Origin of the sequence: Streptomyces sp. NPDC015032 (assembly GCF_043080425.1) — a bacterium.
In the GTDB taxonomy this organism is placed as follows: Bacteria; Actinomycetota; Actinomycetes; order Streptomycetales; family Streptomycetaceae; genus Streptomyces.
In genome coordinates, this window is sequence record NZ_JBIBVN010000008.1 from 57,672 (window position 1) to 113,777 (window position 56,106).

At 71.7% G+C, this 56,106-nt stretch carries 50 protein-coding genes and 2 pseudogenes (2 of these 52 running past the window's edge); 26 read left to right on the top strand and 26 right to left on the bottom strand.

Annotated elements, in window-relative coordinates; translation table 11 throughout:
• From htpG to ACF08M_RS14500, 3 genes are all read right to left on the bottom strand, one after another.
• Positions 1-1,807, bottom strand: the 5' portion of a protein-coding gene (htpG, locus tag ACF08M_RS14490) for a molecular chaperone HtpG (RefSeq protein ID WP_392185579.1). It extends 131 nt beyond the left edge of the window; the window shows 1,807 of its 1,938 coding nt (coding positions 1-1,807); it begins with the start codon at positions 1,805-1,807; the stop codon falls past the left edge of the window.
• A 157-nt stretch (positions 1,808-1,964) separates the two neighbouring features.
• Positions 1,965-2,459, bottom strand: a complete 495-nt coding sequence (locus tag ACF08M_RS14495) for a DUF402 domain-containing protein (RefSeq protein WP_392185580.1) — start codon at positions 2,457-2,459, stop codon at positions 1,965-1,967.
• The gene (locus tag ACF08M_RS14500; RefSeq protein ID WP_392185581.1) at positions 2,440-3,360 is read right to left on the bottom strand and encodes a GNAT family N-acetyltransferase; all 921 of its coding nucleotides are present in this window, start codon (positions 3,358-3,360) and stop codon (positions 2,440-2,442) included. The genes ACF08M_RS14495 and ACF08M_RS14500 overlap by 20 nt, the downstream gene beginning before the upstream one ends.
• A gap of 69 nt (positions 3,361-3,429) precedes the next feature.
• Between ACF08M_RS14500 and ACF08M_RS14505 the strand changes: the two genes are divergently transcribed.
• Positions 3,430-3,807 (top strand): GntR family transcriptional regulator, encoded by a 378-nt coding sequence (locus tag ACF08M_RS14505; RefSeq protein ID WP_392185582.1) that lies wholly within the window; start codon positions 3,430-3,432, stop codon positions 3,805-3,807.
• Positions 3,808-3,996: 189 nt separating this feature from the next.
• Here the strand turns inward: ACF08M_RS14505 and ACF08M_RS14510 are convergent, their stop codons facing one another.
• The gene (locus ACF08M_RS14510; protein WP_392185583.1) at positions 3,997-5,091 is read right to left on the bottom strand and encodes a DUF5925 domain-containing protein; all 1,095 of its coding nucleotides are present in this window, start codon (positions 5,089-5,091) and stop codon (positions 3,997-3,999) included.
• A gap of 225 nt (positions 5,092-5,316) precedes the next feature.
• Here ACF08M_RS14510 and ACF08M_RS14515 point away from each other — a divergent pair, with 225 nt between their 5' ends.
• Positions 5,317-6,126: an SGNH/GDSL hydrolase family protein gene (locus ACF08M_RS14515; RefSeq protein ID WP_392185584.1), complete on the top strand. Its 810-nt coding sequence runs from the start codon at positions 5,317-5,319 to the stop codon at positions 6,124-6,126.
• Positions 6,127-6,398: 272 nt separating this feature from the next.
• The gene (locus ACF08M_RS14520; protein ID WP_392185585.1) at positions 6,399-6,662 is read left to right on the top strand and encodes a hypothetical protein; all 264 of its coding nucleotides are present in this window, start codon (positions 6,399-6,401) and stop codon (positions 6,660-6,662) included.
• Positions 6,663-7,044: 382 nt separating this feature from the next.
• On the opposite strand, the gene ACF08M_RS14525 is transcribed toward ACF08M_RS14520, so the two are convergent.
• Positions 7,045-7,797: an ABC transporter permease gene (locus ACF08M_RS14525; RefSeq protein WP_392185736.1), complete on the bottom strand. Its 753-nt coding sequence runs from the start codon at positions 7,795-7,797 to the stop codon at positions 7,045-7,047.
• Between the two features lie 71 nt (positions 7,798-7,868).
• Positions 7,869-8,846, bottom strand: a complete 978-nt coding sequence (locus ACF08M_RS14530) for an ATP-binding cassette domain-containing protein (protein ID WP_392185586.1) — start codon at positions 8,844-8,846, stop codon at positions 7,869-7,871.
• 63 nt (positions 8,847-8,909) lie between these two features.
• Between ACF08M_RS14530 and ACF08M_RS14535 the strand changes: the two genes are divergently transcribed.
• A complete protein-coding gene (locus ACF08M_RS14535; RefSeq protein ID WP_392185587.1) occupies positions 8,910-9,617 on the top strand; it encodes a TetR/AcrR family transcriptional regulator in 708 nt (235 codons plus the stop codon).
• A 254-nt stretch (positions 9,618-9,871) separates the two neighbouring features.
• Here ACF08M_RS14535 and ACF08M_RS14540 read toward each other — a convergent pair whose 3' ends face one another.
• From ACF08M_RS14540 to hmgA, 3 genes are all read right to left on the bottom strand, one after another.
• Positions 9,872-11,104, bottom strand: coding sequence for a type ISP restriction/modification enzyme (locus ACF08M_RS14540; protein ID WP_392185588.1), 1,233 nt, complete (start codon positions 11,102-11,104; stop codon positions 9,872-9,874).
• 89 nt (positions 11,105-11,193) lie between these two features.
• The gene (locus ACF08M_RS14545) at positions 11,194-11,970 is read right to left on the bottom strand and encodes a GntR family transcriptional regulator (RefSeq protein WP_392185589.1); all 777 of its coding nucleotides are present in this window, start codon (positions 11,968-11,970) and stop codon (positions 11,194-11,196) included.
• A gap of 45 nt (positions 11,971-12,015) precedes the next feature.
• Positions 12,016-13,344, bottom strand: a complete 1,329-nt coding sequence (gene hmgA / locus ACF08M_RS14550; RefSeq protein ID WP_392185590.1) for a homogentisate 1,2-dioxygenase — start codon at positions 13,342-13,344, stop codon at positions 12,016-12,018.
• Positions 13,345-13,465: 121 nt separating this feature from the next.
• Here hmgA and ACF08M_RS14555 point away from each other — a divergent pair, with 121 nt between their 5' ends.
• From ACF08M_RS14555 to ACF08M_RS14585, 7 genes are all read left to right on the top strand, one after another.
• Positions 13,466-15,595, top strand: coding sequence for a right-handed parallel beta-helix repeat-containing protein (locus ACF08M_RS14555; protein WP_392185591.1), 2,130 nt, complete (start codon positions 13,466-13,468; stop codon positions 15,593-15,595).
• Between the two features lie 74 nt (positions 15,596-15,669).
• Positions 15,670-16,440 carry a hypothetical protein gene (locus ACF08M_RS14560; protein ID WP_392185737.1) on the top strand — a complete coding sequence of 257 codons (771 nt, stop codon included), beginning with the start codon at positions 15,670-15,672 and terminating at the stop codon, positions 16,438-16,440.
• Positions 16,437-17,720 (top strand): hypothetical protein, encoded by a 1,284-nt coding sequence (locus tag ACF08M_RS14565; protein WP_392185592.1) that lies wholly within the window; start codon positions 16,437-16,439, stop codon positions 17,718-17,720. The genes ACF08M_RS14560 and ACF08M_RS14565 overlap by 4 nt, the downstream gene beginning before the upstream one ends.
• Before the next feature lie 48 nt (positions 17,721-17,768).
• Complete coding sequence (locus ACF08M_RS14570; RefSeq protein ID WP_392185593.1) at positions 17,769-18,389, top strand: TetR family transcriptional regulator; 621 nt, start codon at positions 17,769-17,771, stop codon at positions 18,387-18,389.
• 266 nt (positions 18,390-18,655) lie between these two features.
• Positions 18,656-20,542: an ABC transporter ATP-binding protein gene (locus ACF08M_RS14575; protein ID WP_392185594.1), complete on the top strand. Its 1,887-nt coding sequence runs from the start codon at positions 18,656-18,658 to the stop codon at positions 20,540-20,542.
• 256 nt (positions 20,543-20,798) lie between these two features.
• Positions 20,799-22,187 (top strand): aldehyde dehydrogenase family protein, encoded by a 1,389-nt coding sequence (locus ACF08M_RS14580; RefSeq protein ID WP_392185595.1) that lies wholly within the window; start codon positions 20,799-20,801, stop codon positions 22,185-22,187.
• 50 nt (positions 22,188-22,237) lie between these two features.
• Positions 22,238-23,317, top strand: coding sequence for a Zn-dependent alcohol dehydrogenase (locus tag ACF08M_RS14585; RefSeq protein WP_392185596.1), 1,080 nt, complete (start codon positions 22,238-22,240; stop codon positions 23,315-23,317).
• Between the two features lie 22 nt (positions 23,318-23,339).
• On the opposite strand, the pseudogene ACF08M_RS14590 reads toward ACF08M_RS14585, so the two are convergent.
• Both ACF08M_RS14590 and ACF08M_RS14595 read right to left on the bottom strand, forming a co-directional pair.
• Positions 23,340-23,501: pseudogene (locus tag ACF08M_RS14590) on the bottom strand (polyphosphate kinase 2); the annotation flags it as partial.
• An 81-nt stretch (positions 23,502-23,582) separates the two neighbouring features.
• A complete protein-coding gene (locus ACF08M_RS14595) occupies positions 23,583-24,272 on the bottom strand; it encodes a TetR/AcrR family transcriptional regulator (RefSeq protein ID WP_392185597.1) in 690 nt (229 codons plus the stop codon).
• Positions 24,273-24,411: 139 nt separating this feature from the next.
• On the opposite strand from ACF08M_RS14595, the gene ACF08M_RS14600 reads away from it, so the two are divergent.
• A complete protein-coding gene (locus ACF08M_RS14600; protein WP_392185598.1) occupies positions 24,412-24,702 on the top strand; it encodes a YiaA/YiaB family inner membrane protein in 291 nt (96 codons plus the stop codon).
• 118 nt (positions 24,703-24,820) lie between these two features.
• Complete coding sequence (locus tag ACF08M_RS14605; protein WP_392185599.1) at positions 24,821-25,444, top strand: TetR/AcrR family transcriptional regulator; 624 nt, start codon at positions 24,821-24,823, stop codon at positions 25,442-25,444.
• A gap of 7 nt (positions 25,445-25,451) precedes the next feature.
• On the opposite strand, the gene ACF08M_RS14610 is transcribed toward ACF08M_RS14605, so the two are convergent.
• On the bottom strand, positions 25,452-25,913 hold the full coding sequence (locus tag ACF08M_RS14610) for a MaoC family dehydratase (protein ID WP_392185600.1): 462 nt from the start codon (positions 25,911-25,913) through the stop codon (positions 25,452-25,454).
• A 127-nt stretch (positions 25,914-26,040) separates the two neighbouring features.
• Here ACF08M_RS14610 and soxR point away from each other — a divergent pair, with 127 nt between their 5' ends.
• Complete coding sequence (gene soxR / locus ACF08M_RS14615) at positions 26,041-26,514, top strand: redox-sensitive transcriptional activator SoxR (RefSeq protein WP_392185601.1); 474 nt, start codon at positions 26,041-26,043, stop codon at positions 26,512-26,514.
• 64 nt (positions 26,515-26,578) lie between these two features.
• On the opposite strand, the gene ACF08M_RS14620 is transcribed toward soxR, so the two are convergent.
• Positions 26,579-27,190 (bottom strand): hypothetical protein, encoded by a 612-nt coding sequence (locus ACF08M_RS14620; protein ID WP_392185602.1) that lies wholly within the window; start codon positions 27,188-27,190, stop codon positions 26,579-26,581.
• Positions 27,191-27,417: 227 nt separating this feature from the next.
• Between ACF08M_RS14620 and ACF08M_RS14625 the strand changes: the two genes are divergently transcribed.
• The gene (locus ACF08M_RS14625) at positions 27,418-30,246 is read left to right on the top strand and encodes a penicillin acylase family protein (RefSeq protein WP_392185603.1); all 2,829 of its coding nucleotides are present in this window, start codon (positions 27,418-27,420) and stop codon (positions 30,244-30,246) included.
• Between the two features lie 210 nt (positions 30,247-30,456).
• Here ACF08M_RS14625 and ACF08M_RS14630 read toward each other — a convergent pair whose 3' ends face one another.
• Positions 30,457-31,731, bottom strand: coding sequence for an exo-beta-N-acetylmuramidase NamZ domain-containing protein (locus tag ACF08M_RS14630; RefSeq protein WP_392185604.1), 1,275 nt, complete (start codon positions 31,729-31,731; stop codon positions 30,457-30,459).
• Positions 31,732-31,916: 185 nt separating this feature from the next.
• Between ACF08M_RS14630 and ACF08M_RS14635 the strand changes: the two genes are divergently transcribed.
• The 3 genes and pseudogenes from ACF08M_RS14635 (at position 31,917) to ACF08M_RS14645 (ending at position 33,615) form a co-directional block, all read left to right on the top strand.
• A complete protein-coding gene (locus tag ACF08M_RS14635) occupies positions 31,917-32,681 on the top strand; it encodes an SDR family oxidoreductase (RefSeq protein WP_392185605.1) in 765 nt (254 codons plus the stop codon).
• A 7-nt stretch (positions 32,682-32,688) separates the two neighbouring features.
• Positions 32,689-32,963, top strand: a pseudogene (locus tag ACF08M_RS14640) (long-chain fatty acid--CoA ligase); the annotation flags it as partial.
• Positions 32,964-33,021: 58 nt separating this feature from the next.
• Positions 33,022-33,615 carry a TetR/AcrR family transcriptional regulator gene (locus ACF08M_RS14645; RefSeq protein ID WP_392185606.1) on the top strand — a complete coding sequence of 198 codons (594 nt, stop codon included), beginning with the start codon at positions 33,022-33,024 and terminating at the stop codon, positions 33,613-33,615.
• A gap of 278 nt (positions 33,616-33,893) precedes the next feature.
• Here ACF08M_RS14645 and ACF08M_RS14650 read toward each other — a convergent pair whose 3' ends face one another.
• Entirely contained in the window at positions 33,894-34,676 is a 783-nt protein-coding gene (locus tag ACF08M_RS14650) for an NAD(P)H-binding protein (RefSeq protein ID WP_392185607.1), read from the bottom strand.
• Positions 34,677-34,963: 287 nt separating this feature from the next.
• On the opposite strand from ACF08M_RS14650, the gene ACF08M_RS14655 reads away from it, so the two are divergent.
• From ACF08M_RS14655 to ACF08M_RS14665, 3 genes are all read left to right on the top strand, one after another.
• Entirely contained in the window at positions 34,964-35,128 is a 165-nt protein-coding gene (locus ACF08M_RS14655; protein ID WP_392185608.1) for a hypothetical protein, read from the top strand.
• A 215-nt stretch (positions 35,129-35,343) separates the two neighbouring features.
• Entirely contained in the window at positions 35,344-36,432 is a 1,089-nt protein-coding gene (locus tag ACF08M_RS14660) for a hypothetical protein (protein ID WP_392185609.1), read from the top strand.
• A gap of 15 nt (positions 36,433-36,447) precedes the next feature.
• Positions 36,448-39,945, top strand: coding sequence for a HEAT repeat domain-containing protein (locus ACF08M_RS14665; RefSeq protein WP_392185610.1), 3,498 nt, complete (start codon positions 36,448-36,450; stop codon positions 39,943-39,945).
• A 173-nt stretch (positions 39,946-40,118) separates the two neighbouring features.
• Here the strand turns inward: ACF08M_RS14665 and ACF08M_RS14670 are convergent, their stop codons facing one another.
• Complete coding sequence (locus ACF08M_RS14670; protein ID WP_392185611.1) at positions 40,119-41,333, bottom strand: acyl-CoA dehydrogenase family protein; 1,215 nt, start codon at positions 41,331-41,333, stop codon at positions 40,119-40,121.
• A 7-nt stretch (positions 41,334-41,340) separates the two neighbouring features.
• On the bottom strand, positions 41,341-42,363 hold the full coding sequence (locus ACF08M_RS14675) for a phosphotransferase family protein (protein WP_392185612.1): 1,023 nt from the start codon (positions 42,361-42,363) through the stop codon (positions 41,341-41,343).
• A 152-nt stretch (positions 42,364-42,515) separates the two neighbouring features.
• On the opposite strand from ACF08M_RS14675, the gene ACF08M_RS14680 reads away from it, so the two are divergent.
• Positions 42,516-43,805 carry an enolase C-terminal domain-like protein gene (locus ACF08M_RS14680; protein ID WP_392185613.1) on the top strand — a complete coding sequence of 430 codons (1,290 nt, stop codon included), beginning with the start codon at positions 42,516-42,518 and terminating at the stop codon, positions 43,803-43,805.
• Between the two features lie 147 nt (positions 43,806-43,952).
• Complete coding sequence (locus ACF08M_RS14685) at positions 43,953-44,897, top strand: NADP-dependent oxidoreductase (RefSeq protein ID WP_392185614.1); 945 nt, start codon at positions 43,953-43,955, stop codon at positions 44,895-44,897.
• Between the two features lie 123 nt (positions 44,898-45,020).
• Here ACF08M_RS14685 and ACF08M_RS14690 read toward each other — a convergent pair whose 3' ends face one another.
• The 4 genes from ACF08M_RS14690 to ACF08M_RS14705 form a co-directional block, all read right to left on the bottom strand.
• Positions 45,021-45,332 (bottom strand): DUF202 domain-containing protein, encoded by a 312-nt coding sequence (locus ACF08M_RS14690; RefSeq protein ID WP_392185615.1) that lies wholly within the window; start codon positions 45,330-45,332, stop codon positions 45,021-45,023.
• Complete coding sequence (locus ACF08M_RS14695; RefSeq protein ID WP_392185616.1) at positions 45,329-45,724, bottom strand: YidH family protein; 396 nt, start codon at positions 45,722-45,724, stop codon at positions 45,329-45,331. The genes ACF08M_RS14690 and ACF08M_RS14695 overlap by 4 nt, the downstream gene beginning before the upstream one ends.
• A 35-nt stretch (positions 45,725-45,759) precedes the next feature.
• Complete coding sequence (locus ACF08M_RS14700) at positions 45,760-46,281, bottom strand: NUDIX hydrolase (RefSeq protein ID WP_392185617.1); 522 nt, start codon at positions 46,279-46,281, stop codon at positions 45,760-45,762.
• A gap of 227 nt (positions 46,282-46,508) precedes the next feature.
• Positions 46,509-47,402, bottom strand: coding sequence for a DMT family transporter (locus ACF08M_RS14705; protein WP_392185618.1), 894 nt, complete (start codon positions 47,400-47,402; stop codon positions 46,509-46,511).
• A gap of 211 nt (positions 47,403-47,613) precedes the next feature.
• Between ACF08M_RS14705 and ACF08M_RS14710 the strand changes: the two genes are divergently transcribed.
• The 3 genes from ACF08M_RS14710 to ACF08M_RS14720 all read left to right on the top strand — a co-directional run bounded on the left by ACF08M_RS14710 (position 47,614) and on the right by ACF08M_RS14720 (position 52,619).
• Positions 47,614-49,269, top strand: coding sequence for an FAD-binding dehydrogenase (locus ACF08M_RS14710; protein WP_392185619.1), 1,656 nt, complete (start codon positions 47,614-47,616; stop codon positions 49,267-49,269).
• 216 nt (positions 49,270-49,485) lie between these two features.
• Positions 49,486-50,442, top strand: coding sequence for a LysR substrate-binding domain-containing protein (locus ACF08M_RS14715; protein WP_392185620.1), 957 nt, complete (start codon positions 49,486-49,488; stop codon positions 50,440-50,442).
• Positions 50,443-50,798: 356 nt separating this feature from the next.
• Positions 50,799-52,619, top strand: a complete 1,821-nt coding sequence (locus tag ACF08M_RS14720; RefSeq protein WP_392185621.1) for an acyl-CoA dehydrogenase — start codon at positions 50,799-50,801, stop codon at positions 52,617-52,619.
• A 171-nt stretch (positions 52,620-52,790) separates the two neighbouring features.
• Here the strand turns inward: ACF08M_RS14720 and ACF08M_RS14725 are convergent, their stop codons facing one another.
• The 5 genes in view from ACF08M_RS14725 to dmpG are tightly spaced (at most 2 nt apart) and all read right to left on the bottom strand, a layout consistent with a single transcriptional unit that may run on beyond the window.
• Positions 52,791-53,801 (bottom strand): amidohydrolase family protein, encoded by a 1,011-nt coding sequence (locus ACF08M_RS14725; protein WP_392185622.1) that lies wholly within the window; start codon positions 53,799-53,801, stop codon positions 52,791-52,793.
• Between the two features lie 2 nt (positions 53,802-53,803).
• Positions 53,804-54,325, bottom strand: a complete 522-nt coding sequence (locus tag ACF08M_RS14730) for a 3-hydroxyanthranilate 3,4-dioxygenase (RefSeq protein ID WP_392185623.1) — start codon at positions 54,323-54,325, stop codon at positions 53,804-53,806.
• Positions 54,322-54,777 carry a RidA family protein gene (locus tag ACF08M_RS14735; protein ID WP_392185624.1) on the bottom strand — a complete coding sequence of 152 codons (456 nt, stop codon included), beginning with the start codon at positions 54,775-54,777 and terminating at the stop codon, positions 54,322-54,324. Before ACF08M_RS14735 ends, ACF08M_RS14730 begins: the two co-directional genes overlap by 4 nt.
• Complete coding sequence (locus ACF08M_RS14740; RefSeq protein ID WP_392185625.1) at positions 54,777-55,541, bottom strand: 2-keto-4-pentenoate hydratase; 765 nt, start codon at positions 55,539-55,541, stop codon at positions 54,777-54,779. Before ACF08M_RS14740 ends, ACF08M_RS14735 begins: the two co-directional genes overlap by 1 nt.
• Positions 55,538-56,106, bottom strand: partial view of a 4-hydroxy-2-oxovalerate aldolase gene (dmpG, locus tag ACF08M_RS14745; RefSeq protein ID WP_392185626.1) — the 3' portion only. The gene runs 463 nt beyond the window's last position; only the last 569 of its 1,032 coding nucleotides appear in the window; its start codon lies off the right edge, out of view; its stop codon occupies positions 55,538-55,540. The genes ACF08M_RS14740 and dmpG overlap by 4 nt, the downstream gene beginning before the upstream one ends.

The window sequence follows — 56,106 nt, forward strand, 5'->3', positions numbered from 1 at the left end:
CCTCACCGCGTTCGGCGTGCGCCCGGTTGAGGCCGCTGACCAGCGGGTGCTCCGGGTTGAGTTCGAGGATGCGCTTGACCTGGGGGACCGGCTGGCCCATGGCGCGGTACATGTTCTCCAGGGCGGGCGTCACGTCATGCGTGTCCGAGACGATGCAGGCGGGCGAGACGGTGAGACGCGAGGAGAGCCGTACCTCCTTGACGGTCTCGCCCAGCCGGCCCGTCATCCAGGTCAGCAGGTCCGCGTACTCCTGCTGCCGGTTCTCACGCTCGGTCGCGGCCTCCTTCTTCTCCTCCTCGGTACCGAGCTCGACCTCGCCCTTGGCGACGGACCGCAGCTTCTTCCCGTCGAATTCGGGCTCCGCCTCGACCCACACCTCGTCGACGGGGTCGGTCAGCAGCAGGACCTCGACGCCCTTGGCCCGGAACGCCTCCATGTGCGGGGAGTTCTCGATGGCCTGCCGGGACTCGCCCGTGAGGTAGTAGATGTGCTCCTGGCCGTCCTTCATCCGCTCCACGTACTGCCGCAGCGTGGTCGGCTCGTCCTTGTCGTGGGTCGTGGCGAAGGAGGCGACCCCGAGGATGGCGTCGCGGTTCTCGAAGTCGCTCAGCAGCCCTTCCTTGAGGACGCGGCCGAACTCCCGCCAGAACGTGGCGTAGCGCTCCGGGTCGGCGGACATCATGTCCTTGACCGTCGACAGCACCTTCTTCGCCAGACGCCGGTGCATCAACTGGATCTGGCGGTCCTGCTGGAGGATCTCGCGCGACACGTTGAGCGACAGGTCCTGCGCGTCGACGACACCCTTGACGAAGCGCAGGTACGGCGGCATCAGTGCTTCGCAGTCGTCCATGATGAAGACGCGCTTCACATAGAGCTGGATGCCGCGCTTGTACCCCTGCATGAACAGGTCCTGGGGCGCGTGCGACGGGATGAAGAGCAGCGCCTGATACTCGAAAGTGCCCTCCGCCTGCAGCCGGATGGTTTCGAGCGGGGCGATCCAGTCATGGCTGATGTGCTTGTACAGCTCGTGGTACTCGTCGTCCTTGACCTCGTCGCGTGAGCGCGCCCAGAGAGCCTTCATCGAATTGAGGGTCTCGGGTTCGCGCGGGGCGGCGCCGGCCTCCTCCCCGGTGCCCTCGGCGTCGCCGGCCGGGGTCTCCGCGGCCATCCTGACGGGCCAGGTGATGAAGTCCGAATACCGCTTGACAATCTCCCTGATCTTCCAGGGAGAGGTGTAGTCGTAGAGCCGGTCGTCGGTGTCCTCCGGCTTGAGCCGGAGCGTGACCGCGGTGCCCTGGGGAGCACTGTCGACGGTCTCGATCGTGTACGTGCCCTCGCCGGTCGACGTCCAGCGGGTGCCCTGGCTCTCGCCCGCGCGCCGGGTCAGCAGCGTGACCTCGTCGGCCACCATGAAGCTGGCGTAGAACCCCACCCCGAACTGGCCGATCAGCCCTTCGGCGGCGGTGGAGTCCTCGGCCTCCTTGAGTTCTCGCAGGAACTTCGCCGTGCCCGAGTTCGCGATGGTCCCGATGAGCTGGACCACTTCATCGTGCGACATGCCGATGCCGTTGTCCCGCACGGTCAGCGTACGGGTCTGCTTGTCGGTCTCGATGTCGATGTGGAGGTCGGACACATCCGCGCCGAGCGAGTCGTCGCGGAGCGCTTCGAGTCGCAGCTTGTCGAGCGCGTCGGAGGCGTTGGAGACGAGTTCGCGCAGGAACACGTCCTTGTTCGAGTAGATCGAGTGGATCATCATCTGCAGAAGCTGGCGCGCTTCCACCTGAAACTCGAACGTCTCAGTGGGCATAATCCGTGATTCCTTCTCAGGTCACCAGGTCGGGAAACTGACCTGAGCACTGTAATTCAGCTGGTCATCACGGGAACGGTGTTTCCCCCGGCTGACGCTCATTGCCGGGCGGACCGTGCGGCGGCCCGCCCGGAACCGGAACACATCCCTGCGCCGGTCAGGCCAGCAGCGCCGCGAAACCCTCCGCGCGGGCCAGGTGCTCCAGCTCGTCCAGCGCCCGGCCGGCCGCCCCGGCCGCCGCCGGATCGCGCTCGGCGAGCCCGCTCTTTGCGAACTCGTCCTCGTCCAGCCGGAGCACGGACGTGCGGTCCGCCGACACCCACAGATCCAGGTCGAGATCCTCGACCAGCAGCTCCCCGTCCCGCAGCACGGCGGGGCGGGTGATGTCGCAGTACCAGCCCTTGAGTTCGCCCGCGCCGGTACGGACCTCCTTCACGGCGAACCAGCGGTCGCGCCAGTAGTGCTCGGTGAACACGTCGCCGGGCTCGAACCGCACGAAGCCGAAGTCCCGTACCCCCGGCGCCGCCCACGGCGCACGCACCGTCACACGGGTGCCGTCGTCACGGACCACGTCTGCTTGGTAGCAGATCTTGGTCCGCCCGGCCTTCGTCAGGGCGACCACCAGGGTGTCGTCAGCCGAGCATGCGGACATGGCGCACCTCCGTGGCACAGATCTCGTAGCCGAACCATCGGTTGACCGCCAGCATGGGGCCGTTCTCCGCGTCATTGCCGGTGTACGCGTCCGTGTACCCGGCGGCGCGCGCCCGGTGCAGCGAGTCGTTCTTGGCGAGCTTGGCCAGGCCCCGGCCGCGGTACGCCCGCCGGGTGCCGGTCATCCCGGACATGTACCGGGTCCGGCCGTCGGTCTCCGCGACGCTGAACGCCGCCACCTCCCCGTCCACCACCGCGACCGAGGTGAGCTCGTGGTCGAGCGCGGGGGTGCGCCAGGTGTGGTTGAGCCAGTCCTCGTAGTCGGACAGCTCAATCGGGGTGTCGCTTGGCTCGTCGGCCGTGGTCTCGGCGTCCGCCTCGAAGAGCGGGCGCGGGTCGTCCGCGAAGTCCGCGGCGGTACGCAGCTCGACGCCGGGTGGCGGCTCCTGACGGGGCGGCAGCGATCCGCCCGCCAGGTCGAGGTGGAGGAAGTGCGCCGGACGGCTCGGCGCATAGCCGCGCTTCTCGGCGAAGGCCAGGTTCGACGGGGTGTCGAGCACCCAGGTATAGACCGAGGTCGCGCCCTCCCGCGCCAGATACTCCTCGGCCGTCCTCAGCAGCAGCCCACCCGCTCCGAGCCCGGTGCGGTCCGGGTGCGTGTACGTGTTGCAGAACCCCTGACCGGGTTCGGGGCTGTCGTAGACGAGGCCGACCTGTGCGGTCCCGATCAGCTCCCCGTCCTTCTCGGCGACCAGCAGGCGGTAGTGCTTGTCGGGAGGGGCGGAGGCGAGATCGAAGACGACCTGCTCGGGAGTGGTCACCAGGTAGGGGAGCGCGGCACGCCGGACCCGCACCCATGCCTCCGCATCGGCGGGCAGGAAGTCGCGAACGAGGACAGTCATGGGCCGGACGTTACGCGGGGTGGCGTACGGGCCGCGCCTGGTTTTCCGGCGGTGGGGGACAATCGGCGCGTGACCCTGAAGATCGTTCTTGATCCCGATGCCGGTACCGCCCCGTACGAGCAACTGCGCACGCAGATCTCCGAACTGGCCCGCTCCGGCGCGCTGCCCGTCGGTTTCAGACTCCCGACGGTACGCGGCTTCGCCGAGGAGCTCGGCCTCGCCGCGAACACCGTCGCCAAGGCGTACCGGGCGCTGGAGGCCGACGGGGTGATCGAAACCCGTGGCCGCAACGGCACGTTCATCGCCGCCGCCGGTGATGCGGCGGAACGCCATGCGGCGGCCGCCGCACAGGAGTACGCGCAGCAGGCGCGGCGGCTGGGTCTGTCGCGGGCCGACGCGCTGGCCCTGGCCGAGGACGCGTTGCAGGCGGCGTACGCGGTGAAGTGAGGTGGGGCGGGGTGGGGCGGGGCGGTGCCGGAGTCGCGGCCGGGGCCGTCCGGCGGCTGTTCGTCCCCGCACGCCGGACGGGCTCGCGGGGCGTTTTCCCTGCGCGCCGGACGGGCTCGCGGGCGTTCCCTGTTCGCCGGACGGGCTCGCAGGGTGCTCCTCGCTCGCCGGGCGGGCTCGCAGGCCGGCTCAGAGATACAGGCCCGCGTCCGCGCCGGAATCCTGTTTCGGCACCGACGCGGGACCGCTGCCCCGTCGCAGCGCGTACAACTCGGCGAGCGTGGCACCCTCGCGGCCGAGCCCTTCCTCCGTACCCAGCCAGGCCACCGCCTCCGAGCGGGTCAGTGAGCCCACCTCGATCCTGGCGAGGCAGCGGCCGGGCCTGACCACGGCCGGGTGGAGCCGCTCCAGGTCCTCGTTGGTGGTGACGCCCACCAGTACGTTGCGGCCCTGGCCCAGCAGTCCGTCGGTGAGGTTCAGCAGCCGGGACAGCGCCTGGCCCGCCGTGTGCTTGGCCTCGCCGCGGATCAACTCGTCGCAGTCCTCCAGGAGCAGCAGCCGCCAACGGCCCTTGGACGTTCCCTCGTCCTCGCCGATCGCGATGTCCATCAGATAGCCGATGTCGTTGAAGAGCCGCTCCGGATCGAGCACGCAGTCGACCTGGCACCAGTCCCGCCACGAGCGGGCGAGCGTGCGCAGCGCGGACGTCTTGCCGGTGCCGGGCGGGCCGTGCAGCAGGAGCAGCCGGCCGGCGATGTCGTCGGGCGTGACCTTCATCAGCCGGTCCATGGCGTCGGCCACCGGCGCCGTGTAGTTGGCGCGGACCTCGTCCCAGGTGCCGGCGGCGATCTGCCGGGTGGTGCGGTACGGGCCGCGGCGCGGGGACACGTACCAGAAGCCCATCGTCACGTTCTCGGGCTGCGGTTCCGGCTCGTCCCGGGCGCCGTCCGTCGCCTGGCCGAGGATCCGCTGCGCCAGCTCCGGACCGGTCGCGGTGACCGTGACATCGGCACCACGGTTCCACCGCGAGACGAGCAGGGTCCAGCCGTCGCCCTCGGCGAGCGTGGCGCTGCGGTCGTCGTCGCGGGCGACGCGCAGCACCTTGGCCGCCGGGGGCAGCAGAGTGGCCCCGGCCTTGACGCGGTCGAGGGAGGAGCTGTGCGAGTACGGCTGCTCGCCCGTCGCGAAGCGGCCGAGGAACAGCGCGTCGACGACATCGGACGGGGAGTCGCTGTCGTCGACGGTGAGCCGGATCGGCAGAGCGGACTCAGGGTTGGCGGACATGACGCCCATGATCCGGCACGCAGGCACCCCACGCACCCGGGTTTCACCAGCTTCTCCTCCCCCGCTCACGCGGAGCGCCCGAGTACATGACGCGGCCTCAAGGGGGCGTACGGAAGAACTCATTGGACCAACTTGGCATGAACACTTCCGGTGGGGGCGTGGGTACTGCTACCACGGACACGGCGGACCCGCGGAGGTCCTGCCGGTCGGCCCAAGGGAGGTTCCATGAAAATGTCCAGACTCGTGGCGTTCTCGTCATCGCTCCTGCTCGGTGCCGTACTCGCTCTGACCGGAGCGGCCACCGCCGACGCCGCACAGTCTGTCCAGGCAGTCGACTACGTAGCCCTCGGCGATTCGTACTCCTCGGGGGTCGGATCCGGCAGCTACGACAGCGCCGGCGGGGACTGCAAGCGCAGCACCAAGGCCTATCCGGCGCTCTGGGCCGCCGCCAACTCGCCCTCGTCCTTCGCCTTCACCGCTTGCTCGGGCGCCCGTACGGGTGATGTCAAGTCCGGCCAGCTCGGCCCGCTCAGCTCCTCGACCGACCTCGTCTCGATCTCCATCGGCGGCAATGACGCGGGCTTCGCCGACGTCATGACCACCTGTGTCCTCCAGTCGGAGGCCACCTGCCTCGGCCGGATCGCCACGGCCCGCAGCTTTGTCGACACCACGCTGCCCGGCAGTCTGGACTCGGTGTACTCGGCGATCCGTGCCAAGGCGCCGTCCGCGCATGTCGTCGTCCTCGGCTACCCGCGCTTCTACAAGATCGGCGGCAGCTGCGTCGTCGGGCTGAGTGACAAGGTGCGTACCGCGATCAACGGCGCCGCCGACTACCTCAACGCGGCGACCGCCAAGCGTGCCGCCGACCACGGCTTCACCTTCGCCGACGTCGGCGGGAAGTTCACCGGGCACGAGATCTGCTCCGGAAGTGCCTGGCTGCACAGTCTCAGCTGGCTCGACGTCGGTGAGTCGTACCACCCCACCGCGGCCGGTCAGTCGGGCGGCTACCTGCCCGCCTTCGCCTCGGCCGCCTGATCTCTCCTCCCGTGCGTGCGCCGGGCCCGTTCGGCCGTCCGACGGGCAGGAGGCCCCCGTCCGCAGGGGTCTCCGTCCGGCACCCCGCCGGCCGGCGGTGGTGAATCATTTCCGTTCTGTCCAACTCGCCCTGGAATCAGGCGAATCGGGTGCGGGAACGTCAACATCCGTATGTGTGTGCTCGATCCTGCGACCGGGATACACGAGTGTCGGTGCGGGGGGTTAGGGTTAACCTGCCCGGGCCGGGTGCCCTCGTACGGGTGGGGAGTGACATGGAACAGATAGTGATGCGCAGCAGGCCGCGTGTGCCTGCCATTACCTGCGGAAGCGGTGCGACGAGTTCGCGCCTCGACCGCCATCTCGCGGTGCTCGGCGGACCCGCCGTGCCGCAGCGGGAGTCCGCGGAGGCGACGCTGCTGATGCGTGAGCTCACCTCGCGCGATGCCGCTCGTCATCGTCGGAGCAAGAGCGCGCGCGTCTCCCTCTTCGCGCCGCTGAGTCGACTGCGCCGCTCGCTCTTCGGCAGCCGCCACTGACCGGACGGCCCGTCACGACCGCACAACGGTCCGCCGCCCGGGCTCTCCCCGGCCAGGGTTCGTCGTCCAGGTCCCCCGCTCGGGGCCGCTCGGGCGATCGCACTGTCCCGGCGTCGCGCTGCTGTCGGCTCTCCCGTCATCCCCGGAGTCCGCAGCGGCGCTTCGGTGTGCTCGCCCGTCGTCGGAACGAGGGTGCCGGAGTCCGGCGCACCGCGGTGGGGCTCGGCCACCGCGGCCTACGGACAAGCGCCCGCGGAAACGCACCCGCGCGAACGTGTCGCAGCCTCTCCGACCGACCGGCCGGACTGTGCCTCCTCGCTTCCGGCCCGACCGCGGTACGGCCCGCGGCCGGAGGGCCCCGGCCCGGTGAGGACGGCGGAGGTCACTCGCCGCCGCGCGCGTAACGTCGTACGGCCAGCGGCACGAACACCGCGAGGAGCGCCGCCGACCAGGCGAGCGTCCCGGCCACCGGGTGCGCGACCGGCCAGGCGGCGTCGACCGCCGGGGACGCGTTGCCGAACAGTTCGCGGGTGGCCGATGCCATGGCGCTGATCGGGTTCCACTCCGCGACCGTGCGCAGCCAGCCCGGCAGATTGTCGGTCGGGATGTACGCGTTCGACAGCAGCGGCAGGATGAAGGTGGCGCTGCCCAGCTGACCGGCGGCTTCCTCGTTGCGGATCAGCAGCCCCAGCCAGCAGCCCAGCCAGGACGTGGCGAACCGGAGGAGCAGCAGCAGCCCGAAGGCGCCCAGGGCGGCGAGCGGGCCGCCCTCGATCCGCCAGCCGACCGCGAGTCCGACCAGGATCAGCGGAATCATGCCGATGGCCGTGGTGAGCAGATCGGCGGCGGTCTGGCCGAACGGTACGGCGGGCCGGCTCATCGGCAGCGTGCGGAACCGTTCCATCACCCCGCGGTCGCAGTCCTGCGAGGCCTGGAACATTCCGACCATGATGCCGTTGGCCGCCGTCGCCGCCAGCAGGCCCGGCACGAGGAGCGCGCGGTACTCCTGGCCGGGCATGGCCAGGGCGCTGCCGAACACGTAGCCGAAGAACAGCAGCATCGTGATCGGCATGGTCTGGGTGAGGATCATGACGCCCGGCGCGGCCTTGATCCGTTGCAGATGGCGGCCCAGCATGGCCAGGGCGTCGGCGACCGGGGTGCCCGTGGCGGGCGCGGCGGTCGGCTCGTGGACCGGTGTGATACTGCTCATGCTGCCGTCTCCTTCGGGGGCGGGGAGGTGCGGCCGTCGTTGCGGCCGGTCAGGCGGAGGAAGACCTCGTCGAGCGTCGGCGGGCGCAGGCTCGCGTCGACCAGTGGTACGCCCGCCGCGTCGAGTTCGCGGACGATGCGGGGGAGGGTGAGGGTGGTGTCGGTCGCGACGGCGCCCACGGTGCGGCGCTCGTGGTCGAGCACCGGTTCGGCGCCGGTGAGCTGATCGAGGACGGCTGCCGCCGGGACCAGCGCCGACTCGTGGGGGACGACGACTTCGGTGTAGTTGCCGATGCGGGCCTTCAGCTCGGTGGGGGTGCCGCGGTGCGCGGCCCGGCCCCGGTCGATCAGCACGACGTCGTCGGCCAGCTGATCGGCCTCCTCCAGGTACTGCGTGGTGAGCAGGACCGTCGTGCCCCGGCCGGCCAGTTCCCGTACGGCCGCCCAGATCTGATTGCGGCTGTGCGGGTCGAGTCCGGTGGTCGGCTCGTCCAGGAACAGCACCCGGGGGCGGGTCAGCAGGCCGGCCGCGAGGTCGAGGCGGCGGCGCATACCGCCCGAATAGGTGCGGGCCGGGCGGTCGGCGGCCTCCGTCAGCTCGAAGCGTTCCAGCAGCTCGTCGGCGCGGGTGCGCGCGGCCTCGCCGCGGAACCGGAGCAGCTTGGCGAAGAGCCGCAGGTTCTGCCGGCCGGACAGCTCGCCGTCGACCGAGGCGCTCTGCCCGATCACGCCGATCGCCGCGCGCACCGCACCCGCCTCGCGCACCACGTCGTGGCCCGCCACCCGGGCGCTTCCGGCGTCCGGGGGCGCCAGCGTGGTGAGGATCCGGACGGCGGTGGTCTTGCCCGCGCCGTTCGGCCCCAGTACTCCGTAGACCGTGCCCTCGGCGACCGCCAGATCGAGTCCCCGCAGTGCGTGGACGTCGCCGTAGCGCTTCTCCAGACCTTCACTAAGTACAGCGTACGTAGTTGTCATGTGGGCACCATAGCGCACTACGTACGGTGTACGTAACTACGATGAGGGGAGAGGTGGTGATCAATGGTGGGGCGACCCGCTGTACCCGAAGTGATCTGGGCGCGCCCCGAACGTGCCGGCCGGGGCCCCAGGCCCGCGTTCAGCCGTGCCGACATCGCGGCGGCCGCCGTCCGTATCGCCGATGCGGAGGGTCTGGACGCGGTGTCCATGCGGAAGGTCGCGGCGGAGCTCGGCTGCGGCACCATGTCGCTCTACAACTACGTGCCGCGCAAGGAGGACCTGTACGAGCTGATGCTCGACGCGGTCAGCGACGGGTACGAGTTCCCGGAGCCCTCCGGCGACTGGCGCGCCGATCTCGTCGCACTGGCCCACCAGGCCCGAGAGATGATGCACCGCCATACCTGGGTGCCCCGGCTGATGTCACCCGTGTACGGCTTCAGCCCGAATGCCCTGCGGTATCTGGAATACGCGCTCAGCTGCCTGGACGGGGTCGACGCGCGGTTCGGCGAGAAGATGGAACTCATCGCCATGGTCAACGGTGTGGTCACCACCTATGTGGCCAACGAGATCGCCACGGCGGAGCGCAGCCGGTCCCTGCCCTGGTCCGAGGAGCAGGAGCAGGCCGCGCGCACCGGCTATCTGATCAGCCAGATCGCGACCGGGAAATATCCGCGGATGGCGGCGGGGTTCGCCGAGGACCCCGGGCCGATCGATCTGGACGGGGTCTTCGACCGGGCGCTGCACCGGTTGCTGCACTCCTTCGGCCGGTAGGGCCTCTCGTTTGGATCATGCCGGGCTCGCGGGGCCCGGCACGCACTCCCCCAAGGCCTTAAGGGCCAGGGGGGACCCCCCTCCGCGTTGTCGTCGGTCGACATGGCTCCTTCCCCAAGCTCTCGGCTCCGCTCGAGCAGGGGAGACCCCATCTGCCTCCCTCCTCCGCCTTGCGATCGCACGCACCAGACCCCGCTCCCTGATCCGGCCTGATCCAAACGAAAGACCCTGGCGCGCGGGTCCCGGGCGCCCGGTCACAGCAGTGCGAACTGCCCGTCCGGGCCCTCCTCCCGATGGCCGAGCACCGAGGCCGGCCGCCGGGCCGGGGCCGGGACCGGCAGGACGCCCGCCGCGCGCAGCTCGCCGGCCGTGATCTGCGGTCCGCCGGCCAGGTCCTCCTGCCGGGGGCGGAGTTCGGCGAGCAGGGCGAGCACGGTGATCAGTTCCAGCAGCTCCGAGGTCCACTCCTGGGGCCAGGCGCGCGGCCGGACCGCTTCCAGGCCGTCCATGTCCGCTGCCCCGACCGCCGTCGTGCGGCGCTCGAACCAGAGTTCCAGCATCCGGACCCCGCCCACCCGGAACTCCCACGCCCCGGCCGGTACGGGTGAGATGCGTCCCGTACCGAGCAGGAGCACCCCGTCGGCCGGGTCGTACTCCAGCGCGGCCGGTACGGGCGGAACCGTGGCCCGCACATAAGGGCGGTGCCCGCCGGGCAGCCGTGGGCGCTCCCCGCCCCGGGCGCCGCGCAGGTGCAGCCGCAGCAGCTCCCGCCCCAGCTCCACCCCGGCCGACCAGCGTGCCGTGTCGGCCGGCAGCGGAACCACGCACCCGGCGGGGGAGTGCCGGGCCGCCGCGAGCGTCCACGCCAGTACGGACCGCTCCGTGACCGCCTCCCCGTGGCGGGCCCGGAGCAGGGCGAGCAGTCCCGGGGCCAGATTGGGTTCACCGCCGCCGGGGCGCCGGTACAGCGGACGGATCCGGCCCGGCCGGCCGGCGGAGGAGTGGCCGTCGGGCAGGAGCGCCGTCACGGACAGGGCGGGGCCGGTGTCCCGGGGCACGTACCCGTGCTCGACGGCGAAGAACTGGTGCCCGTCGGCGACCCGCCACAGCTCGGGGCGGGCGGCGTCGATCAACCGGTGGTCGGGGAGCAGCCACTGCTCGTCGAACGGGCCGTGCAGGATCCGTACCGGCCGCGGGCACGGTCCGGTCTCCCGGTCGAACCGGCCGGTGCCGGTGGCCTGTCCCGGAAGTGCCGCCACCGCGGTCCGCGGGGTACGGGAACGGGTGACCCGGAACAGCCGCTCGCGCTCCGCGTCCGGCGCCCGCACCAGCCGCTCCCAGCGCGCTTCGAGGGAGCCGGCGTCAGGGGCGACCACCCAGGAGCGCCCGGTACGCAACGGCCGTACGGACCAGGGCATCAGATCGTCGAGGAGCGGGGCGTCCTCGCCCGGGACGCCGTCGGAGCCGCCCGCCGCCCGTGCTGCCACCGTGTCGTCCTCCCCGTCGCCACGCCCGCCCGCCTTCCCCGGCATCGTAGCCGCGGCCAGGAAGGCGGGGCCGGGGTGCTTCCGGGGTGTCAGCGGGCCTCGACGGTGACCGAGAAGGAGAACCGGTCGCCCCGGTAGCGGATCCGTGCCACGTCCACCACCCGGCCGCTCTCGTCGTACGTCACCCCCGTGTAGAACAGGATCGGGCTCAGCAGCGGGACCTGGAGGAGCTCGGCGGTGGCCGGGTCGGCGAGGCGCGCCTCGACCGTGTCGGTGATGCGGGCGATCCGGACACCGACCCGGTCGCGCAGCACCTTGGTCATCGGCCAGCGTTCGAGATCGGTGACATCGAGCCGGGCCGCCACCTCGGGATGCACCGCGTTCTCCGCCCAGTTGGTGGGCTCGTCGCTCTCCCCGTCGCGGCGCAGCCTGCGATAGCTGACCACCTCCGCGCAGCCGGGGAAGTACTCGGCGAGGTCACCCGGTACGGCGACCGGGCCATGGCCGAGCACCACGGCCCGTTCGCCCGACTGCTGGGCCACGATCGCGTCGATCGAGCCCAGCAGCCGGACCGGCGACACCCGGCGGGCACGCGGCTCGATGAAGGTGCCGCGCCGCCGGTGCCTGCTGATCAGCCCTTCCGTCTCCAGCTCCTTGAGCGCCTGACGCATCGTCAGGATGCTGACGCCGTAGTGCGCGGCGAGCTGCTCCTCGGTCGGCAGCCGTGCCGACGCGTCCTCGGTGCGGCCCAGTATCGAGGCGCGCAACGACTGCGAGACCTGGTACCACAGGGGCAGTTTGCGGTTCAGGACCAGCGAATCGGGGGCGAAGGCCGGCCCCGTGGAGAGCTTGGGCGTCTGAGGCACCTGGGGCCTTTCGTTCGGGTCGGGCCGGATGGGGAGCGACAGGCTCTATGGCCTGAAGTTGCGGCTCAGACCCTGCCACACGTCGTCGTAGCCACGCTGCAGATGGCCGGCGGTCGCCGCCTGTCCGGTCGCCGTCACGGGCCAGCGGGTCTCGAACATGAAGGCCAGACCGTCGTCGATCTTCTGCGGCTTCAGTTCCGCCTCGCTCGCCCGGTCGAAGGTCTCCCGGTCCGGGCCGTGCGCCGACATCATGTTGTGGAGCGAGCCGCCGCCCGGGACGAAGCCGCCCTGGCCGGCCGTCTTCGCGTCGTACGCGCCCTCGATCAGGCCCATGTACTCGCTCATCACATTGCGGTGGAAGTACGGCGGCCGGAAGGTGTCCTCGCCGACCAGCCAGCGCGGCGCGAAGACGACGAAGTCCACACCGGCCAGACCGGGGGTGTCGGACGGCGAGGTCAGCACCGTGAAGATCGACGGGTCGGGGTGGTCGTAGCTGATCGAACCGATGACATTGAAGCGGTGCAGGTCGTAGACGTACGGAGTGTGGTTGCCGTGCCAGGCGACCACATCGAGCGGCGAGTGGTCATAGGCGGCGGACCAGAGGTTCCCGCAGAACTTGTTGATCACCTCCACCGGGCGGTCGTCGTCCTCGTACGCGGCGACCGGGGCGAGGAAGTCCCGGGCGTTCGCCAGGCCGTTGGCGCCGATCGGGCCGAGGTCGGGGAGGGTGAACGGCCGGCCGTAGTTCTCGCAGACATAGCCGCGGGCGGTGGCATCGAGCAGCTCCACACGGAACCGGATGCCGCGCGGGATCAGCGCCACGTGCCCCGGTTCGGCGCGCAGCAGGCCCAGTTCGGTACGGAGCAGCAGGCCGCCCCGCTCCGGGACGATCAGCAGCTCACCGTCCGCGTCGCTGAACACCCGGTCGGTCATCGACGAGTCGGCGTGGTAGAGGTGCACGGCCATGCCGGTGCGCTGGGCCGCGTCGCCGTTGCCGCCGAGGGTCCACAGGCCGGCCAGGAAGTCCGTCCCGGCCGCGGGCGCGGGGAGCGGGTCCCAGCGCAGCCGGTTGGGGTCGGGTACGGATTCGGTGAACGGGGCTGTCCGGATCGCGCCGTTGCCGATGCGGACGAACGGGGGATGCGCGGCGGACGGGCGGATCCGGTAGAGCCAGGAACGGTGGTTGTGCGCCCGTGGTTCGGTGAAGGCCGAGCCGCTCAGCTGTTCCGCGTAGAGCCCGAGGGGGGCTCGCTGAGGCGAGTTGCGGCCGTGCGGCAGAGCTCCCGGCACCGCCTCCGAGCTGTGTTGATTGCCGAAACCGGCTGAGTACTGGGGCCTTTTTGCCGTCTTCCTCGCCTGCTCGATGCCGCTCATGTGCGCTCCCGGTGCCGAAGAATTCCTATGGACAACCGTAGGAATCGGATCGGGGCGCGTCAACGGCATCCGTGGTGCATGGGGGGTTCCATGAGATGAACAATGCTCTACTCTCCCGCACATGTCGTGTACACGGAGACTTTTGGCGGTCCTGGCGGCGCTCGCCGTCACCCTCCTCGCGGCCCCGGCCGCCCAGGCGCACGAGGAACGTCCGGTCACCCTGCCCGACGGAACCGGCAGCGTCCCCGTGTACCGCACCGGCGAGCCGGATCTGCTGGTCTGCAAGAGCGACCGGGCGGACTTCGAGCGCCGCGTGTCCGGCTTCCCGGACGGGTTGCGGGCCCGGAACCTGAAGCTGTTCGACCGGTGCCGGAAGTCCGGCTACCGCCATCTGCAACAGGCCGTCGACGCGGTCGGCAGGCCCGGCATGAACATCGCGATCCTGCCCGGCCTGTACGAGGAGGAGCCCTCGCTGCCCGCGCCGACGGGGGAGTGCACCCGGCTGAAGGCGCCCGACTCCCAGCTCGGCTACCAGATCCTGTCCTACGCGCAGCAGGCGCGGTGCCCGCACAACCAGAACCTGGTGGCGATCCTCGGCAAGAAGAACCTCCAGATCGAGGGGACCGGCGCCGAGCGCACCGATGTTGTCATCGACGCCAAATACCAGAAGCTCAACGCGATCCGCGCGGACGGTTCCGACGGCATCTACTTCAAGAACTTCACCGCGCAGCGCACCACCTTCAACTCCCTGTACGTCCTGGCCCAGGACGGCTTCGTCATCGATGACGTCCTCACCCGGTGGAACGACGAGTACGGCTTCCTGACCTTCGCCAGTGATCACGGGCTGTACAAGAACTGCGAGTCGTACGGGAACGGCGACTCCGGCATCTACCCGGGCAGCGCGTCCGACATCAACGACGGGTACGGCTACCGGGTCCCGCGCTACTCGATCGAGATCACCGGCTGCCGCAGCCACCACAACATGGTCGGCTACTCCGGCACCGCGGGCGACTCCGTCTATGTCCACGACAACGAGTTCGACCACAACATGGGCGGCGCCTCGATGGACAGCGCCTTCCCCGGCCACCCCGGACTGCCGCAGAACCACGCCCGCTTCGAACGCAACCTGATCCACGACAACAACGCCGACTACTACCCGTACGTCGCCGACGGCACCTGCGCCAAGCCGCCCGTGGACCGCGGTTACGAGGACGGGGTCGTCTGCCCGCAGATCTCCATGCCACCGGGCAGCGGCATCATCACCGCGGGCGGCAACTGGAACCTGTACGAGAACAACTGGATCTACGGGCAGAACCGCGCCGCCTTCTTTTTGAGCGCCGTCCCCGCCTTCATCCGCGGCGAGAACGCGCTGTCCAGGCAGGCCGACACCTCCCACCACAACCGGTACGCGGGCAACCACCTCGGCACGGACAGGGCGGGCAACTCCCGGCCCAACCGCACCGACGTGTGGTGGGACGGCCAGGGGGACGGCAACTGCTGGCAGTCGGACACCGGGCCGTCCTCCCCGCGCGCCCTGCCCACCTGCGGCGCCGAGCGCGGTGCCGTCTCCGGACGCACCGACCGGCTCGCCGGCGAACCGGTCAAGCTGGCCAAACTGCTGGTCTGCGCCGACTACAACGTGCAGGCACGACGGCTGCCGGCCGGCTGCGACTGGTACGGGGCGCGGGGCATCGAGCGCATCGAGGTACAGATCGCGCTGGGCGTCGCCCTGGTGCTCGCCCTGGTCGGCGGGGTGCTGTGGTGGCGCCGCCTGCGGCACAGCCGGCTCGCCACCGTCGCCCTGGTGCTCGGCGCGATCGGCCTCGGGCTGGATGTGGCCGGGTCGACCATGGGGCTCGACCCCACCCGGCTGCCCGCGCTGGCCCTGCTGCTGACCGGCCTGTGGTGGACCGGGACCGGACTGGCACTGCGGGGCGCACGTCCCTGGCTGGGCCGCACCACGGTGGTCCTGGGCGCGCTCACCCTGCTCGATGCCGTCGACAAGGCCGTGTTCATGATCCCGTGGATTCCGCTCAGCCCGGCCTGGGTGCGTGGACTGCTCGGGGGGATCTGGGTGGTCTGGGCCGTCGTCGCCGCCGCCCGGCACGGCGAACGGGAAACGCCGGGCGACCGGGGACCCTCGCAGGAGAACGCCGCTTCGGATACAGGGGCGGGCTCGGTCGCCGGCCTGGCCCCCGCTCGGGGCTCCGCCCCTGCTTCGGCCCCCACCCGGGAAGGAGACGGATCGTGAAGCGTTCCCGCACACGAGCGCGGCTCGCCCGGCCGGGCGCCGCAGCCGTCACCCTGCTCACCGCAGGTGCCCTCATGTTCGGCGCGAGCGCCTGCGGCGGGCGGGCCACCACCCACCACAAGCCCGGCACCAGCCATGAGCAGGCCGGCGGCGGTGTCGGCCGGCTCCTCACCGCCGACGACGGCTCGGGCCACCGGCTGCGACAGGTCGATGCCCAGGGCGCCCCCGCGGTGACGATCGCCGTACGGCCGGACTCCGAGGACGGCTGGAACGTCCATGTCTCCGTACGGAACTTCAGGTTCACGCCGGACAGTGTGGGCGGCGCGGCCCTCCTCGGACGCGGCCACGCCCGCCTCTTCCTCGACGGCCACCCCCTCGCCCGGGTCTACGGCTCCTGGTACCACCTCCCCGCCGCCCTCGTCCGAGGCGCCGGCGGCGGCACCGGCCTCACCGCCCGGCTCTATGCGGACGACCACACCGCCTGGGCCGTGAACTCCGCCCCGATCCAGGCCACCACCTCCCTCGCCACCGCCTCCGCCCGGCCCACCGCCCGCGCGACGCACCAGCCGCAGACGCCCCGTCCCGACACGACCCTGGAGATCGCCGTCTCCCACGGCAGGGTCAGTCCCGCCCCCGGCCGCACCGAGATCGCAAAAGGCCGGATCATCGAACTCCGGGTCCGCAGCGACCGCGCCGACACCCTCCACGTCCACGGCTACGACAAGGAGGCCCGGCTGCCCGCGGGAAAGACCGTCACCCTCACGTTCACCGCCGACCGCACCGGGCTCTTCGAGGTCGAGACCCATGAGTCCGACCTGCTCCTGACTCAACTCGTCGTACGGTGAGCGTCCTCGCCCATGGCATCGGCGCCCAGCACGACCTTCCGCTGTCCCCCTTCTACGCCTTCGCCGGTGCCTTCGCCGCGCTCTTCGTCTCCTTTCTCGCGCTCGGCCTGCTCTGGTCCTCCTCACGGTTCCGCGGCGACCGGGCCGGCCGGCCGCTCCCGGCCGCTGTCCAGCGCCTCGCCGATGCCCGCCCCACCCGTACCGCCCTGCGCGTACTCGGGTTCGCCGCCGCCCTGTTCGTCCTGGTTCACCTCCTCCTCGGTCCCGACGATCCCGGCCGCAACCCGGCCCCCGGCGCTGTCTACGTACTCCTGTGGGTCGGGCTCGTCCCCGCCTCGCTCCTTCTCGGCCCCGTCTGGCGACTGCTCAACCCCCTCCGAACCGTCCACCTCGTCGGCTGCCGCGCACTCGGCCGCGATCCGGCCACGGGCCGCCCCCTCCCCGTACGCCTCGGCCTGTGGCCCGCCGCGGCCGGGCTCCTCGCCTTCACCTGGCTCGAACTCGTGGCCCCCGACCCCGCTTCGACCACCGCCCTCCTCCTCTTCCTCTCCCTCCACGCCGCCGTCCACCTCGCAGGCGCCGCCCGTCACGGCGCCGGATGGTTCGACCACGCGGACGCCTTCGAGGTCTACTCGGGGCTGCTCGCCCGGCTCTCCCCGCTCGGCCGCCGCCCCGCCGACCGCCGGCTCGTACTCCGCTCCCCGTTCAACGGACTCGACGCCACCCCGCAGATCCCCGGCCTCGCCGCCACCGTCTGCGTCATGCTCGGCTCCACCGCCTACGACGGTTTCTCCGACGCCCCCTCCTGGATCACCACCGTCCAGACCTCACCCCTGGGCCGCACCACCACGGCCACGCTCGGACTCCTGGGCGCCGCCGCTCTCGTCGCCGCCCTCTACGCCCTCTGCGCAGGCGCCACCCGGCTGATCTCCGGTCATATCCGCAACCCCCTCACCTCCTTCGCGCATTCGCTCGTCCCGATCGCCCTCGGCTATCTCGTCGCCCACTACTTCACGCTCTTCGTCACCGAAGGGCCACGCACCGTCATGGTGGCATCCGGCACTGACAACCCCGTCCCGCCCGAGCCGCCTCTCGGGCCGGGAGGCGTCGCCACGCTCCAGGTCGCCGCGATCGTCCTCGGCCACGTACTCGGCGTCGTCGCGGCGCACGACAGGTCGGTACGCCTCTTCCCCGCCGGACGCGCCGTCGCGGGGCACCTCCCGCTGCTGGTCCTGATGATCACGTACACCATCGGAGGGCTGTCCCTGCTCATCGCCTGACGGCCGCACCCGCACCGACCGGCCACCGCCGGGGAGGGCCGCGGCATCATGGAGCCCGTGCCCCACGCGAACACGAACCTCCGCCGTGCCCCCGTGCAACAGCGCAGCGCCGAACGTCTCGCCCGGATACTCGACGCCTGCGCCGAACTCCTCGACGAGACCGGCTACGAGCAACTGTCCACCCGGGCCGTCGCCGTCCGCGCCGAGGTCCCCATCGGCTCCGTCTACCGGTTCTTCTCCAACAAGCGCGCACTGACCGACGCGCTCGCCCGGCGCAACCTGGACAGCTATGCCGAACGCATCACCGCCCGCCTCGCCGCCATCACGGCTGCCGACTGGCGCGACGCCATCGACGCCGTCCTGGACGAGTACCTGGCGATGAAGCGCTCCGTGGCCGGGTTCGCCCTGGTCGACTTCGGCTCGCCCGCCCCCGACGACGACCCGGCCGACGACGCCAATCTCCGGGTCGCGGGCCGGCTCACCGAACTGCTCTCCGGGCACCTCGGCCGCGCCCCCGACGAGGACCTGCTCCGGACGATCCTGGTCTGTGTCGAGGCCGCCGACGCACTGCTCCAACTCGCCTTCCGCACCGACCCGTCGGGCGACCGGGCCATCGTCGCCGAGACCCGCGTCCTGCTCCGGGCCTACCTCGCGCACGTCCTGGACTGACCACGAGGGCCTCGTCCCGCGCCCGGCGCCCCGCCCGCCGCACGCCCCGTGCTGCCACCCGGCGCGCGGCGGCGGGCCGAAGCAGCTCCCGGTCAACCCGGCTTGACCCGGGGTCGCCGACTTCTCCGTCCCTGCTTCGCGAGGCCGGATCCGCCGACTGTGCGCACGTCGTGACGGGGGCCGGACGGTCGCCGTACGACGTCCGAAACCGGCTGCCCGGGGCAGGCGTTGACCTCAAGTCCACTGGAGGTCGTACGTTCCTTCCCATGAGCATGGAAGCCACCGCGTGGACACAGCTCCACAACGTCATGAACGCGCAAGCGGACCGACGCCCCTTCGACCGCACCACCCTGCGGCGCATCGCCGCGTTCGCCCGGCCGCACCGGCGCCGGGTCGCCCTGTTCCTGGTCCTGAGCGTGGCGACGGCGCTGCTCGCGGTCGCCACCCCCGTCCTCGCCGGCCGCGTCGTGAACGCGATCGTGGCCGGCGAGGACGGGGGCACCGTCACCCGGCTGTCGCTGCTCATCGCCGTGATCGCCGTCGCGGAGGCCGCGCTCGGCCTGGCCGGCCGCTGGCTCTCGGCGAACCTCGGCGAGGGGCTGATCCTCGATCTGCGCACGGCCGTCTTCGACCATGTGCAGCGCATGCCGGTCGCGTTCTTCACCCGCACCCGCACCGGCGCGCTCGTCAGCCGCCTCAACAACGACGTCATCGGGGCCCAACGCGCCTTCAGCAACACACTCTCCGGCGTCGTCAGCAATGTCGTGACACTGCTCCTCACCCTCGGTGTCATGCTCTCCATCTCCTGGCAGATCACCGCGCTCGCCCTGGTGCTGCTGCCGGTGTTCGTGCTGCCCGCACGCCGCATGGGTGCGAGGATGGCGCGGCTCCAGCGGGAAGCCGCGGCCCACAACGCCGCGATGGGCACCCGGATGACCGAGCGGTTCTCCGCACCCGGCGCCACCCTGATCAAGCTCTTCGGCCGTCCCGCCGACGAGTCCGCCGAATTCGCCGCCCGAGCGGCCCGCGTGCGCGACATCGGGGTGCGTACGGCCATGGCCCAGTCCGCGTTCATCACCGCCCTCACCCTCGTATCCGCGCTGGCGCTCGCCCTGGTCTACGGGCTCGGCGGGTTCTACGCGCTGCGCGGACAGCTGGACGCGGGCGCGGTCGTCGCCCTCGCCCTGCTGCTGACCCGGCTGTACGCGCCGCTCACCGCCCTCGCCGGGGCGCGCGTCGAGGTGATGAGCGCCCTCGTCAGCTTCGAGCGGGTCTTCGAGATCCTCGATCTCAAGCCGCTCATCGACCAGAAGCCGGACGCGCAGGCGGTCCCGGAGGGCCCGGTCTCCGTGGAGTTCGACCAGGTGCGGTTCGGATACCCGTCCGCCGACAAGGTCTCCCTCGCCTCGCTCGAAGATGTCGCGACCCTGGACACCCGGGGCGGCGGCGAAGTGCTGCGCGGAGTCTCCTTCCGCGCCGAACCCGGCCAGACGGTGGCGCTCGTCGGCTCGTCCGGCGCGGGCAAGTCGACCATCGCGCAACTCCTGCCGCGCCTGTACGACACGGACGAGGGCGCGGTGCGCATCGGCGGCATCGACGTACGCGATCTGTCCTCCGGCACCCTGCGCGACACCCTCGGCATGGTCACCCAGGACGGCCATCTCTTCCACGAGTCGGTCCGCGCCAACCTCCTGCTCGCCCGGCCCGACGCCACCGAGGAGGACCTCTGGGACGCGCTGCGCCGCTCCCGTCTGGACGGTCTGGTCGCCTCGCTGCCCGACGGGCTCGACACCGTCGTCGGCGAACGCGGCTACCGGCTCTCCGGCGGCGAACGCCAGCGGCTGACCATCGCCCGGCTGCTCCTGGCCCGCCAGCGCGTCGTCATCCTCGACGAGGCCACCGCCCACCTGGACAACACCTCCGAGGCGGCCGTCCAGGAGGCGCTCACCGAAGCCCTCGCGGGGCGCACGGCGGTCGTGATCGCCCACCGGCTCTCCACCGTGCGGGCGGCCGACCTCATCCTGGTCGTGGAGAACGGGCAGATCGTGGAGCGGGGCACCCACGAAGAACTCCTCGCGGCGTGCGGCCGGTACGAGGAGCTGTACCGCACCCAGTTCGAGACCCCCGGCACGGAGCCCGCGGAACTCGGCTGACCGCAGCCGCAGCCGCAGCCGCAGCCGCAGCCGCAGCCGCATCCGGTCCCGGACGCCGGGGGCGGGCGTTGCCGGTGAGGGCCGGCCCAGGCCCGGACGGACATCCGGCGCATGGCGTGACACGGTGGCGGGGGCCAGGGACACGGCCCGCGGGAACGAGACCCTCGCGGACACGGCCCTGGCGCCCAAAAACTAACAGCGCTAGTTTGGGGCGCGGACGACTATGCCGTAGCCACGGCACCCCGGGAGGAATGCGATGAAGGCCCACGACGGGATGTACATCGGCGGCGAGTGGCGCGCCGCCGCGGGCACGGACACGATCGCCGTGGTCGATCCGGCGGACGAGCAGGTCATCGCCCATGTCCCGGCGGGCACCGCCGAGGACGTCGATGCCGCCGTGTCCGCCGCGCGGGCGGCCTTCCCCGCCTGGGCCGCGACCCCGCCCGCCGGGCGCGCCGCGAGGATCGCCGCCCTGCGTGATGTCCTCGTCGCCCGCAAGGACGAGGTCGCCGCGACCGTCACGGCCGAACTCGGCGCCCCGCTGCCGTTCTCGCAGGCGGTGCACGCGGGCGTACCGATCCTGGTGGCCGGCTCGTACGCCGAGCTCGCCGCGTCGTACGCCTTCGAGGAGCGGGTCGGCAACTCCACCGTCTACGCCGAACCGGTCGGTGTCGTCGGCGCGATCACACCGTGGAACTACCCGCTGCATCAGATCGTCGCCAAGGTCGCCCCCGCGCTCGCGGCCGGCTGCACGGTCGTCCTCAAGCCGGCCGAGGACACCCCGCTGACCGCCCAGCTCTTCGCGGAGGCCGTCCATGAAGCGGGCATCCCCGCGGGCGTGTTCAATCTGGTCACCGGTCTGGGGCCGGTCGCGGGGCAGGCGCTGGCCGAGCACGAGGGCGTCGACCTGGTCTCCTTCACCGGATCCACCGCCGTCGGCAGGCGGATCGGCGCCACGGCCGGTGCCGCCGTCAAGCGCGTCGCCCTCGAACTGGGCGGCAAGTCCGCCAACGTCATCCTGCCCGGCGCCGACCTGGCCCGGGCCGTCGGCGTCGGCATCGCGAACGTCATGGGCAACTCCGGCCAGACCTGCAGTGCCTGGACCCGGATGCTCGTGCACACCGCCCAGTACGACGAGGCGGTCGCGCTCGCCGCCGAGGCCGCCGCCAAGTACGGCGACCGCATCGGTCCCCTCGTCAACGCCGAGCAGCACGCCCGGGTCCTCGGCTACATCGAGAAGGGCGTGTCGGAGGGTGCGCGCCTGGTCGCGGGCGGCCCCGAGGCCCCGCGCGAGCGGGGCTACTTCGTCAGCCCCACCGTGTTCGCCGACGTCACCCCGGAGATGACCATCGCCCAGGAGGAGATCTTCGGCCCGGTCGTCTCGATCATCCGTTACGAGGACGAGGACGACGCCCTGCGCATCGCCAACGGCACCGTGTACGGCCTCGCGGGCGCGGTCTGGGCGGGCGACGACGCCGAGGCGGTGGCGTTCGCCCGCCGGATGGACACCGGACAGGTCGACATCAACGGCGGCCGGTTCAACCCGCTCGCCCCGTTCGGCGGCTACAAGCAGTCCGGCGTCGGCCGCGAGCTCGGCTCGCACGGGCTCGCCGAGTACCTCCAGACCAAGTCCCTGCAGTTCTGACCGTTCAGCCCCGTCCCGACCCCCGCTGTCGACCGTCAAGGAGCCTGTTCGTGGTCCGCGCCGCCGTACTGCCCGCCCTCGGAGCTCCCCTGGAGATCACCGACATCGAACTCCCGGAGCCCGGCCCCGGCCGGGTGCGGGTCCGTCTCGCCGCCGCAGGCGTCTGCCACTCCGACCTCTCCCTGTCCGACGGCACCATGCGGGTGCCCGTCCCCGCCGTCCTCGGACACGAGGGCGCGGGCACCGTCGTCGCGGTCGGCGAGGGGGTCACCCATGTCGCGCCCGGCGACGGTGTCGTACTCAACTGGGCTCCCTCCTGCGGGAGTTGTCATCACTGCGGGATCGGAGAGGTGTGGCTCTGCGCCCATGCCCTGGACGGCGCAGCCGGACTCCACGCCCGCAGGGCCGACGGCACCGAACTCCACCCCGGCCTGAACGTGGCGGCGTTCGCCCAGGAGACCGTCGTCGCCGCGAACTGCGTCCTGCGCGCCCCGGACGGCATCCCGCTCACCGACGCCGCCCTGCTCGGCTGCGCGGTCCTCACCGGATACGGCGCGGTCCACCACAGCGCCCGGGTCCACCCCGGCGAGTCGGTCGTCGTGTTCGGCATCGGCGGCGTCGGCCTGGCCGTGCTCCAGTCCGCCCGGATCGCGGGCGCCTCGAAGATCATTGCCGTCGACGTGTCCCCGCAGAAGGAGGAGCTGGCCCGGCAGGCGGGTGCCACCGACTATGTGACCGCCTCCGACACCACCCCGCGCGCGATCCGGAAGCTCACCGGCGGCCAGGGCGCCGATGTCGCGGTCGAGTGCGTCGGACGGCCCGCCACCATCCGCGGCGCCTGGGACTCCACCCGCCGCGGCGGCCGTACCACGGTCGTCGGTATCGGCGGCAAGGACCAGCCGGTGACCTTCAACGCCCTGGAGATTTTCCACTGGGGCCGCTCGCTGACGGGCTGTGTGTACGGGAACAGCGACCCGGCCCGCGATCTGCCGGTCCTCGCCGAGCACATCCGGGCGGGCAGGTTCGACCTCTCCATGATGGTCACCGAACGGATCGCGCTGGACGGCATCCCGGCGGCCTTCGGCAACATGCTCGCGGGCAAGGGGGGCCGCGCACTCGTCGTGTTCTGATACCGGTTCTGCGGGGCGGCCTTCAGACCGTCGGCCCGGCCTCCGCCCGCCCCGTGGTGAGCAGCCGGGCGTCCATCTCGCTCTGCTCGAAGAGCCGTGAGGCCGGGCCGGCGATCAGCGGGTCCGGTTCGCCGACCACGGCCGTGTCCTTTTCTGCGTAATCGAAGCGGTGCAGCACATGCCGGGTGAGGAGCGCGGCCAGGGCGGCGAGCCGGGGTGCGGCCGCGTCGGGGTGTGCCATGCGTGCCATGGGTTCCAGAATGCGTCAGGGACGCTTCGGTGGCCGCCGAACCGTTCCGGCGGACGGCGGCTGTTCGTGCGGGAGCCGCTCGTACTGGAGACAGAGGCCGTCGATCAGTGCCCGCAGCCCGGTTTCGAACGCCCCCTCGTCGACCTTCTGGCGGCGGTCGGCCAGCAGATGGGCCTGGCCGAGGTGCGGATAGTCCGCGGGGTCGTACGCCGTCTCGTCGTCCACGAAGCCGCGGGCGAACGAACCGAGGGCCGATCCGGTGATGAAGTAGCGCATCAGGGCGCCGATGTACGTCGCCTGGGTGGGCGGCCAGCCGGCCCGGACCATCGCGCCGAAGGCCGCGTCGGCGACCCGCAGACCGGCCGGGCGGCGCCCCGGGCCCTGGGCGAGCACCGGGACGATGTGCGGGTGCTCGCTGAGCGCCGCACGGTAGGAGACGGCCCAGTCGTGCAGTGCGGCACGCCAGTCCCGAGCGTCCGTCTCGTCGAACATCGACAGATCGATCTGGGCGGACACGGCGTCCGCGACCGCGTCCAGGATCTCGTCCTTGTTGCGGAAGTGGTTGTAGAGCGAGGGTCCGCTGACCCCGAGTTCGGCGGCGAGCCGACGGGTGGAGACGGCGTCGAGCCCCTCGGAATCCACGAGTGCGCTCGCCGTCTCGACGATGCGTTCTCTGCTGAGGAGGGGCTTGCGCGGTCGGGCCATGCGGCACATAGTAGGGCCTGCGAACGAAAAACTAGCAGTGCTAATTAAAGGTGTCATCCGTGCTCGAACGGGAGTCTGAGTACCGCACTGAGTACGGGGACGGATGTGGCGCATGCCACGTCGGCCGATGCTGGGTGCCATGAGTGACACAGCATCGGTCAAGCAGCAGAGCACCGCGGCCTTCTACGGCCAGGCCGTCGCGTCCTTCGGGGCGGCGATGGCCGCGGTGGCCCTCGGTATCTACTTCCTGGACGCCGACGCCTGGGTTCGCGGATTCCTCGCGATCGGCGTCCTGTATCTCGTCACCTCCTGCTTCACCCTGGCCAAGGTCATCCGCGACCGGCAGGAGGCGGGGCAGATCGTCAGCCGGGTCGACCAGGCCCGGCTGGAGAAGATCCTCGCGGAGCACGACCCCTTCCAGAAGCTCTGACGGCTCCGGAGGTTCCGGTCCGTCCGGCGCCGGGGAGAGTCTTGCCCGGATGCGCCCTAAGCGCTTGCTCAGGTTCGGGGTATGGTGTTCGTCCTGCTGACGAGAGGGGCGAGTGACGATGAGCACGGCGGAGGAGACCGACGGCGACAGTGCGCCGTGGGCCGAGGTGACGCCCGAGGCGGCCAGGCGGCTCCTCGTCGCCGCCGTCGACGCCTTCGCCGAGCGCGGGTACCACGCGACCACCACCCGCGACATCGCCGGCCGGGCCGGGATGAGCCCCGCCGCGCTCTACATCCACTACAAGACGAAGGAAGAACTGCTCCACCGGATCAGCAGGATCGGTCACGACCGCGCCCTGTCCGTCCTGGAGGCCGCCGCCGACAGCGGCGGCACGGCCGCCGAGCGGCTGGCCGAGGCCGTACGGTCCTTCGTCCGCTGGCACGCCGAGCGGCACACCACGGCCCGCGTGGTCCAGTACGAACTGGACGCCCTCGGCGAGGAGCACCGCGCCGAGATCGTCGAGCTGCGCCGCAGGAGCGACGCGGTGGTGCGCCGGATCATCAGCGAGGGCGTACGGGCCGGGGAGTTCGACGTGCCCGACATCCCGGGCACCACACTCGCGGTGCTCTCGCTCTGCATCGACGTGGCGCGCTGGTTCAACGCGCAGGGCAGCCGGACGCCGGACGAGGTCGGCGAGCTGTACGCCGACCTCGTGCTGCGCATGGTCGCTGCCAGGCGGTAGGGCGCGGTCAGAAGTAGTAGCGCGACACCGACTCGGCCACGCACACCGGCTTGTCGCCGCCCTCGCGCTCGACCGTGACGACGGCGGTGACCTGTACGCCGCCCCCGGCCTCCGCCACGCTCTTCAGGGCGGCCGTCGCGCGCAGCCGGGAGCCGACGGGAACGGTGGACGGGAAGCGGACCTTGTTCGTCCCGTAGTTGATCCCCATCTTCATGCCCTCGACCCGCATGATCTGCGGGACGAGCGCGGGCAGCAGCGAGAGCGTGAGGTAGCCGTGCGCGATCGTCGTACCGAACGGCCCGGCCGCGGCCCGCTCCGGGTCCACGTGGATCCACTGGTGGTCACCGGTGGCCTCGGCGAAGAGGTCGATCCGCTTCTGATCGACCTCCAGCCACTCGCTGTGCCCCAGCTGCTCGCCCACCCCGTCGCGCAGCTCCTGTGCGGACGTGAAGATCCTCGGCTCTGCCATGTCCCTGGTCCCTGCCCTTCCCGCTCTCGGCCATCCGCGCCTGTCTAAGCGCTTGCTCAGCATGGTTGTCGGGTGCGTTCCTGTCAACGACGGGCCTGCCCGGGGGTGGCCCAGTAGGGTTGGAGGGGTGCCCCAGATCCCACAGACGCTCCAGGAACTCACGGTCGGCCAGCTCTCCGCGCGCAGTGGTGCCGCTGTCTCGGCCCTGCACTTCTACGAGGCCAAGGGCCTGATCAGCAGCCGCCGCACCAGCGGCAATCAGCGTCGCTACACCAGGGACGCGCTGCGCCGGGTCGCGTTCGTCCGCGCGGCGCAGCGGGTCGGGATCCCGCTCGCCACCATCCGCGAGGCCCTCGCCGAACTCCCGGAGGAGCGCACCCCCAACCGCGACGACTGGGCGCGGCTCTCCGTCGCATGGCGTACCGAACTGGACGAGCGCATCGAGCAGCTGGGCAGGCTGCGGGACCACCTCACCGACTGCATCGGCTGCGGTTGCCTGTCCCTGGAGAACTGTGTGCTCTCCAACCCGAACGACGTCTCCGGTCAGCGGATCAGCGGCTCGCGGCTGATGCCGGAGCGCCCGTCGGCCGACTGCCGGTAGATCCGGGGCCCGCCCGCCGCCGTTCGGCTGCCGGGCGCATCCGCCGGGTGGCCGTCGCCGTCCGTCATGCCGCCGACGCCAGATCCCGGCGGTGTGCGCTCCGGGCCCTCGCCAGCGCCCCCCGCGTGAGCACCGGCTGCGGCACCAGGATCCCGCACCCCGTGCAGACCGGCCCCGACCGCGGCTCGCACCCCAGGTCCGGCCGCCAGGCGATCTCCGAGCCCGCGCACACCGGGCAGGCGGTGCCCGGCTCGGACCCCAGGGCGGCGATCAGCCGGCCGAGAACCTCGGCGAGCGGTGCCGAGGGGTGCACCTTCGGGTCCTCGCAGCGGGCGACCCCGTACCCGCCCCAGGTGCGCCGGTGCCAGTCGTCGAACGTGCCCGGCCTGCGCAACCCGTCGTGCTTCTCCCGCCTGCGGCGCTCGGCGAACCCCGCCTCGTAACCGAGCCAGACGGCCCGCGCCGCCTCCAGTTCGTCCAGCGCGCGCATCAGCCGCACCGGATCCGGGGACCGGTCCTCGGGCTCGATCCCGTGCCGGGCGCACAAATGGTCCCAGGTCGCCCGATGCCCGTAAGGGGCGAACCTCTCCAGGCACTTGCGCAGCGAATACCGCCGCAGTGCCAGGTCGATCCGCGGATCGCGGACCTGTCTCGCAAGACTCCGGAATCCCGCCACTGCACCGCCACCTCCGTCGCTCGTACTTCGGCGTCGAGTAATGGACGTACGACCGCCCGATCCGGATCCATCGGGCCGCGGCGACGTCCGGCATGTGAGACGACCGGCCGTCAGGCCGGCCCCGCGGGGCGGCATGTGATGATTCGGAAAAAGTGACGGTTGTTCATCTCACCGGCGGGTCGTACCGCCGGTAACCTCCGGCGCATCGGCCTCTCGGAGGAGCACGCATGCCCCCACGCACCGTCACGTTCAGAGCCATCACCGCCGCGGCGGTTCTCGTTCTCGGCACCACCCTGCTCGCGGCCTCGCCGCAGTCCGGCGCCGTCGCGGCGGAACCCGCACCCGCCACCGACTACTGCCAGGGGCAGTGCGACGACATACTGCCGCCCGGCGAGAACGGCAACGCCACGCTCGTCGACATTCTGGGCAACAAGGCGTTCGGCACCCACCCCGCCCACAGCGACGACCAACTCGACCGCTACGACGGCCTGGTGGCCGGGCACACCGGTCTCACCGACCGGAAGCTGACCGACTTCTTCAACGACGCCTCGTTCGGCGTCCCGAAGGACCAGGTCGAGTCCGTCACCTCGCCGCGCGACGACGTCACCATCACCCGTGACAAGGCGTCCGGCGTCCCGCACATCAAGGGCACCACCCGCTACGGCACCGAGTTCGGCGCCGGATTCGCGGCCGGGCAGGACCGGCTCTGGCTGATGGACCTCTTCCGTCACATCGGGCGCGGTGAACTGACCTCGTTCGCCGGCGGCGCCCTGGCCAACCAGGGCCTGGAGCAGCAGTTCTGGCCGCAGGCCCCGTACACCGAGGCCGATCTCGAAGCCCAGGTCGACTACATCAGGACCCATGAGGGCCCCCGCGGCGAACAGGCGATGGCGGACGCCCAGGCGTACGTCGACGGCATCAACGCCTACCGCGAGAAGTCCAAGAACGGCCGCTACTTCCCCGGCGAGTACGTCCTCACCGGCAAGATCGACGCCATCACCAACGTCGGGGAGATCCAGCCGTTCAAGCTGACCGACCTGATCTCCATCGCCTCCGTGGTCGGCGGCCAGTTCGGTGGCGGTGGCGGCGGCGAGGTGCAGGCGGCGCTCTCGCTGCTGTCCGCCCAGCAGAAGTACGGCGTCGCCGAAGGCACCAAGGTCTGGGAGTCGTTCCGGCAGCGCGAAGACCCCGAGGCCGTGCTGACGATTCATGACGGCACGTCGTTCCCGTACGCGGGCAAGCCCGCCACGGCGCGCGGCACCGCGCTGCCCGACAGCGGCTCCGTCACGGCCGAACCCCTCATCTACGACCGCACCGGCTCCGCGGGTACGGACCGCAAGGACCCCGTCGAGGCCCCCGCCACGCTCAAGAAGGCCCAGGGCATCTTCGACGACGGCGTCATCCCCGAGGGCTCGCTGCCGGGCTCCGGCTCCGGTGCCCAGAAGCGAGGCATGTCCAACGCCCTGCTGGTTTCCGGCAAGCACACGGCGAGCGGAAACCCGATCGCCGTCTTCGGGCCGCAGACCGGCTACTTCGCCCCGCAGTTGATGATGCTCCAGGAGCTCCAGGGCCCGGGCATCAGCGCCCGGGGCGTCTCCTTCGCCGGTGTCGGCATGTACATCCAGATGGGCCGTGGCCAGGACTACGCCTGGAGCGCCACCTCGGCCGGCCAGGACATCACCGACACATACGCCGTCGACCTGTGCGAGCCCGGCGGCTCCACGCCCACGAAGGACTCCACGCACTACCTCTACCGCGGTACCTGCACCGCCATGGAGACGCTGGAGCACACCAACTCCTGGAAGCCGACCGTCGCCGACTCCACGGCGAAGGGCTCCTACCGGATGCAGGTCCGGCGCACGAACTACGGCATCGTCACCCACCGTGCCACCGTGGGCGGCAAGCCCGTCGCGTACACCTCGCTGCGCACCACCTACCGTCACGAGGCCGACTCGATCATCGGCTTCCAGATGCTCAACGATCCCGCGTACGTCAAGGACGCCGTATCGTTCCAGCGGGCGGCGAGCGACATCGACTACGCGTTCAACTGGTTCTACGCGGACTCCCGCACCGCCGCGTACTACAACAGCGGCATGAACCCGGTGCGCGCGGCGGGCGTCGACCCGGCGCTGCCGGTGAAGGCCGAGCGGGCCTATGAGTGGAAGGGGTACGACCCGGCCGTCAACACCGCCGCGTACACCCCGTTCGCCGAGCACCCGCACTCCAGCGGCCAGGACTACTACATCTCCTGGAACAACAAGCAGGCCAAGGGGTACGCCTCCGCGGGCTTCGGGCTCAGTGCGGTGCACCGGGGCGATCTGCTGGACGACCGGGTGGCGAGGCTGGTCGAGGAGGGCGGCGTGACCAGGGCGTCCCTGACCCGGGCGATGGCCCAGGCCGCGGTCACCGATCTGCGCGGCGAGCAGCTGCTGCCCGAACTGCTGAAGGTGATCCGGTCCGGGCCGGTCACCGATCCGGAACTGAACGGCGTCGTCCAGCAGCTGGAGTCCTGGCGGGCGGCCGGATCGCAGCGCAGGGAGAGCAGCCCCGGATCGCACGCGTACAGCCATGCCGACGCGGTACGGATCATGGACGCGTGGTGGCCGAAGCTGGTCGAGGCCGAGTTCAGGCCGGGGCTCGGCGACGGGCTGTATGGGGCGCTGACCACCGCCCTGGCCACGGACGAGTCCCCGGCGGCCAGTCACGGTCCGAGCGGGGCGCACAGCGGTTCGGCGTTCCAGTACGGCTGGTGGGGCTTCGTGGACAAGGACCTGCGCCGTGTCCTGGGGCAGCCGGTCGAGGGCCCGCTGGCCCAGGCGTACTGCGGGAACGGCGACCTGGACAGCTGCCGTGACGCGCTGCTGACCTCCCTGAAGGGGGCCACGGCGGAGCCGGCGGCGGAGGTGTACCCGGGGGACGACAGCTGCAAGGCCGGTGAGCAGTGGTGCTCGGACTCGATCGTCCACCGGCCGCTGGGCGGGATCGCGCAGAAGGCCGTCCACTGGCAGAACCGCCCGACCTACCAGCAGGTGGTGGAGTTCCCGGCGCACCGGTAGCACCGGGGGGACGTCCTCGGGCGCCGGACGGGCTCGCTCTGCCGCCCGTCCGGCACCCGCGCTCCCGCGGAGCCGGGCGTCCGGCCCGTCCGGCGATCAGGACGGAACCGCTCGGCCGGCAGGCCGGAACCATCCGGCCCGTCCGGCGAACGGGAACCGGCCCGTCCGGCGAACGGAGAACTCGGAACCGGCCCCCGGACGACCTCGGGCTCACCGGTACTGGAGGTACCTCTTGCGGACGGCCCGGAACGCGGCGAGGTCCGCTGCCCACGCTTCCGCCACCTCGTCCGTGTCCGCCCCCGCATCGATCATCGTGCGGACCCGTGTGTTGCCGGTGAGCTTGTCGATCCAGTTGTCCGGGCGCCAGGCGAACCCGCTCCATGTCCGCTTGGCCGTCACCAGCAGCCCGATCCCGGTGCGCACCGGATCGAAGACCTCGCGGTCGTGGACGTGCAGCTGCACCCCGCCGACCGTCTTCCCCTGGAACTTGGAGAAGGTCGGCGCGAAGTACGCCTCGCGGAACGCGACCCCCGGCAGACCGAGCGCGTTCGCGGCCGCCGCCCACCGGTGGTCGATGCCCTCCGCGCCGAGCAGTTCGAACGGCCGGGTGGTGCCGCGCCCCTCGGACAGGTTCGTGCCCTCGAACAGGCAGGTCCCCGAGTAGACCAGTGCGGTGTCCGGTGTCGGCATGTTGGGGCTCGGCGGTACCCATGGCAGCCCGGTCGTGTCGAAGAAGTCCGCGCGCTTCCACCCGGACATCTTCACGATCCGCAGATCCACCGGCCGGGCCAGGAACTCCTTGTTGAACAGCAGCGCCAGCTCGGTGACCGTCATGCCGTGCGCCTGCGCGATCTCCCGGCGGCCCACGAAGGTGCCGTACGCCGGATCCAGTACCGGCCCGAGCGCCGCCCGCCCGGTCACCGGGTTCGGCCGGTCCAGCACGACGAACCGCTTGCCCGCGAGAGCCGCCGCCTCCATGCAGTCGTACAGCGTCCAGATGTACGTGTAGAAGCGGGCGCCCGCGTCCTGGATGTCGAAGACGACCGTGTCCACGCCGGACGCGGTGAAGACATCGGCGAGCGGCTGCCCGCTCTTCAAGTACGTGTCGTAGACGGGGAGTCCGGTCGCCGGATCGTCGTACCGCCCCTCCGAACCGCCCGCCTGCGCGGTGCCGCGGAAACCGTGCTCGGGTCCGAAGACGGCGATCAGGTCCACCCGGTCGTCGGGGTGCATCACATCGACGATGTGGCGCACGTCGGACGTGATCCCGGTGGGGTTGGTGACGACCCCGACCTTCTGGCCCTTCAGCAGCGCGTAGCCGTCCGCCGCCAGCCGGTCGAAGCCGGTACGGACCCGGCCGTGCCCGTTGCCCCGCCCGTTGCCGGACGCGGGGGCGGCGGTCGCGCCCCCGGTGCCGGCGGCCGTCGCAGCGAGGGCTCCCACCGCACCTCCGGCGGCCAGCAAACCACGTCTGGACAGGCTCATTCGGCTACCTCCATGATCGCGACCTCTGTCATGGTCACGCACGCTAGCGCGCGTTCCGGCCATACGGAACGAGCCGGACGCGACTGGTGTGACAGGAGTGTCGCCCGAGCCGGTACGGCCTCTTCCGCAACGACATACCGACTGGTTAGTCTGCTGGAGCAGCCGACAGAGAGAGGCGGGACCCGATGAGTACGGTGCAGGGCTCGGGCGTAGTGGTCACAGGAGCCGGAGGCGGCATCGGAGCCGCCCTGGCCCGCCGATTCGCCGCGGAAGGCGCGCGGGTCGTGGTCAATGACCTCGACGGAGCCAGGATCGAGCCGCTGGCCGAGGAGATCGGCGGCACCGCGGTCGCCGGTGACGCCTCACGGATCGTGGACGCCGCCCGCGACGCGCTGGACGGCACCGTCGACATCTACTGCGCCAACGCGGGCCTGGCCTCGCCCGGCGACGTCTTCGCCGACGAGGAGATCTGGGCCGCCGCCTGGGACGTCAATGTGATGGCCCACGTCCGCGCGGCCAGGGCGCTGCTGCCGGACTGGCTGGAGCGCGGCAGTGGCCGGTTCGTCTCGACCGCCTCCGCCGCCGGGCTGCTGACGATGATCGGAGCCGCCCCGTACAGCGTCACCAAGCACGGCGTCGTCGCCTTCGCGGAATGGCTCTCGCTCACCTACCGCCACCGTGGCATCAAGGTCCACGCCATCTGTCCGCAGGGCGTGCGCACGGACATGCTCACCGCCGCCGGATCGGCCGGTGAGCTCGTCCTCGCCCCCAGCGCCATCGAGCCCGAGGCGGTCGCCGACGCGCTCTTCGACGCCATGACCGAGGACCGCTTCCTCGTCCTGCCGCACCCCGAGGTCGCCGGCTACTACCGGGCCCGCACCAAGGACACCGACCACTGGCTGGCCAACATGAACCACCTCCAGCAGAAATGGGAGGAGGCCGGCGCATGACCGGGTCGGCTCCAAGGTCTGGCCGCACGACGTGGCGGACGTCCTCCACCCCACCCGGCGGTCCGGGAGGCGGCCGTCGTCGGTGTCCCCGACGCCTACCGCGGTGAAACCGTCCGCGCCTGCGTCAGCCTGCGGCTGGGCACCACCGTCGCACCCGAGGAACTAGCCGCCCTCTGCGAGGAACGGCTCGCCGCGGACACGTACCCGCGCGAGGCCGAGGTCCTGACCGGGCTGCCGAAGACGGCGAGTGGGAAGATCCTCAGGCGGGAACTGCGTTCCCCCAATAGACCGCTGGACGGTCGGACCGTTTCATACACAGCACGGAAGGAAGGTGGCGGCAATGGCCAAGGCGACGGACGGGGAGACGTCCCCCGTCCCTCAGCGGCTGCTGGCCGCCGCCACCCGGCTCTTCGCCGAGCAGGGCTACGACCGCACCTCGGTCCAGGAGATCGTCGAGGCGGCAGGCGTCACCAAGGGCGCGCTCTACCACTACTTCGGCTCCAAGGAAGACCTCCTCCAGGAGGTCTACTCCCGGGTGCTCCGGCTCCAGCAGGAGCGGCTCGACGCCTTCGCGGACGCCGACGCCCCGGTCGAGCAGCGGCTGCGCGACGCGGCGGCGGACGTGGTCGTCACGACCATCGAGAACCTCGACGACGCGTCGATCTTCTTCCGGTCCATGCACCAGCTGAGCCCGGAGAAGAACAAGCAGGTACGGAGGGAGCGACGCCGCTACCACGAGCGGTTCCGTGCCCTGGTGGAAGAGGGCCAGCGGAGCGGGGTCTTCTCCACGGCCACCCCGGCGGATCTGATCGTCGACTACCACTTCGGCTCGGTCCACCACCTGTCCACCTGGTACCGGCCGGACGGCCCGCTCAGCCAGCAGCAGGTCGCCGACCATCTGGCCGACCTGCTGCTGCGCGCCCTGCGTCCCTGACCCGGGCCAGTGGCTTGTCACACCTTGTCGGCCGGGTAATCGACCTGTTGCTCGTGGGGCACCGGACGGTCTTTGGGACTGATCGCTCGCCGCCCCCGATCCGGCCACCGGCAAGCTGTACTGCCGCATCCGTCAGCGCAAGCGGTGGCGCGAGTTCCGCGGCCTGCTCAAGGTCCTGCGTGCCCGCCGGGACACGAGGCGCCGAGCCCAAGGGGGCCCTTCCCTGTCATCAGGTACCGATCCCGGCCCGGGTGCGGGCCGTTGGGACCCGGCGCCGATCAACCTGACGCCACTGGACCGGATTCCGGCATGTCGGGAGCCGGCACCGCCCCGGAGGGCAGAGAACGACGGCCCGGTGTGCGCCTGCCGGGCGCGGGCACGTGGCCGGGCTGCGGGTCCGCGGAGCGGGTGAGGGCGGCGACGGCCTCGTCGACGGGCGTGTGGCCGGAGACGAGTTCCAGGGTCCGGCCCGCGGTCATGGGGGCGGCGAGCAGGGCCACGAGGACGGCGGCCACATCCACCCGGTCCACCTCACCGACACCGGTGGTCTCGGCGAGACGCACCAGGCCGGTGCCCGGACCGTCGCGGAACCACGCGGGCCGCAGCACGGTGCAGTCCAGACAGGACCGCGACAACAGCTCCTCGTCGGCCTCGCCCTTGGCCCTCAGATACGTCTCGACGAGCGGGTCCTTCGGGTATCGAGCACTGCTGCCGGCCCCCATGGACGAGAGCATGACGTAGCGCCGAACACCCATCAGCCGGGCCGCGTCCGCGAGGGCCAGGGCCGCGTCGCGGTCGACCGGGTTTGCCCGCCCGGGGGCATCGCCCAGTCCCGCGCCGGCCGTGTAGAGCACCGCGTCCGCGCCGTCGATCCGCTCCGCGAACTGCTCCGCCGTAGCCGTGGCCAGGTCCAGGAGGACCGGCTCCGCTCCGGCGGCCCGGACGTCGTCGGCCTGTTCCTGGCGGCGGATGAGCCCGGTGACCCGCCCGCCCCTGGCCGTGACCAGACGGGATGCGGCGAGGGCGACCCGGCCGTGACCGCCGGCGACAACAACATGCATGACACTGAAAGTAGTTGCAGCTGCACTGTGTGTTCAAGTCGTGGTTCGCTCGGCAGGGAGTGAGGAACCCGCGCCTGGAGGTCGCGGGCATGGTCAACCCCCGCTCGATGAAGGCGTGGATGACATCGCGGACATAGTCCTCGCCGACCTGCTTCAACGCGGTGATGTCCCTGACCGCCCGACCCTGGGGGCATCAGCACCACGATTGCCGGGCGGAGCCCGGCATCGATCGCAGCCGGCCAAACCATCTGTTGGACCGACCAGTGGTACGGGCCGAAGCTGGAGGTATGACTCACATCCAGCCATCCGCGCGCGTCCCCGTGCTCTGGGCCGCGGCATACGGGCCGCGGCACACCCGTGCCGTCCGCTTCGCCGCCCGGCGCCTGTTGCGCCTGAGGGCGTTCGCCCGGGATCTGGCGCTGGCGGACCATGTGCCGTTCGGCGGCTACTGACCAACGGACTAGGGCCTTTCGTTTGGATCATGCCGGGCTCGCGGGGTCCGGCACGCACGCTCGCCGCGTTGTCGTCGGTCGCCGACGCTCCGCGTCGACTCCCTCCTCCGCCTTGCGATCGCACGCACCGGACCCCGCTCCCTGATCCGGCCTGATCCAAACGAAAGGCCCTAGTCCGTTGGAGGAGCCGGAAGCGTCACGGTTAGCATCCGACGGTGAAAACCCCGGCCGACGAACCGTTCCACGACGCCCTATGTCGGCCCGGCACCGGCCGGCCGTCCGGACTTCCGGACGCGCTGCTGTCCGGGCTCGTGGACGCGCGTGACTGCCCACCGTCGGAACTGGGCCGTCTGATCCGGCACCAGGATCCCGGCATGCGTCACCTGGGCCTGGTGCTGCTCACCGAGCGTGCCGCCGCGTGCCGGCCGTCCGACGACGGGGAGTTGGCCGAAATTGCCGGCCTGCTACCGGCGTCGCCGCCGGGACCACCGGAGGCGGATCTGCTCCTGGCGGGGCTCTACGAGCGGCTGGGGCACCGTCTCCGGGACCGCCCGTGGCCGTCGTGGCGCGCGGCCGGGCTGCCGGCGCGGGTGAGAATCGCGTGGCTGCGCGCCGAAATCCGCCACGATCCGACGGCGATCCGTGACGAAACCCCTGGTGAGCCCCTGTACCAGGCCGTGCGCGAGACGGACATCACCGGTGCGCACCGCCCGGCGCGGCTCGTGGACGAACTGGCGGACAGCGGCGACCCGGTGCTGCAGGCCGAGGCGCTGCGGCTCGCCCGGCAGGGGCTGCACGCCGGACTGCTGGCCCCGACGCCGGTCCGCGAGAGCCTGACCCGCCTGCTCGGCGCCGAGAGCGCCCAGGTCGTCGCCGGCGCACTGGACGAACTCGCCGAGCCGTGGGCCGTGACGGAGCCGCTGCCGCCGGGGCGCCTCGCTCCGTTTCTCGCCGCCGATGCGGTGGGGGAGCGGCCCGCGGTGGCCGATGCCGCTCTCGCGGCCGCCGCCCGCCACGGCCACAAGGACCTGCTGCGGCAGGTTGTCGAAGACCTCGGTCTCCCACCGGGGCTTCGCCGACGGGGCATGGAACTGCTCGGCGGCCCGGCGGACCGCGAGGACATCGGTGAACTGACGGTCGTCGCCGCGCGCGATCCCCTGCTGTTCGGCGGGCCGATGGTGAGCTGCCTGCGCGGACTCCACCGGCGCGGGCACTTCGCGGAGGATCCGCACGTCCCGGCCGTCATCGGCCTCGCCCTGTCCGATCACTCGATTCCGCCGCGCGACGTCGCGACGGTCCTCTAAACCTGCCGGAGGGAGATGCTCCGCGTCCTGACGAACGCGGCGGCCGATGATCCGGGCTGGCCGCGACGGCTGGCCCTGCTGACCGGCCTGGCCGGGCAGGGCGCGGGTGATCTCCCGATCGGGGAGGCGGTCACCCGCCTGCTCGCCTCGGCACCCGCCCCCGGGCCCTTCCTCCACGCGATCCGTGAGCTGCGCCATACGGAGGCCGAGGAGGCCGTGATCGGCCTGCTGCCCTCGGCGCCGGCCGCGGCCCTGGACACCCTGGAAGCCATCGGCGGACCCCGGACGGTGCGGGCGCTGCGAGAAGGACTGGGGCTGTCCGAGGCACCGGCCGCGCCTCATCTGCACGACGTACGCGACCGCGCCCTCGGACTCCTCTGGCAGCTGACCCCCGATCCGGTGCAACGGCACGCCCTCCTCGTACGGCTCGACCCGGTCGAGTTGCCGCCGCGCATCGCCGCCGGACTCGGTGGCCCGGACGAGCGGGAGACGGCCGTGCTGAGCTCCCACCTGGACCCGGACGACCCGGTGGCGGCGCTGTGCCGGCTGGCGGCCCACGGCAACGCCGGCACGCTCCCGGCCGTCGCGGACCTGCTGCTGCGCGTCGTGGCCGGGCTGCCGGCGGCCGGGGAGCCGGAACGGGAACAGGGGCGGCCGGGCGGGGAGCCCGTGGTGCCGAGGGAAGTCGTGGACGCCGTGCACGCCCTGGGCGGGCGGCTCCACGCGCGGGGCGCGATCCGGCCGGTCTGCCTGCTGGACGCGGCGGACGAGCGCGAGGCGGGCCACGCACTCGTCGCGACCACGGCACTGGACCTGCTGGACCGGCCCGGGCTGTCCGGCCGGGAGCAGGCGATTCTGCTCGAACTGCTGCTCCGGGCCCCGTGGGCGGGCACGCGCGCCCGTGTGCACCGGCTGCTGCGCCACCGCGACCGGCACGTACGCAAACACGTCATCGCCCTGCTCGCCCGGGACGCGACGGGCGAGGACGCACAGGCGCTGTCGGCGACCCTGATCGCGCTGACCACCGTCCAGGACATCCAGACCGTCCGCCAGGCCCTGCTCGCCCTGGGCCACGCACGGGCCCACTGGGCATGCGCCGCGATAGCGGCCTGTCTCGACCGGCCGAACATGAACATCAAGAAGACCGCCGCCGAGGCGCTGGTGCGGGCGGGCACTCCGGCGGCGCTGCCCAAGCTGCTCTTCTGGCTCGGGCACCACGACAACCCCGGTCTGCGCGGCGCACTCGTCGCGGCCCTGCGCGCCGTCCTCGGCGACGCCTACGCCGCCACCCTCGTCGCCGCCGCCGAGCGCAGCCGGGACGGCCGTTCCCGCGAACTGCTGCTGGAGGGTCTCGACGGTGTCCTCACGGCCCGCGCGGTCCTCGCACTGGACGACCAGGAGTCACCGGCGGCGCCCACCCTGCTCTCCCTGGTGGTGGACGGCCGGGTCGGACTCGCGTCCGGTGAGGTCGGCGAACTCGCGACGGCGGCGGCCGGGCACGGGATCACCGTCTCCGCCCGCGCCCGGCGGTCACCGGTGGACAGCGGGGCGGACCGCGACATCGGGTCACTGGTGGCCGGCGGGTGGAACCCCTCCGTCGCGCTGCGCCTCGCCGGGCGGGACGAGCCGCTCGGCCCCGACCGGCTGGACGCGTTGCGGCCGATGCTCCCCGACTGGCTCCGGCTGGCCGCCTCCCGGCCGGCGGTCCGGGACAAGGTGGTCCGGTTCGCGCTGCGGATCTGCCCCGCCCCCTGGGCCGCCGGGGAGCTGGCGGTCTTCGCCCGGCGTGCCCCGGTCCTGGCCGATGCCCTCGCCGAGGCCCGCGACGAGGACCGGCACGAACTGATCGCCCTGCTCGAAGCCGTCGCGCCGACGCTCGCGGCGGCCCGGAAGCCGTCCGTCGTCGCCGCGGTGCGGGCCCTGCGGCCCGCACCCTCGATCCCGGCCCGGTCCACACTGACGCTGCTGCGCCGCCTCGGCGCGGTGCTGGTCCGCGCCGACCTCGATCAGGCCCTCGCGTCGGCCCGGCTCGGCGCCGACGCCTGGCGGGCGGAGACCGCTGTGCTGCGGGAGGCGTTCGGGGTCCCGGAGCCCCGGCCCGGGTGCGCCGGGACCCGGGCCTGGCGGGCGGCGCTGGACGACGCGGTACGCACACCGGGTGCGCTGGAGGAGTTCCGCCGCCGGGACGAGGGCACGGTGGGATCGCGGGACCGGCTGACCGCGCTGATCGAGGTCCGTCACGGTGCGGATCCCGAGGTACGGGCCGCCCTGCTCGACTGGATGACACTGCTTCAGCCGCTCGACGCGCCGCCCTGGACCATCACCGAGACCGCCCACGCACCGGCGCCGCCGCCCCGGCGCGTACACGCCGACGACCTCGACCAGCCCCGCTCGACGGCCCTGCGGGAACGCCTGCTGGCCATGCTGGAGTCGGACCGTGCCGACCGCAGGGAGACCGCCGCCCGGGCGCTGGCGAAGTGGCCCGAGCCGGAGGCCCGGCTGCCGGTGCTGCGCGCGTACCTGCGCGGCCAGGTCGACCTGCCCCTCGGTGCGGAGACGGCCCGTGCACTGAACGCCGTCGGCCGGGCAGAGCTCCGGGGGGACGACATCCTGCCCGGCCGGGTGGCGCTCCTCGCCGCGAAGCTCGACCCCGGGGAACTGGCCCCCTTGGTCCCGCTGTTGCTGGAGTGGTGGGAACACGCCCCGTCCGCCGATGCCCCGGCAGTCCGCGACGCACTGCGCGGATACCCCGCCGACGCGCTCGCCAGGATCCTCGTCGACCGTCTCGACGCCGGGGCCTGGGGCTTCCTCGACCTGCTCCTGGGCCGCCGGCTCCTGCGCACCCCCGCGCTGACGCGTACGTGCCGACGTCTGCGCGCCGAGGGGCGTGACGGACTCGCGGACCGGCTCCTGCTGGTCGAGGGCCCGCCGCGCGGCCCGGATGCCGCGCGGCGGGACGCGGCGGCGCTGGCGGCGCTCCGTGAACGCCCGCCGGTCGCGGACGCCGGAACTCCGCACGGCCCGTCCCGGCGGGACCTGCTGGACCTGGCCCGGAACGGCACTCCGGAACAGGCGTGCCGCGCCCTCGCTGGCCTGACCGAGGCACACTCCGGACCGGATCCGGACCAGGACCCCCAACTCCGCCGCCTGCTGGACGAATTGCTGAACCACCCCCGGGCGAAGGTGTGCCTGCGCGCCCACCGGACCTCACGAGCGATGCTGGACCGGCCCACCTACCTGGGCCACACCGTGCTCCTGCTGGACGACCCCCGGCCGGACGTGGCGCGTACGGCGATCCGCACGCTCTGCCACGCGGGCTGGGAACCCGCGATCCCCGCCGTGACGGGACTGCTCACGCATCCCCACCCCGTCGTGCGCGGGACGGCGGCCGAGGGCCTCATCGGCATGGGCGCGGCGGCGGTCCCGGCTCTCCGCCGCGCCGCCGCCCACGCCCGCCCCGACCGACGCTCCGTCTACACGTCCGTCCTCGACCGGATCGGGGCATCCGGCTGATGGGGCCACCGGCAACCGGGCCCGCCCGGCGACCGAACGGTTCGCCGGGCAGCCGGGCAGCCGTCAAGGCCGTCCGGCGCCCGAGGGCAGAACGGCAGCCGGCTTCCCGCCCAGGGGCTCTCGTGTGGACCGGGCCGGACCCCGCGAGACCGGCGTGATCGGGACCAGAGGCCCTACACGTACCGCTTGATCTCCCGCCGTGCCAGCGACCGCTGATGGACCTCGTCCGGCCCGTCCGCCAGTCGCAACGTCCGTGCCGCCGCCCAGAGTTCGGCCAGCGGGAAGTCCTGGCCGACGCCACCCGCGCCGTGCAGCTGTACGGCCTTGTCGATGATGTCCACCACCGCACGCGGGGTGGCGATCTTGATGGACTGGATCTCCGTGTGCGCGCCCCGGTTGCCCACCGTGTCCATCAGCCATGCCGTCTTCAGCACCAGCAGCCGCAGCTGCTCCACCGTGACCCGCGCGTCCGCGATCCAGTTCTGCACGACGCCCTGCTGCGCGAGCGGCTTGCCGAAGGCCGTACGGGACACCGCCCGTCGGCACATCAGCTCGATCGCCCGCTCGGCCATGCCGATCAGCCGCATGCAGTGGTGGATGCGGCCCGGTCCCAACCGTGCCTGGGCGATGGCGAAACCGCTGCCCTCCTCGCCGATCAGGTTCGCGGCGGGCACCCGCACGTCCGTGAGGACGACCTCGGCGTGGCCGCCGTGGTAGTGGTCCTCGTAGCCGTACACCTGCATGGCGCGCCGCACTTCGAGACCCGGGGTGTCGCGCGGGACCAGGATCATCGACTGCCGGCGGCGCGGGTCGGCGCCCTCGGGGGCCGTCTTGCCCATGACGATGAAGATCCGGCAGTCGGGGTTCATCGCCCCGGAGATGTACCACTTGCGGCCGTTGATGACGTAGTTGTCGCCGTCGCGCACGATCCGCGTCTCGATGTTCGTCGCGTCCGACGAGGCGACCTCGGGCTCCGTCATCGCGAACGCCGAGCGGATCTCCCCGGCGAGCAGCGGCTCCAGCCACTGCTTCTTCTGCTCGTCGGTGCCGAACTGGAGGAGCACCTCCATGTTCCCGGTGTCCGGGGCCGCGCAGTTGAACACGGTCGGCGCCAACTGGGGTGAACGTCCGGTGATTTCGGCGAGCGGCGCGTACTGGAGATTGGTCAGCCCGGCCCCGTGTTCGGCGTCGGGGAGGAAAAGGTTCCACAGCCCCTGTCGCCGTGCCTCGGCCTTCAGGTCCTCGACGATCTGCGGGGTGTCCCACGGGGAGGCCAGATGTGCGCGCTGCTCCTCGGCGATCCTCTCGGCGGGGTGGACATGCTCGTCCATGAAGGCGAGCAGCTTGGCGCGCAGCTCTTCGGTACGGGCGTCGAATGCGAAGTCCATGGGGTGATCAGCCTTCCTGGAGGGTGGTGAGGCCGTGCTCGATGAAGACGGGGACGAGGTCGCCGATGCCGTCGAAGCCGGCGCCGACGGTCCGGCCCAGGGTGTAGCGGTAGTGGATGCCCTCCAGGATCACGGCGAGCTTGAACCAGGCGAACGCGGTGTACCAGGAGATGGCGGCGGTGTCCCGGCCGGAACGTGCGGCATAGCGCTCGATCAGTTCGGCGGGGGCGGGGTGGCCGGCCGCGCCGCTGGTGGTGGAGACCGGGGAGTTCGTCAGGCCGAGGTCACAGCTGTACATCGCCAGCAGGCCGAGGTCGGTCAGCGGGTCGCCGAGCGTCGACATCTCCCAGTCGAGGACGGCCCTGATCCGGTCGTCGGAGCCGATCAGGACGTTGTCCAGACGGTAGTCGCCGTGCACGACGGTGGGCGCGGGGGAGACGGGCAGCGCACGGCCGAGTGCGGCGTGCAGTTCGTCGATGCCGGGCAGCTCGCGGTTGCGGGAGGCGTCCAGCTGCTTGCCCCAGCGGCGCAGCTGCCGGTCGAGGTAGCCCTCGGGGCGCCCGAAGTCGCCGAGCCCCACGGAGACCGGGTCCACGGCGTGCAGTTCGACGAGGGTGTCGACGAGGCCGAGGACGGCCTCCCGGGTCCGCTCGGCGCCCAGCGGGGCGAGCTGCTCCGCCGTGCGGTACGGCGTGCCCTCGACGTACTCCATCACGTAGAAGGGCGAACCGATCACCGAGTCGTCCTCGCAGAGCAGCACCGGTCCGGGTACCGGAACGGCCGTCGGGTGCAGCGCGCTGATCACCCGGTGCTCGCGCGTCATGTCGTGTGCCGTGGCCAGCACATGACCCAGCGGGGGCCTGCGCACGACCCAGCGGCCGGTGCCGTCCGTGACGACGTACGTCAGGTTCGACCGGCCGCCCTCGACGAGCCGGGCTTCGAGCGGTCCGTTCACCAGCCCCGGCCGCTCGCGGTCGAGATGTCCGCGCAGCCGGTCGAGGTCGAGACCTGGCGGGTGGACTGGGCTCATCGTGCGCACCTCCGGGGTGAGAGACGGTCGGTGTTCATGATGCCGACCAGTCGGTATGTCGTCCAGTGGGCTCCCGGAATCGGGTGCGCGGTCCCCGTTCCGACGAGGTCCGGAGTCTGGTGCTCAGTCGCATGCCTGAATAGGGTTCACGTATGAGACCTGAATTGCTGATCGACGAAGTCCGGCTGACCCCGATCCTGATAGCCGACCCACCCCTGCTCAACACCCAGGGCGTCCACCAGCCGTACACCCCGAGGCTCATCGTGGAGGTCGTCACGGGCGGGGGAGTGACCGGTGTCGGGGAGACGTACGGGGACGGCACGTACCTCGAACTCGCCCGGCCGCTCGCCGCTGCGCTCGTTGGGCGCCCGGTCAGTGATCTGAACGGTCTGTTCGCCCTGGCCGAGCAGGTGTGCGGTGATTCACGTGCGGCCGACGAGCGGGTCGACGCCGGTGGGCTGCGCGGCGTCCAGACCTCCGACAAGCTCCGGCTCTCCGTCGTCTCCGGCTTCGAGGTCGCCTGTCTGGACGCCCTGGGCAAGTCCCTGGGCCTGCCCGTGCACGCCCTGCTCGGCGGCAAGGTCCGCGACAGCGTCGAGTACAGCGCGTACCTCTTCTACCGCTGGGCTACTCACCCCGACGGCGGCGAACGGGACGACTGGGGCGCCGCCGTCGATCCGGCCGGAGTCGTCGCCCAGGCCCGGCGCTTCGCGCGCGAGCACGGTTTCTCCTCCTTCAAGCTCAAGGGCGGCGTCTTCGAACCCGACCGCGAGATCGCCGCGATCCGCGCGCTGGCCGAGGAGTTCCCCGGCCGGCCGCTGCGCCTCGACCCCAACGGCGCCTGGTCGGTGGAGACCTCGCTGTATGTCGCCGAGCAGCTGAAGGGCGTGCTCGAATATCTGGAGGACCCGGCGAGCGGTACGGATCTGATGGCCGAGGTGGCCGCCGCCACCGACGTACCGCTCGCCACCAACATGTGTGTGACGACCCTCGCCGAGGTCCCGGAGGCCTTCGCCCGCGGTGCCGTCCAGGTGGTCCTCTCCGACCACCACTACTGGGGCGGGCTGCACCGCACCCGCGAACTGGCCGGGATCTGCCGTACCTTCGGCGTCGGGCTCTCCATGCACTCCAACACCCACCTCGGCATCAGCCTCGCCGCCATGACGCACGTCGCGGCCACCGTCCCCAACCTCGACTACGCCTGCGACAGCCACTACCCCTGGCAGACCGAGGACGTCATCACCACCCGCCATGTCTTCCGGGACGGCCGGCTCACCGTCTCCGACGCTCCCGGGCTCGGCGTCGAGCTCGACCGCGCACGCCTGGCCGCACTGCACCGGCGCTGGCTCGACGACGACGGCACGATGCGCGAACGCGACGACGCGGCCGCGATGCGCAAGGCCGAGCCGGGATGGCGGACACCTCCGATCCCGCGCTGGTGAGCCCCGCGCCGGTGAGCCCGTCGCGGGCGGGTGCCGGGCCGGCGCCGGGCGGGGCCGGTGGTCCGTCCGTGGTGCTTCGGCACCCGGTGCGCACGGGCCGCCACGGCCCGAGTTGCACGGGCCCCGGGCCGCGCCGAGGGTCGGTACATGAAGGCGATCAGCTACAGCGCGTACGGCGGGGCCGACCGCCTGGAGTATGGCGAACGGCCCGACCCCAAGGTCGGCCCCGACACCGTCCTGGTGAAGGTGCGGGCCGCAGCGGTCAACCCGGTCGACTGGAAGGCCCGCGAGGGCCACCTCGACTCCGGCCTGGAGGCCGTGTTCCCGGTGATCCCCGGCTGGGACGTGTCCGGCGTCGTGGTGCAGCCCGGTGTCGCCGTCGACGAGTTCGCGGTCGGTGACGAGGTCATCGGCTATGTGCGGGAGGACTTCCTCTGCCGCGGCACGTTCGCCGAATACGTCGCCGCACCCGTGCGCACGCTCGCCCGCAAGCCGTTGAGCCTGAGCTTCGAGGAGGCCGCGGGCCTGCCGCTGGCCGGTCTCACCGCGTACCAGGTCCTCCACCGCACGCTGAGGATCCAGGAGGGCGAGACGGTCCTCGTCCATGCGGCGGCGGGCGGTGTGGGCTCGCTCGCCGTCCAGCTCGCCCGCCACGCGGGCGCCCGTGTCATCGGCACCGCGAGCGAGCGCAATCATGATTACGTGCGGCAGCTCGGCGGGGAGCCGGTGGCCTACGGGGACGGCCTCGCCGACCGGCTGCGGGCGCTGGCCCCGGACGGCGTCGACGCCGCGTTCGACACCGTCGGCGGCGAGGCGCTCCGCGTCTTGGCCGACGTGCTGAAGCCGGGCGGCCGGCTGGCCTCCATCGCGGACGGCGAGGTCTTCTCGTACGGCGGCCGCTACGCCTTCGTGCGCCCGGACGCCACGGACCTCGCCCACCTGGCCGCACTGGCCGAGCAGGGCATCGTCACGGTCCATGTGGACCGGGTCTTCCCGCTGGAACGGGCGGCGGACGCCCACCGGCTGAGCGAGCAGGGACGTACCCACGGAAAGATCGTCGTCACCGTCCCCTGGGACACGCCCGACGCCTGAACGGACCGGGAGCGGCTCGTAGCGGTCCGGGGCCGGACCCGGGAAAGGCCCGGGAACGGCTCGGGAGCCCGGGGAACGGCCCGGTGCCGGGGCTCGGAACAGCAGGGCTCGGAACAGCACGGTTCAGAACAGCATGGCCACGGCGAACACCGCGAGCGCGATCGTGCACGCCGCCGCGGTCAGTGCCCCGCGTGCCGACAGCGGCTGCGGACGCGGGGTCCCCATCCCGAGGACCCGCCGGTGCGCCACGAGCAGGAAGCCCAGCCAGGCCAGCGCGCTCAGCGACACGGCGACGACCGCGGCCGGGCTCGCCCCGCCGTGCAGCGCCTGCCTGACCGCCAGCAGCGCGGCCACCGTGCAGGAAAGCGTCGTACGCCGCCACGCCAGCCTGGTCCGCTCCGGCTGCAGCCCGGGGTCGCGCCCGTCGGCCGTCACCGGCCCTCCCAGCCGAAGAAGACCACCACCACCATCGCGACGGCGACGACGGCGACGGCGAGACCGAGCAGCGTCGGGAACCGGGAGACGGGCAGATCCTCCCCGCGCCGCATCGCCCGCTCGCACCGCACCCAGTGATTGATCGCCCGCAGCGCGCACAGCACACCGGCCGCCAGCAGCGCCAGCGCCAGCCCCGCGCGGATGCCCCACGCCAGCTCCGGGAGGAACTGGTCGACCGCGAAACCACCGCCGATCAGCGCGAGGGCCGTCCGGATCCAGGCGAGGAAGGTGCGTTCATTGGCGAGCGAGAACCGGTAGTCGGGGGTGTCGCCCTCTTCACGGATCCGCTGCGGCGCGAACCACAGCCGCAGACTCCGTACGAATTCGTTCACGCGTGAACCTTACGGTCGACGAGGGGAGGCCGGACTCAGGAGGCTGCCCCGCCCGCCCGGAAGGCGCGCAGCCGGTGGTACGTCTCCAGGCCGTCCGGCACCCACTCCCAGTCGCCCAGCCGCTGCTCCAGCTCCGCATCGGTGAGGAAGGTGTGCCAGGCGACCTCCTCCGTCTGCGGGCGCACCGGCAGCTCGCACCGTACCTGGTAGACGTGGCTCCACCAGGAGTGCTCCGTGCTCTCGTAGAGGAACTTGAACAGCGGCTCGGGACGGGGGAGACCGGAGACCCCCAGCTCCTCCTCGGCCTCCCGCAGCGCCGCCTCGTCGTACGACTCGCCGGCCCCGACCACCCCGCCGACGAACATGTCGTAGTGGGACGGGAAGACCAGCTTGGTGGGGGTCCTGCGGTGCACGAAGAGCCGGCCCGCAGCGTCCCGGGCCTCGATGAAGACGCAGCGGTGGCGCAGGCCCCGCGCGGTCGCCTCACCGCGCGGGGCCTGCCCCACGACCACGTCGTTCTCGTCGACGATGTCCAGGATCTCGTCAGAAGGAGTCATGTTCCTCATCCAACATCAGACCGCCGGCCGTGCTCACTGCCCCATGACGTACGTGACCGTCGGGCGCCGCAGTCCGCACCCAGATCTTCGAGCAGGGGTGCGATCACCTGTTCGGTACGGGCCCGGCGGCCGGCCATCACCGCGTCGAGCAGCCCGGCCCACCGGGAAAACACACCAGGAGAACGTGCCGAGCGGGTCGGCCGGAAGGGCGGACCGGACGGCGCCGCTCAGTTCGGCAGCAGGCTCTTCTCCCGGCGCCCGCCCACCGGCCCCTCCGGCATCGCCGGATGCAGGCCCAGCAGGACGATTCCGCCGACGATCGCCGCGAGGCCGGCCGCCTGCCAGGCCAGCGCCCCGGCGTCGGTACGCAGCTGGTCGCCGAGGAAACCGACCCCGCAGGCGATCCCGGCCAGCGGCTGGGCCGCCGTCAGCGGGGGCAGCGAGACCCGCAGCGGGCCCGTCTCGAACGCACTCTGCACCAGGAGCAGGCCCGTCACCCCCAGCGCCACGACCGCGTACGGCTGCCACGCCGTCACGAGCGCCGCCAGGCCGCCGCCGGACAGCCGCTGGCCGGTGACCCGGGTGAGGGCGTCCTGGAGTCCGTACAGCAGACCCGCCGCCACCGCGAGCAGCGCCGGGGCGGCCCCGAACTGCAAGCGCTTGGCGATGGTGGTGAGCAGCAGGGCCGTGCCCACGACCACGCCGATCACCAGCCAGTGCCGCAGCGGATCGGTCACCGCCTCACCGCCCTGCGGCCGGCCCCCGAGGAGAAAGGCGGCGACTCCGCCGGCCAGCATCCAGAGCCCGGCCCAGCCCTGCCGGCCGAGCCGCTGTCCGGTGCGGTGGCGCGACAGGGCCATCGCGAAGAGCAGATTGGTCGCGAGCAGGGGTTCGACGACGGACAGTTCGCCCTTGCCCAGGGCCAGGGCGCCCAGCACCATGCCGCAGACCATCAACCCGATCCCGGCCAGCCAGCTCGGTACCCGCATCAGGTCCAGCAGCAGCCGGAAGGAGAGATAGTCGCTCCGCGGCGCGTGCGAGGCGGCGGCCTGCTGGAGGACGAAGCCGAACCCCAGACAGCAGGCGGCGCTCATGGCGAGGGCGAGAACCAGCACCGACACGCTTCTACCTCAAGTCAGGCCAGACGTGGGTGATTCGTTCCGACGATAGCGCCTGAGCCCCATGGGTGCGGCCGGGACGCCGCCGACCGGGCGGTTGACGCCGCAGCGGCCGGTGCAGAGGATCTGACGCACGAGTAACCTCCGGCGTCCGTGCCGGAGCCCGGCTGTGGCTGTGAACCGGATCGCCCGAACCCCGACAAGGATGGAACTCATGGCGTACGACGCTGATGTGATCGTTATCGGGGCAGGGCTCGCGGGTCTGGTGGCCACCGCCGAGCTGGTCGACGCGGGCCGCTCGGTGATCCTGCTCGACCAGGAGCCCGAACAGTCCCTCGGCGGTCAGGCGCACTGGTCCTTCGGCGGTCTCTTTCTCGTCGACTCGCCCGAACAGCGCCGGATGCGGATCAAGGACAGCCATGAGCTGGCCCTCCAGGACTGGCTCGGCACGGCGGGCTTCGACCGCGAGGAGGACCACTGGCCGCGCAAGTGGGCCGAGGCGTACGTCGACTTCGCGGCCGGAGAGAAGCGTTCCTGGCTGCACGCCCAGGGGCTCCGGCTCTTCCCCGTCGTCGGCTGGGCGGAGCGCGGCGGCTACGACGCGAACGGCCACGGCAACTCCGTGCCCCGTTTCCACATCACCTGGGGCACCGGCCCGGGCATCGTCGCCCCCTTCGAGCGCCGGGTCCGCGCGGGCGTCGCGAAGGGCCTCGTGCGGTTCGGGTTCCGCCACCGGGTCACCGGCCTCGGCCGCACCGCGGGCACCGTCGACACGGTGACCGGCGAGATACTGGAGCCGAGCGCGGCCGCCCGCGGCACCGCGAGCAGCCGGGTGACGGCCGGCAGGTTCGAGCTGAGGGCCCAGGCGGTGATCGTCACCTCCGGCGGCATCGGCGGCAACCACGACCTCGTCCGCAAGCAGTGGCCCCGGCGGCTCGGCACGCCGCCCGCGAAAATGCTCTCCGGCGTGCCCGCCCACGTCGACGGACTGATGCTCGGCATCACCGAGGAAGCCGGTGCCCACCACATCAACCGCGACCGGATGTGGCACTACACCGAGGGCATCGAGAACTGGAACCCCATCTGGGCCGAGCACGGCATCCGTATCCTGCCGGGACCGTCCTCGCTCTGGCTGGACGCCCGCGGGAGGCGGCTGCCGGTCCCCCTCTTCCCGGGCTTCGACACCCTCGGCACCCTCGAACACATCATGAAGTCCGGATACGACTACACCTGGTTCGTCCTCGACCGGAAGATCATCGGCAAGGAGTTCGCGCTCTCCGGCTCCGAGCAGAACCCCGATCTGACCGGAAAGTCGATCCGCGACGTGATCGGCCGGGCGCGGGCGGACGTCCCGGCGCCGGTGAAGGCGTTCATGGACCACGGAGCGGACTTCGTCGTCGAGAAGGACCTCGCGGCACTGGTCCGCGGGATGAACGCGCTCACCGGCGAACCGCTGATCGACGAGGCCGAACTGCGCCGCGAGATCACCGCACGCGACCGCGAGATCGCCAACCCGTTCACCAAGGACCTCCAGATCACCGCGATCCGCGGCGCCCGCACGTATCTGGGGGACAAGCTGATCCGAACGGCGCCACCGCACCGCATCCTCGACCCCAAGGCCGGCCCGCTGATCGCCGTACGGCTGAACATCCTGACCCGCAAGTCGCTCGGCGGACTGGAGACGGACCTGTCCTCCCGGGTCCTGACCGAGGACGGCACACCCCTGTCCGGTGTCTACGCGGCGGGGGAGGCGGCCGGTTTCGGCGGCGGCGGGGTGCACGGCTACCGCTCGCTGGAGGGCACGTTCCTCGGCGGCTGCATCTTCTCCGGCCGGGCGGCGGGCCGGGCGGCGGCGAAGGCCGTCGGCTGACGACCTCGCCCGCGATGGGCAGCGACGCCGCTGACCATCGCGGGCGAGATCGTCAGGGCTGTCGTCCGGATCAGGCCGGATCCGGGCGGACGGTTCCCGCAGCCGTCGCAGCCGTCGCAGCCGGCCCGGACGGCCTGCCCGGGACCGTACGCGCGACGGCCTCCCGGACCGGCCCCGTCCCGGACGGACGGGTGCGGCGCGGATAGAGTCGGCGGGGTGAAGATCCCGCGTCTCCTCGATGGCCGGCTGAAGCTGCGCCACCTGGTCCTCGTCGACGCGCTCTCCCGGCAGGGAAGTGTCGTCGGCGCCGCCGCGGAGCTCCATGTCACCCAGCCGGCCGCCACCCGCAGCCTGCACGAGCTGGAGGACATCCTCGGCGTCCCGCTGTACGAACGCGGGCCGCGGGGCGTCACCGCGACCGTCTTCGGCGAGGCCTTCACCGAGCACGCGCGGGCCGTACTGGCCCAGCTGGCGCAGGCGGGCCGCCATGTGGTGGAGCTGGCCGACGCCGACCGCGGAACGGTCATCGTCGGCACCCATCTGGCCGGGTCCAACGTGCTCCTCCCACGGGCCATCGCCGAGATCAAGAAGGAGCGACCCTATCTGACGGTGATCGTCCGGGAGGCGTCGCCGGAAGCGCTGCTGCTGGAACTGGAGGCCGGCCGCATCGACTTCATCGTCGGCCGGCTCACCGTCCCCTCCGACGAGCGGACCGTGCGGCGCAAGCTCTACGACGAGTCGGTCGAGCTCGTGGTCCGGGCCTCGCACACGCTCGCCGGGCAGTCCGCGGTGGAGCTCGCGGACCTGGCGGACTACCCGTGGATCCTGCCGGGGGCGGAGACCGCGCTGCGGCGGGAGATCGAGGAGTTCTTCGCCCGGCACGGGATGCCGTTGCCGATGAACCGGGTGGAGACGACCTCATTTCTGACGGTCCGTCAACTTCTGTTGGAGACCGATGTCGTCGCGGCGCTGCCCAGCCTGATCACCCGGGACGACACCCGGATCGTCAGGCTGGCGGTGCCGCTCGATCCGATCGGCCACAGCGTCGGACTGACCCTGTCGGCCGCCCGCGCGCTGGGCCCCTCCGCGCAGGCGCTGATCCGGAGCCTGGAGGACATCGCCGCCGGAATGGCCCCGCAGGGCGCGGACGGCGACGAATCCCTTGAGCGGTGACGGCGAGGCGGCTGTTCCCTCCTGGAGGGTCGGCCCCCAAAACGCCTTGAGGGGCGGCACCCCTCGGAACACCGCGGGCGGGTCCGAGTCCCTCCGTTGCCGGGCGGAGCGGAGGATCTACGCCCCGCCGCGAGGAGCCGGCCGGTCCGGGCGGACAGCCTCCGCCGCGGTCTCCCGCATGCTCCCTGATCCGGGCAGGACCGCCCGCGCTTCGGGCCCCGCCGGGGTCTCGCGCATTGCCCGGCCCGGGCGAGATTGCCGCGCTCCGGAACGAGCAGATACCGCCGATTCCATGATCTCAATCGTGTTGATCATCACGCCGTAATCACCGAACGTATGAGCTAGCGTTCCGAAGCGTGATCAACACCTCGCTCCCCTCTGACCAGGCGACTTCAACCACTGCCGCGCTGACCCGAGCGCTCTTCGGCGAGCAGCTGGAGCGGTTCCACGAGCCCTGGCGCAAGCTGTTCAGCACCGAGCCGTTCCGCTTCAGGGAAGGGCTGTCACCCGATGAACGTGCCGCGCTGTCCTACGAGCGTTTAAACCTGATCAACGACGCGCTCGAAAAACCTGAGGACTTCGTCGCCGATGTGGAACGACTCGCGGCACTCCACGAATGGGTCGGCCCGGTGGACGCGGGCCTGGGAACAGTGGCGAGCATTCACTACAACCTCTTCCTCGGCAGCCTCGTCGACCACGCGTCGGGTCCGGAGCGCGATCTGGGGGAGTTCGCCAGTCTGCGGCGTACGGGAACGTTCCTGTGCACGGAGGCCGGGCACGGCAACAGCGCCGCGCAACTGGAGACGACCGCCACCTACGACCGCGCCACGGGCGAGTTCCTGCTGCACACGCCCAGCGCGGCCGCCCGCAAGTTCATGCCGAACACCAGCTCCACCGGCGGTCCCAAATCCACTGTCGTCGCCGCCCGCCTCATCACGGACGGCGAGGACCGGGGCGTCTTCCTGTTTCTCGCCCGGCTCAGCGACGACGACGGACTCCCCATGCCGGGCGTCGAGATACGCAGGCTGCCACAGACGGCCACCGCCCCCGTCGACCACTCCATCACCTCCTTCGACCACGTCCGGCTGCCGTACGACGCGCTTCTGCAGTCCGATCACGGGCGCCTCACACCGGAAGGCGACTTCACCAGCTCGATCGGCAGCCCTCGCAAGCGCTTCCTGCACTCCATAGGCCGCGTCACCGCCGGCAAGCTCTGCATGAGCGGCTACAGCCTCGGTGTCACGCGCCACGCGCTCGCCGTAGCCGTACGCCACGCCCATACGAGGCGGACCTCCGGCGTCACAGCCGGTGGCAGTGTTCCGCTGTTCGCTCACCGCAGCCACCACGCTCCGCTCGTCGATGCCATCGCCACCACCTACGCCGCGACCTTCCTGCACCGCGCAGCGGTACGGCAGTGGGCGCGGGCAACGGAGCCGGAGCGGGAGAACGCCGAGCGGTTCGCGGCGATAGCCAAGGGCTGGATCACCTGGCGGGCCCGTGCCGTCATGACCGAGTGCCGCGAACGCTGCGGTGCGCAGGGGCTCTTCCTGGCCAATGGAATCGCGGGCCAGCTGGCAGCCAACGAGGGAACCATCACGGCGGAAGGCGACAACCTCGTCATCTGGGTGAAGGCCGCCGGTGAGATGCTCCTCGGACACTTCACTCCGAAGGAGCGCCATGAGGCGGAGCCCGGGGACCGCGACCTCGGCGATCCGGCCTTCCTCCAGGACCTGTTGGCGGACATCGAGCGCATCTGGCATCAGCGCGCGCGTACCCGCCTGCGCAGCGGGGCGGCCGGCAATCCCCTCAACCGATGGAACGCCACCGTCACACCGGCTCTGGAGCTGGTCGACGCCTACGCGCACACCCAGGCCGCCCAAGCTCTTCTGGATGCGGCCGTCCAGGTTTCCGACCCCGAGGCGCAGCGCCAACTGCTGCTGCTGCACCGCCTGTTCGCTCTGCGACGCGTCGCGGCGCACAGCGGGGACCTGCTCGCGGAGGGGCATCTGACCAGCGATCAGGTGCGGCAGCTGCCCGACGCGGCCGAAAGCGCCGTCGCGGACCTCGCACCCCATGCCATGACCCTCACGAGCGGGTTCGCCGTCGCGGACGAGATTCTCCTCGACCATCCCATCAACCGCCCTGAAGGCTTCGAAGGCAGCCTGCTGCCCGGGTGAGAGCCTCCGGCCGGGGCGGCAGACCGTCCGGCGCGGATCGCGCGTCCGTACCGCAGGCGGACCGCAGCACGAACGCCCGCGGTAGCTCTTCGGTCACACTGCGACGAGCCGGGCCCGGCCCTCTGACCCGTCGGAAGGGCCGGGCCCGCCTCGGCGGCCTGATGGTTCGACCTATGGCGTGTCCGCCCCCGTCAGCCCCAGGAAGCGTTCCGCGTTGCCGTGCGTGATCAGCTCCCGGCTGCGGTCGTCGAGAAAGGTGCTCTTGCGGACCACCTCACCGACCGGCCGTTCCCCGAGCGGATACGGGTAGTCGCTGCCCACCATCACCCGGTCCGCGCCGACCGTGTCGACCAGGAGCCGCAGGGCCCGGTCGTCGAAGACGACCGAATCGACGTAGAAACGGCCCAGGTAGTGCGAGGGCGGGCGCTCCGAGGTGCCGATGACGTCGTTCCTGCCGTGCCAGGCGTTCTCCATCCGGCCGAGCCAGAAGGCGAAGGACCCGCCGCCGTGCGCGAAACAGATCTTCAGCCGGTCGTCGATCCGGTCGAAGACCCCGCCCAGGATCAGCGCGAGGATCGACAGATGGGTCTCGGCGGGCATGGCCGTGAGCCACTGCGCCATCCACCGGTCCAGCCGGGGCGAACTCGCCATGTCCCAGGGGTGCACGAACACCGGCACATCGAGCGAGGCGCAGTGCTGGAGGAAGGTCACCACGCCCTCGCTGTCCAGGTCGTGATCACCGACATGGTTGCCGATCTCGACCCCCCGGTGTCCGTTGGCGATGCTCCGCTCCAGCTCGCGGCAGGCCGCGTCGGGATCCTGCAACGGCACCTGGCAGAACGGGATCAGCCGGTCCGGCGCCGGGGCGACGATCTCCAGCGCGAGATCGTTGAAGATGCGCGAGACCTTCGCCGCCTCCGCTCCGCCGCTCCCGTACGTGAAGAACGCCGGGGTGGGGGAGACCACCTGGCGGTGCACACCGTCCGCGTCCATGTCCCGCAGCCGGGTCCCGGCGTCCCAGGCGTCGGCCCGGATCCGCCGGAACTCCCGGGATCCCATCATGATCACGGCGTCGGACTCGGACTCCACCCGCAGCCAGGGAGCCTGCGGACCGGCCTCGGCCGTCAGATCCGGCCAGCCCCGCGGAACGTAATGCGTATGGATGTCGATCGTGCGGTCCACGTTCAGCCCTTCCCGGGATGCAGCGCACCGCAGTCCGGACACGTACGCGCCTTCTCGTCCCCGTAGAACCCGGCGAAGACCGGCGGCAGATCCGCGACGATGTCCCGCACCTGGAGTTCGACCTCGTGGATCTTCGTGGCGCACTCGGGGCAGTACCACTGGAACTTCTCCAGGGTGCCCTCCTCCCGGACCCGCTCGATGACCAGCCCGATCGAGTCGGCGTCGGGCCGCTGCGGGGAGTGCGGCACATGGCCGGGCAGCAGCCAGGCCTCGCCCTGGCGGATGTGGACGGTCCGCGGCCCGTCGTCGGTGATGATGTCGACGTGCATATCACCCTTGACCTGGTAGAACCACTCCTCGTACGGGTCGAGGTGGAAGTCGGTCCGCTGGTTGGGACCGCCGACGACCTGGACGATGAAGTCCTGGCCCAGGGACATGGTGCGGTTGTTCACCGGCGGCTTGAGCAGGTGCTCGTGCTCGGTGATCCAGCCCTGGAAATCGATGACCGGGGGGATGGCGGTCATGACGGCACCTCCGTGCTGTGTTCTGTGGGTGACTGGCGGGGCCGCGGCAGATGGGCGACGGCCTGGATCTCGATCAGCAGATGGGGGTGCGGCAGCTGGTGCACCGCGACGGTGGTCCGGGTCGGTCCCCGCTCGTCGAAGAACTCGCCGTACACCTCGTTGTATCCGCCGAAGTCATTCATGGACACCAGATAGGTGGTGATCTGGGCGATGTCGGAGAGTTCCGCGCCCACCTCGGCGAGGATGTCCCGGATGTTCTCGATCACCGCCCGCGTCTGTGCCCGGATGTCCAGCCGGGTGGTGCCGAACTCGTCGGCCTCGACCCCCACGAACGTGTTGTCGGGCCTGCGTGAACTGGTGCCGGAGACGAACACCAGGTCCCCGACGACCTTCACATGCGGGAACCGCCCGCGCGGAGTGGCCTTGCCCTCGATCACCCGTGACCCGCTCATCAGTACCCCTTCACGGCGACGGATCCCAGCCCCGCCACCTCGCACTCGGTGACGCCGGGCACCAGCGGCACGGCGGCCGTGGCCGCCCCCGCGAGCACCACCTGACCGGCCTTCAGCGGGATGCGGCGGCGTCGGCACATGTCCAGCAGCGCGTGGAGCGCGCGCACCGGGTCGCCGAGGATCGCGGCGGTCGAACCGACCGTGTCCGTCGCCGCGGTACGCAGCCGGACCGCGCGGTTGGCGACGCTCTCCAGGGGCCGCCACGGGCCGATCGCGCAACCGGCCGCGGAGGTGTTGTCCGCGACGACGTCGGTGTACGTGAACCGGAAGTCCCGGTAACGCGAGTCGATGATCTCGATGGCCGGGGCCACCGCGTCCACACAGGACTCGATGTCCGTCAGCGGGTCGTCCAGGTCCACGTCCCGGCAGAGCCGGTAGGCGACCTCCGGCTCCGCCTTCGGGTGGATGAAGCGCGACAGGTCGACCTCGTCGCCGTCCGCGATCCTCATCGCGTCGGTGAGCCGGCCCACGATCACGTCGCAGACGCCCATCTGGGCCATCTTGGCCTTGCTGGTGAACCCCAGCTTCACGCCCACGATCCGCTCGCCGCGCGCCACCCGCAGCGCCAGCAGCGCCGCCTGCACGGCATACGCGTCGTCGATGTCGAACTCATGGCTGTCGGCGAGGCTCGGGGTGTCCTTGCGGGACGTCTGCGCCGTGTCCAGCCGCTGGGCCAATATGCCGGTCAGTTCCGCCGAAATCACTTGCCGCTCCCTTCCGTCAGGGCCTCGCGCCGCGCGGCCAGGTCCAGTGCGATGTCCACGATCAGGTCCTCCTGACCGCCCACCATCTGCCGTCGGCCGACCTCCAGCAGAATCTGCCGGGTGTCGACCCCGTAGCGCCGCGCCGCGCGCTCGGCATGGAGCAGGAAGCTGGAGTAGACACCGGCGTAGCCGAGGGTCAGGGTCTCCCGGTCCACCTGGACCGGCCGGTTGCGCAGCGGGCGGATGATGTCGTCGGCGGCGTCCTGGAGCGCGAACAGGTCGCAGCCGTGCTCCCAGCCCATCAGGTCGGCGACGGCGACGAACGGTTCGGCCGGGCAGTTCCCTGCGCCGGCGCCCTGCCCCGCCAGCGCCACATCGACGCGGTACGCGCCGTGCTCCACGGCGGTCACACTGTTGGCGACCGACAGCGAGAGGTTCTCGTGGGCGTGGATGCCGATCTCGGTCGACTCGTCCAGCACCTCCCGGTACGCGTCGACCCGGGCAGCGACATCACGCATCGTCAGACGGCCGCCGGAGTCGGTGACATAGACGCAGTGCGCCCCGT

Excerpts from the sequence above, each read along its gene's own strand:
- ACF08M_RS14680 (WP_392185613.1), top strand. The coding sequence starts at position 42,516 with ATGAGACCTGAATTGCTGATCGACGAAGTCCGGCTGACCCCGATCCTG.
- ACF08M_RS14595 (WP_392185597.1), bottom strand. The coding sequence starts at position 24,272 with ATGGCCCGACCGCGCAAGCCCCTCCTCAGCAGAGAACGCATCGTCGAG.
- ACF08M_RS14650 (WP_392185607.1), bottom strand. The coding sequence starts at position 34,676 with ATGCATGTTGTTGTCGCCGGCGGTCACGGCCGGGTCGCCCTCGCCGCA.
- ACF08M_RS14575 (WP_392185594.1), top strand. The coding sequence starts at position 18,656 with ATGAGCATGGAAGCCACCGCGTGGACACAGCTCCACAACGTCATGAAC.
- ACF08M_RS14610 (WP_392185600.1), bottom strand. The coding sequence starts at position 25,913 with ATGGCAGAGCCGAGGATCTTCACGTCCGCACAGGAGCTGCGCGACGGG.
- ACF08M_RS14600 (WP_392185598.1), top strand. The coding sequence starts at position 24,412 with ATGAGTGACACAGCATCGGTCAAGCAGCAGAGCACCGCGGCCTTCTAC.
- ACF08M_RS14700 (WP_392185617.1), bottom strand. The coding sequence starts at position 46,281 with ATGACTCCTTCTGACGAGATCCTGGACATCGTCGACGAGAACGACGTG.
- ACF08M_RS14735 (WP_392185624.1), bottom strand. The coding sequence starts at position 54,777 with ATGAGCGGGTCACGGGTGATCGAGGGCAAGGCCACTCCGCGCGGGCGG.
- ACF08M_RS14530 (WP_392185586.1), bottom strand. The coding sequence starts at position 8,846 with ATGACAACTACGTACGCTGTACTTAGTGAAGGTCTGGAGAAGCGCTAC.
- ACF08M_RS14520 (WP_392185585.1), top strand. The coding sequence starts at position 6,399 with ATGGAACAGATAGTGATGCGCAGCAGGCCGCGTGTGCCTGCCATTACC.
- ACF08M_RS14515 (WP_392185584.1), top strand. The coding sequence starts at position 5,317 with ATGAAAATGTCCAGACTCGTGGCGTTCTCGTCATCGCTCCTGCTCGGT.
- ACF08M_RS14730 (WP_392185623.1), bottom strand. The coding sequence starts at position 54,325 with ATGACCGCCATCCCCCCGGTCATCGATTTCCAGGGCTGGATCACCGAG.
- ACF08M_RS14675 (WP_392185612.1), bottom strand. The coding sequence starts at position 42,363 with ATGAGCCCAGTCCACCCGCCAGGTCTCGACCTCGACCGGCTGCGCGGA.
- ACF08M_RS14525 (WP_392185736.1), bottom strand. The coding sequence starts at position 7,797 with ATGCTGGGCCGCCATCTGCAACGGATCAAGGCCGCGCCGGGCGTCATG.
- hmgA (WP_392185590.1), bottom strand. The coding sequence starts at position 13,344 with ATGAGCGGCATCGAGCAGGCGAGGAAGACGGCAAAAAGGCCCCAGTAC.
- ACF08M_RS14625 (WP_392185603.1), top strand. The coding sequence starts at position 27,418 with ATGCCCCCACGCACCGTCACGTTCAGAGCCATCACCGCCGCGGCGGTT.
- ACF08M_RS14495 (WP_392185580.1), bottom strand. The coding sequence starts at position 2,459 with ATGTCCGCATGCTCGGCTGACGACACCCTGGTGGTCGCCCTGACGAAG.
- ACF08M_RS14630 (WP_392185604.1), bottom strand. The coding sequence starts at position 31,731 with ATGAGCCTGTCCAGACGTGGTTTGCTGGCCGCCGGAGGTGCGGTGGGA.
- ACF08M_RS14555 (WP_392185591.1), top strand. The coding sequence starts at position 13,466 with ATGTCGTGTACACGGAGACTTTTGGCGGTCCTGGCGGCGCTCGCCGTC.
- ACF08M_RS14670 (WP_392185611.1), bottom strand. The coding sequence starts at position 41,333 with ATGGACTTCGCATTCGACGCCCGTACCGAAGAGCTGCGCGCCAAGCTG.
- ACF08M_RS14710 (WP_392185619.1), top strand. The coding sequence starts at position 47,614 with ATGGCGTACGACGCTGATGTGATCGTTATCGGGGCAGGGCTCGCGGGT.
- ACF08M_RS14560 (WP_392185737.1), top strand. The coding sequence starts at position 15,670 with ATGTTCGGCGCGAGCGCCTGCGGCGGGCGGGCCACCACCCACCACAAG.
- ACF08M_RS14605 (WP_392185599.1), top strand. The coding sequence starts at position 24,821 with ATGAGCACGGCGGAGGAGACCGACGGCGACAGTGCGCCGTGGGCCGAG.
- ACF08M_RS14685 (WP_392185614.1), top strand. The coding sequence starts at position 43,953 with ATGAAGGCGATCAGCTACAGCGCGTACGGCGGGGCCGACCGCCTGGAG.
- ACF08M_RS14570 (WP_392185593.1), top strand. The coding sequence starts at position 17,769 with ATGGAGCCCGTGCCCCACGCGAACACGAACCTCCGCCGTGCCCCCGTG.
- ACF08M_RS14645 (WP_392185606.1), top strand. The coding sequence starts at position 33,022 with ATGGCCAAGGCGACGGACGGGGAGACGTCCCCCGTCCCTCAGCGGCTG.
- ACF08M_RS14580 (WP_392185595.1), top strand. The coding sequence starts at position 20,799 with ATGAAGGCCCACGACGGGATGTACATCGGCGGCGAGTGGCGCGCCGCC.
- ACF08M_RS14635 (WP_392185605.1), top strand. The coding sequence starts at position 31,917 with ATGAGTACGGTGCAGGGCTCGGGCGTAGTGGTCACAGGAGCCGGAGGC.
- ACF08M_RS14510 (WP_392185583.1), bottom strand. The coding sequence starts at position 5,091 with ATGTCCGCCAACCCTGAGTCCGCTCTGCCGATCCGGCTCACCGTCGAC.
- ACF08M_RS14535 (WP_392185587.1), top strand. The coding sequence starts at position 8,910 with ATGGTGGGGCGACCCGCTGTACCCGAAGTGATCTGGGCGCGCCCCGAA.
- ACF08M_RS14665 (WP_392185610.1), top strand. The coding sequence starts at position 36,448 with ATGCTCCGCGTCCTGACGAACGCGGCGGCCGATGATCCGGGCTGGCCG.
- ACF08M_RS14500 (WP_392185581.1), bottom strand. The coding sequence starts at position 3,360 with ATGACTGTCCTCGTTCGCGACTTCCTGCCCGCCGATGCGGAGGCATGG.
- ACF08M_RS14655 (WP_392185608.1), top strand. The coding sequence starts at position 34,964 with ATGACTCACATCCAGCCATCCGCGCGCGTCCCCGTGCTCTGGGCCGCG.